This is a genomic window from Parapedobacter flavus, assembly GCF_035818675.1.
Classification (GTDB): Bacteria; Bacteroidota; Bacteroidia; order Sphingobacteriales; family Sphingobacteriaceae; genus Parapedobacter; species Parapedobacter flavus.
Genome location: NZ_JAYKZZ010000016.1, coordinates 173,014 through 230,684, shown reverse-complemented (window position 1 = coordinate 230,684; position 57,671 = coordinate 173,014). Strand labels below are relative to the sequence as shown.

The following is a 57,671-nucleotide window of genomic DNA, read 5'->3' as shown; positions in this document are numbered from 1 at the left end:
CCTGCAGGAAAGCATCGGTGCACAGTTCGGTGAAACGCTGCCCGATTATATCGTACAACAGCACCAGCTCATGCCCTTGCCCCAGGCATTGGTGGCCATCCACTTCCCGCGCCATAGCCAGGAGCTTGCGCATGCCATCCACCGCCTCAAGTTCGACGAGTTGTTTTTTATCCAGCTGAAGCTCCTCAAAAACAAGCTGCTCAATACGCAGAAGTTCAAGGGCCACCGGTTTGACACGGTAGGCGATACGTTCAACACTTTTTACAACGAGCGACTCCCCTTTGTCCTTACCAACGCCCAGAAGCGCGTTATCAAAGAAATCCGGCGGGATACCGCCTCCGGGGCGCAGCTCAACCGGCTGGTGCAGGGCGACGTGGGGAGCGGCAAGACCGTGGTGGCGCTGATGGCCATGCTGTTGGCCATCGACAACGGCTTCCAAGCGTGCCTCATGGCCCCCACCGAGATCCTGGCGCAGCAACATTACCACAGCATCGGCAAGCTATTGGGAAGCCACATGGCCTCCCTGCAGCTCCTCACCGGCTCGGTGCCCAAGAAAGATCGTCGCGTCATCCATGCGCAGCTCGAAGATGGTACACTCGATATCCTCGTGGGTACCCATGCGCTCATCGAAGACTCCGTGCGTTTCCACAACCTCGGCCTCGTCGTCATCGATGAGCAGCACCGTTTCGGCGTGGAGCAGCGGGCTAAGCTGTGGCGCAAAAACCACATCCCGCCCCACATGCTCGTGATGACCGCCACCCCCATACCGCGCACACTGGCCATGACCTTATACGGCGATCTGGACATCTCCGTGATCGACGAGCTGCCCGCCGGCCGCAAGCCCATCAAAACGATGCACCTCTACGAAAGCAGCCGCCTGCGCATGTTCGGGTTCATGAAAGAAGAGATCGCCAAGGGCCGGCAGGTATATATCGTGTATCCCCTCATCAAGGAGAGCGAAAAAATGGACCTCCTCTACCTGGAGGCCGGCCTCGAGACCTTGCAAAACGAGTTCCCACGGCCGCAGTACCAGATCAGTATCGTGCATGGCAAAATGCCCGCAAAAGACAAGGACGCCGAGATGCAGCGGTTTATCAAAGGCGAAACCCAGATCATGGTGGCTACCACGGTAATTGAGGTGGGCGTCGACGTGCCCAACGCTTCGGTGATGGTGATCGAGAATGCCGAACGCTTTGGCCTGTCGCAGCTGCACCAGCTACGCGGGCGCGTAGGGCGTGGCGCCGAGCAGTCGTTCTGCATCCTGATGTCGGGCAGTAAACTCGGCAAGGACAGCAAGCTGCGGCTGGAGACGATGGTACGCACCAACGATGGCTTCGAGATTGCCGAGGTAGATCTGCAGCTGCGCGGACCGGGCAACCTGGCGGGCACGCAGCAAAGCGGCGTGCTCGACCTCAAGCTGGCCGACCTCGCCACCGACCAGGTGCTGCTCACCAACGTGCGCCATACCGTAATGACCCTCTTCGAGGCCGACCCCCAGCTGGCCAAGCCCGAAAACAGCCGACTGCGCGACCACCTCTCCCGCCCCGAACCCGGCATCGGGTGGGAAAAGATCTCTTAAAACGTTACCACAAAAAAAGGCAGCCGCTTCGTGAAAAGGACTGCCCTAGCGATATATAGACTCGGTGGAGGTTGCGTTCGTTTACCGTTTACCTATCGTACGGCCACGGTCATGTGGTCCACATCGGCATTTTCGGCCCGGTCTATTGCCCTGGCAAAATACTGCTCTGCCTTTTTCAGCAACGGAAGGGTCTCTTCGTTTACAAAGCCGGCGAATTTGCGTTTGGCTTTCTTAAATTGTTTCCGTTCCTTTTCCAGCTCGGTCTGCAATTGGCTCCGCAACTTGGCAAGCCGTTCAGCTTCATGCGCATCGCGCGCTTCGTGCTTCTTGGTATACATGGCTTCGATTTCGGCAATGGCCTTTTTACTGGCTTCCACGCGCAACCCTTTGTCGATATCAGCTTGGTATACCTGGATGAAAAAGGCCTCGTCGCGATCCAGATCGGCGTGGCTGCCCCTGCTTTCGCGCACGTGTTCCTTCGCTATTTCAAACTGGTTAAACAGCACATCTACATTACGCTGATGGAAAGCGATGACCTGTTTGAAAGCGGCTACGCTCTTTTGGTCGACGGTATGCTCCTTCTTTATCTTCTCCGACGGAAGGTTCATATTCACATTTGTACGGGCAACACTGGTTCCTACTGCGGCTGCGCAAATCATGGCGCTCAATACTAACGATTTCATAACTATACGATTTTATTTTCCTTACTTTTTTATTTTTTTTTGTATGGATAAGACGACGCCGTGGAAAAAACGTTGCACGGCCCCAGGGCGATAATAGACAAACGGCCGGTAATCATCGACCAATGAAAGTAAGAATAGACGAAAAGAGGGTTTTTATCGATAAACTACATTGCCGTGGTATAGGTACAAGGCTCCGTAGGTCCAGTTCGGCCCCACCAAGCCCGGGTAGTTGAAGCGGTCCATCATCAGGGCCACATACCGGAAGGGATATCCAGCGGGCAGTTCCACCACGTTGGGCCATACCCGTGTGCCCGACTTGTCATCCCATGGCGGGAGGTCCATCTTTAAGGTGCCCACTTCGTTAAGGTCGGGGTACGAGTAGATGAAAATCTCACGCTCGCTGCTTCCCGAAAAGCAGTAGGGCACGCCGCCGATACGCTGTATGGAGGTTCCTGTTGAATTGTGGGCCACGGGGCCGGCGATGCGCCGATACCCCTTATTCCATGATGCTGACTCCAACAAGACCGATTTATAGCCATCGATGTTTTCGCAGGTGAGGATGCGCCACTTCGCCACCTCTGCATCGTATAGGATGTGTGGGTCTTCGATGTCGCCCACTACGCCGAACGGCTCGGCCTGCATCACGGAAAACCCGAAACGCGGATCTTTCGTGCTTTCCACGGCCAGCAACTGCTTATGTTCCTTTGGATTGGCGTAAGCGCTGAAGCCGGTGGTGATGCCTCGCCACACACGATCCCGCCGGTCGTAAAAGATATGCGAGGCCACCTCATTGCGGAGTATCCCATCTGCCCGGTCAAAAACGATAATCCCTTCGAAACGGAGGTCGAACACGGTGGGGTCCATACTGAAAACCCCCTGTACGTGGTGCGGCAGCGCCCGCCCCCGGATGGTCATGGTATACCACAGCCGGCCTTGGTCGAGCAGCGGGCTCCCATCTTCGTAGGTCATGGCCCGGATATCGGCAAGCCCCATGCCGCTGGTCAGCGCACCCGTAGCCCCATCGATCGCTACCGCCCCCTGCTCCAGCTGTATCGATACACGCGATTGGAAGGTATGCAGGTACCGCTTCGCGCGCAGGTCGAGCAGCGGACTGAAGTCCGCTTGGGCGATCGGCTGGAGCCCGCCGTCGTGCTGGGTGTAGACGGTCAGGCCGCTGCCCAGTAGTTGAAGAATGACTTTCCCCTGCAGCTTGGCCCCCGGGGGGATGCTGGTAGCGATCGACTCGCTGGCCACCACCTTCCCCGCTTTCTTGACGTCCAATTTCACATCCACGATGCGCTGCCCACGGTACGCCAAAGACACGGCAAATCGATTGGCGTTGTCGGCATCGGCAAATTCAAATCCCACCGCTCCTTCTCCGTCGCTCGAATCGACCGCCAGCGTATAGGTGGCGAACGGGTTGAACCCGCCGAACCAAACCGCGGTATGCGTTTCGGTATCGGAACCGATAAGTAATCGGCCTGTGCTGACGGTTACCTGTGCATGGGTGTCCGAATAATGGCTCACCGGATACATGGAAGACATGCCAATCACTTCTGCAGGCCTAAGGGCCGCTAATGGGATGGCATGCTGTTCGTCAAAAATAAACCGCCGGACACCCTGCCGTGTGAAGTTGATATCCGTGGGGGCCGGTTGGCCCTGTGCGAACAAAGGTAGCGCCGCAAGCGCAAGGAGAAAAAACCGGAAAATCTGTCGATGTGACGAAACCATATGCCATGTATAAGGCACCTAATATAGTCAATTTGACGTATTCCTTAAACCGCGAGATGGCGGGGTATTCCTAATCCGTTCGCTTCACTTTCCCAACAAGAGGCGCCCCTGCGAACCCCACCCGCCCACGAATGCGTCGGCAATGCCATCGCCATTGAGGTCTCCTACCGTGATGTTCCAGTTGCGGCCAACTACGGAGGGCGGGAGCACCTCTTCGGTTACATCGGCGAAGTGGCCCGTTCCATCGTTGCGGTAAGCGCGCAAGGGCTCTTCCGAAAAGCCCGGTACGGCCACGGCACTGAGCAGCAGATCAAGGTGCCCATCGTGGTCGAAATCCAGTTCACGCGCCGAATAGGTAGAGAACTTGTAGGCGGGCATACGTTGTTCCGTTTCATCGGTAAACCGGGCTTCGCCATCGTTGATCAGGATGCGGGCAACCGGATTTTTGTCCCATTTGCCACCGTTACTGGTAATGTTGGCAAAGACGATGTCCGGATCGCCGTCGCCGTCCACATCAAACACCAGTGTTTCACGCGTTTCCAACGGCTCGGGCAAATCAAGTCGGTCGGCATGCTCGGTAAATTTGCCGGTGCCATCGTTGATCAGCAGGCGGTTGGGCGGTACCTCGTTACCCACCACCATATCAAGGTGGCCATCGCCATTGAGATCGGCCAATTTGACGCTCTGCGTGGCATCATTGACCTGCGGCAGGTTCTCGGTGGTACGATCTACAAAATAACCGGGGCGCTCGGGGTCGTTCAGCCATAGGAAATCTTGGCCTTCGCTTCCGGAGTTGCCCACCACGATATCGGGCCTGTCGTCGCCATCCACGTCGCCCACGTCGAGGGCGTTGCCTTCGCTCATGCCCAGCAGGCGGTCGCTCACATCGCGGAAGGTACCATCGCCGTTGCCGAGGTAATACTCATGGGTCTGGTCATCTTCGGCCACGAACACCACATCGGTGTGCCCGTCGCCGTCGAAATCAACGGCACGCACATGCTCGGTATCGTGCTTCGCTGTTTTGAATACGCCGTGCTGCCAAGAGAGCTTGCCATTGCCATCGTTAATATAAAGCCTGTTCTCATCCGCTTCGAGGGCAGCGATGACATCCAGATCGCCATCGCCATCCACATCGGCTAAAGCGACTTCCAAGATATGCGCCTCGGGGTCGTGCGGCACATGGGTGGCCGTGACGTCGCTAAAATAATCGGTTTCCGTCGGACTGTCGGTCGGCGCTGTTGAAGCACATGACCAAGCCATGCCACCTGCGGCCAACAAGGTCAGTGTTGTTGTCGTCATTGGATTCATCGGTTTCATTTGGATTCCTATTAACGTGAACTTATGGACTCATTTCGATTCATCGATCCTGCCTGGCTCCCGCAGGTTCTTGCCCGTTATACCGGTAAGCGCATCGCCCATATCCGCGCGGGCTTCTTCGGCCAATCGGCGCATCGTTGCAACCACACGCGGATGGCTAGCCGCCACATTAGTGGTTTCGCTGATATCGTTGGTAAGGCGGTAGAGTTCGGGGGCTTCGATACGAGCTTGCTCGTATTTAATCGGGATGCCGTCGTCGCGGTGGCGTTGGCCGGGCTTGATGGTACGGTAGGTATGCGGCAGGTACAGCTTCCACTCGCCCATGATGACCGCCTGGAGCTCATTACGGCGATAATAGATATAATATGCCTCATGCGGCGATTTGGCGCCGTCTGCCACCTGCATGAGCTGCCAGATATCGAGCCCGTCGATGGGACGCCGGGGCAGCTCCGCGCCGGTTATCCACGCAATGGTGGGCAACACATCGATGGTCATGGCCGGTTCGGCCTGTACAGCGCCTGCCGGCAGCTTGCCGGGCCAGCGCATGATGCAGGGTACGCGGATGCCGCCCTCCCACGAAGTACCCTTACCCTCGCGGAGCGGGAGGGCCTCACCGCTATGCCCACCGTAAGAGAGCCACGGGCCATTGTCGGAGGCGAAGATGACCAGCGTGCGCTCATCGAGCCCATACTGTTCAAGGGTTTGTAAAACCTGGCCCACGGACCAATCAATCTCCATGATGACATCGCCATACAATCCTCTTTCGGATTTACCCTTGAATTTGTCGGATACGGCCAGTGGCACATGGGGCATGCTGTGGGCGAGATAGAGGAAAAACGGTTGGTCTTTATTCCGCTTGATGAAATCGACGGCCCGCTCGGTATACCGGGTGGTGAGTAGGTCCTGGTCGTCTACCGTGTCGATAACCCGTTCGTTTTCATATAAGGGCAACGGCGGATAGTAGTTTTTGTTCTCGGGGTGGTGTGGCCACATGTCGTTGGAGTACGGAAGGCCGAAAAACTCGTCGAATCCCTGCCGTGTTGGAAGGAACGGTGTGTGGTGGCCGAGGTGCCATTTGCCGATGGCGGCGGTATGGTAGCCTAATGGCTTGAGCATGTCGGCGATGGTCATTTCGTCGGGGTGAAGACCATGTTTGGCGGTATGGTCCAGCGCACCATGGATGCCCAGCCGATTGGGATAGCACCCCGTAAGCAGGGCAACACGGGAAGCGGAGCAGACCGCCTGTGCCGCATGGAAGTTGGTAAACCGGACGCCTTCTGCGGCCATTTGATCGAGATGGGGTGTCTGGATATCTGGCGAGCCGAATACGCCGACGTCTTGGTAGCCTTGGTCGTCGGTGAAAATAATGACAATGTTGGGTTTCTGCTGTTCTGGCGCTACTTGTGCACCCGCCAAAGCGGGAAATAGGGAAGCGGCGAATAAAAGCATAGAACGTATGGGGAACCTGGCCATATAATTGTTGTTTTAATGGAATCTCATTGGGATTCAACGGCTAATGTACGAATTATTAATTATTCGCTATCTTTGGAAAAAGGAGACCGCTTATGCTGGGATACCCGCTTTTACGTCCGCATGCCTTATACGACCTATGCTCCCGCGGGAGCGCAAGAAACAGTTTGTATGTTCTGCTCCTATTTTCGGGATTCACACTGACTGCCCAGGAGCGCCAGTCGACCAAAAATGTCGTGGTCGATAGTCTGCCGGTACCCGACGAACCGAAGCAGTTGTTCTACTTGCAGCGCGACCCGGATGCCAACACGGTGATCTACCAACTGAATACCGTTGATGGGGTGGTTGATGTCGATGAACCGGTAAAGGCCTATTGGATACGCTATGCGGAGGGCGGCACACGCAAAGATTTAAACTTTCTGCAGCGCACCATGGCGTACGGCATCAGTCACAAAGCGCTTGATGATGGTGCCTTCGAGCTGCGGCTGGCCGCTTACAAAGACCATCCGCTACGATTGGCTTATTGTGAAAAAAGCAAAACCTATAAAGTTTATACCACTATCGATCGCCGCGAGGCGGCACTAGCGCGCATTTTTGTACGGATTGATGGGGGAAGCGTGCTTAGCCCCAACATTATGTACTTCGAACTGACCGGCCGTGACACCACGACCCAGGCACAGGTGAGCGAACGAATTAAGCCGGTTCAGTAAATGATGGTAAACTTGAAATCCAACGGGCTGAAGTGCTGGATGAGCTCTTCGATCAGGCGGTCGCCATAACGCACATATAATGGACCCATGTTTTCCGATCGTTCCTGCAACACGCCGCCAGGAAAAAGCTTTTCCTTGATACGGTCGATCTGGATCAGCGCATCTTCATGGTTACGCTTATCGGCTTTAAGCAGCTTCTTCTCTAGGTTATTGATGGCCTTTTTCAACCGTGCCTTCACCGCATCGGTACTGGGGCCCAAGCTTGGATCGATCTTATGGGCCCGAAGCCTGAGCTTGCTAAAGATAGCGTTGAGTTCCATCCACTCGTCATTAAGCGTAAGCCGGTGTTTGGTATGGCGGCGCACATATTCTTTTTTGAGCTCTTCGGTATCTTTGAAAATGCTCCGGAAGGTGAGGTTGAGCCGCAGCACCTTCACAGACATGTTGTCGTCCGTGATCATGGCCGAGTTGCGCGGCACGAGGATGGGGAAGTCGACGTCAAAATGCTCGAAAACCGATTTCAGCTGTAGCCAGTAGGCGATTTCGGCACCACCGCCAATGTAGGCCAAGTTGGGCAGGATCACTTCTTGGTACAACGGGCGCATCACCACATTCGGACTGAAGCGCTCGGGGTGGCGGTGTATTTCGGCCTTGAGCTCGTCTTCGGAAAAATAAAGCCCTTGGTTGAGCACCTCAAACCGGCCGTCGTCCAGCTTCACGATACGCTCCCGGAACGTATCGGTGAGGTAGAAAAAGTTGATCTCGCGGGCGTGCACCTGACTGGCAAAGCCGGCGGCTTGCAAGGCTACCGACGTTTGCTCGATGGCGTCATGGCTGTGGCCGCCAAGGATATCCCGCTCGATGAAAGCGGCGAAACGTTGCTTGAGCGACGCCTCATCAGCATCGATGATGACGAGGCCGTGGGCACCGAACAAGCCATCCACGAGACTCCGTGTCGCGTCTGCCAAGTTATCGTGTTGCAGATACGCCGTTCGGACTAGTGTGGCCAATTTGGACGAGTTGTCTGACAGGCCCAACGCACGCTGGTACTCCTGCACGGTATCGTCCATCCCTGCCGTCTTCATTCGGCCCGTAGCGCCCACCGCCGGGGTATCCCACACGATTTTCTTGCCGTGGAGGCGCGTATGGTTGATTTCCGCGAAATCATGGTCTTCGGTAGCCATCCAATAAACGGGCACGAAATGATAGTCGGGAAAGGCCGCTTTGAGGTCGCGCGCGAGCCGTATGGTGCTGGCAATCTTGAAGATGAAATACAGCGGCCCGGTAAATATATTGAGCTGGTGGCCGGTGGTGACGGTGAAGGTGCGCTCGTCTGCCAGGGCACTGATGTTGGCTGTCACGGCAGAACGTTCCGCCAAGACGTGACCATATTGGCGCCGCAATACTTGAACCAATTCCGTTCGGTCGGTTTTTCCAGTTTTGGCTTCGATTTGCCGGGCGAAGCCGTCAAGCGTCGGCCTATTGCCCGCGAAGGGTGCCAAAGCAGGCGCATCGGCGAGATATGCCAGCAAGGTCTTGGAAAAGCTGTTGGTATCTTTGTAATCTATATAGGTGGCCTTCATCAGTAAACAAAGATAGGCGTTGCCGGCAAAAACCGCGACTGATAACGATTATTTGACAATCGTTCCATATAGATCGAAGTCTTCGGCCCGGTCTATATGTACATTGGCGAAGTGGCCTAGCGTTAAATGCCTTTGTGCCGCGGGAATGAGCACCTCGTTATCCACCTCAGGCGAATCGTATTCGGTGCGGCCAATAAAATAGTCGCCCTCCACCTTATCGACCAATACCTTGTAGGCATTCCCTACTTTCTGCTGGTTGATATCGAACGAGATGCCCTGTTGGATGTCCATGATCTGCTCCACGCGGGCGGCCTTTGTTTCTTCGGCCACGTCGTCTTCCAGCGTGTGAGCATGGGTTTTTTCTTCGTGCGAATAGGTAAAGCAGCCGAGGCGGTCGAACCGCGTATCGGCCACCCATTGCTGAAGCTCATCGAAATCCCGCTCGGTTTCGCCGGGATAGCCGCAGATGAGGGTGGTACGCAGAGCAATGCCCGGCACGCGATCGCGTATGGCGGTGACCAGATCGATGGTTTTCTGCTTGGTGATGCCGCGCCGCATGGACTTGAGCATCGGATCGCTGATGTGCTGCAAGGGCATATCGAGGTAATTGCAGATATTATCGCGTTCGTTCATGGCATCGAGGATATCCATAGGGAAGCCTGATGGGTAGGCATATTGCAGCCGTATCCATTCAATACCGTTTACGTCTGATAATCGGCGCAATAAATCGGCAAGGTTGCGCTTCCCGTACAGGTCGAGCCCGTAATAGGTGAGGTCTTGCGCGATGAGGATAAGCTCCTTGGTGCCGTTTTTGGCCAGGAGTTGCGCTTCCTTCACCAAGTCTTCCATGGGTTTGGACATGTGCTTGCCCCGCATGAGCGGGATGGCACAGAAGGAACAGGGGCGGTTGCAGCCCTCGGCAATCTTGAAGTAAGCAAAGTGCGAAGGGGTGGTAAGCAACCGCTCGCCCACCAACTCGTGCTTATAGTCCGCGCCTACAGCGCCCAGTAAGTCTTGGAGATCGTGCGTGCCGAAGTAGGCATCTACATTGGGGATCTCATTTTGCAGTTCCGGTTTGTAGCGTTCGGACAGGCATCCGGTAACGATGACCTTGCTCACCTTGCCCTCATCTTTGAGCGCGCTGTACTGTAGGATGGTATCGATGGATTCTTGTTTGGCGTTATCGATGAACCCACAGGTATTGATGACCACGATATCGTCCGTGCGGATGTCGGCCGACTCATGCACCACGGGCATATCGTTGCCGCGCAGTTGGCCCATCAGCACCTCGCTATCGTGTATGTTTTTGGAGCAGCCCAGGGTCACCACGTTTACACGGGGTTTCTGGGGTATATCTGCTTCCTTTGTCAGTTTCGTCTTCATGCTATCGTTATGTTCATTTGAACAGGGAGTCGACAAACTCCTTCTTGTTGAACAGCTGGAGGTCGTCCATTTTTTCGCCCACGCCAATGTATTTCACCGGTATTTTGAACTGGTCGGATATGCCGATGACCACGCCGCCTTTGGCAGTACCATCGAGTTTTGTGAGGGCCAGCGCGTTAACGTCTGTAGCTTGGGTAAACTGCTTGCACTGCTCGATGGCGTTCTGGCCGGTAGAGGCATCGAGCACGAGCAGGATTTCGTGGGGCGCACCGGGTACGATCTTCTGCATAACCTGCTTGATCTTGGTGAGCTCATTCATGAGCGCTACTTTGTTGTGCAACCTGCCGGCGGTGTCGATGATGGCCACATCGTCGCCATTGGCTACGGCCGATTTGACCGTATCGAACGCTACGGAAGCAGGGTCTGACCCCATTGCTTGTGCCACCACACGCACGCCGACACGCTCGCCCCACAGCTGGATCTGTTCCACGGCTGCTGCGCGGAATGTATCGGCAGCGCCAAGGACCACACTGTTACCGGCCTGTTTGAGCTGGTGGGCCAGTTTGCCGATGGTGGTTGTTTTGCCCACACCGTTGACGCCAACCACCATGATGACGTAAGGCTTGTGCTCGCCATATTCGAAGTGCTCGAAATCGCTGCTGTTGTTTTCGGCGAGCAGGGTTTGGATCTCATCGCGCAGGAGGGTGTTGAGCTCGGACGTGTTGATGTACTTATCGCGCGCCACGCGGGCTTCGATGCGGTCGATGATTTTGAGGGTGGTGGTCACGCCTACATCCGAAGTAACGAGCACCTCTTCCAGTTCGTCGAGCACGTCATCATCTACGGTAGATTTGCCCACAACCGCCTTAGTGATTTTGGACAAAAACCCTTCTTTGGTTTTCTCGAGGCCCTTATCGAGGGCTTGCTGGGCCTCGGGTGTTTCCTGCTTTTTCTTGAAAAAATCAAATAGTCCCATACCTTGTTATCGCTGAAATGCAAACATAACAAAAAAGCCCTTCCGGTAGTTTTCCGAAACGGCTTTTCGCAATATCGATTGGCTGCAGCAGTTACTCTGCAGCGGTTTCTTCAACGGCTACTTTAGCTGCCTCTACGGCATCTTTGATGTGGTCGTTGTGCGCAATCAGTTCCTTAAAGGTATATGCACCAGTTTTGGGGGACCTTACGGCAGTGATAACCTTGGTGTAGTCTTTGCCTTTGCCCGTTTTGAGTGATGCTACTGCTTTCTTTGCCATCTCTTTTTATTCATTATGCAAATTGCTGATGAAAGCAACTGCGATTTATTTAATCTCTTTGTGAACGGTAACACGACGCAACACCGGGTTGAATTTTTTCAATTCAAGCCGCTCAGTGGTGTTTTTCTTGTTCTTGGTGGTGATGTAACGCGACATCCCCGGCTGACCGCTTTCTTTGTGCTCGGTACATTCCAGAATGACCTGTACCCTATTTCCTTTTTTTGCCATTGCTTCGTTGTATTATCATCCGCCCAACCGGTGCGGATAGTTCTTTAGACGTATCCCTTCTTGATAAACTTGTTAATCACGGCGGTGATGCCGTTTTTGTTGATGGTCTTTATCGCCGAGGTGGATACTTTCAGGGTAATCCAACGGTTTTCTTCAGGAATGAAGAACCGCTTGGTCTGCAGGTTGGGGTAAAACTTACGCTTCGTCTTCGCATTTGAATTGGAAACGTTGTACCCATTCATCGCCCCTTTTCCTGTTAAATCACAAACTCTTGACATGATGGTATGCTATTATATATTATTAACCCCTTTTCGCAAAGGGTTTGCAAATATCTGCATTTGTTTTTTATTATACAATTATTTTTTCATCTAAGTATAATTTGCCTTTTAACAGTGATGAAGCTTGCGTTTCCGCAGGTTTCGAATTGATAAACGCTAGATCCAACCCGCCAAATTCAGTGCAATCTTTTTGTGCAGTATACTAAAAACCGACCATCAATTGAAACGCCCTTTCTATAAATCGGGGGAACCCATTGGTTAAGTGCTATGCAAAGCGTATGGCACCTGCCACTAGTTTTGACCCTCGAACTAGAAAAGCTTCAAAATTATGGCTCCTTTGGCATTACTTATAGGCAACAGTCGCTACCTCCCAGGCCTCCTATGCGCAGTCTTACTTAGCGCATCTGCCGCAACCCTGCATGCGCAAGAACTCGTATTGGAAAGACAGGTGGTAGGGAGCACGGGGTATAGTATGCAGGTGGGTCACACCATTTTTCAGTACACCGCTGGTGAAGCGGTGGTCGCGACGCTGATGGAGTCGCCTTTACTCCTCACCCAGGGGTTTCAGCAACCGGAAGTAACCGTAATCCACGATATCCCCCAGCTACCGTACTTGACCGACTTCATCTTATTCCCGAACCCGGCATCCAGCTATACCACCATCCGGTTCAATTTATTTGCTCCCGGCAATGTACGGCTCATGCTGGTCAACAACGCGGGCCAGGTTGTATATAGTGAAGATCGCAACGTAGCCGCCGGCCTGCTCGAATACCGCGTACCGCTTGAACAGTATGCTTCGGGCCTGTACTACGTGGTGCTGTCCGTTGACTCATCGAGAAAATACACCGAGAAATTAATCATTCAGTAACAACCAACGCAATGAACACCAAAACACTCACCGGCGCTTTCCTGATCCTGCTCGTCGGGCTGATCCCCGCAGTGACACGGGTAACGGCCCAGCATAATCGGACCGTCACTACCGGTGCATCCTTCCTCTTGCTGAGCCCCGATGCCCGCAATGCCGGCGTGGGTGAGGCTGGTACGGGCCTGGAGTCCGATGCCAATGCCCTCTATGCTAACGCGGCAAAAATAGTCTTCGCCGACCGGATGGGCATTAGCCTCTCCTATACCCCGTGGATGCGCCAACTGGTGGATGACGAGCACTTGAGCTACTTGGCGGCGTACCGCCGATTGAACGACCGGGAGTCGCTGGGGATGTCGATCAAATATCTCGACTTGGGTGATGCTTCCTTTCGGGACGAAGCAGGCAACCTGTTGCAGCGGTATAGCCCCGCGGAGTTTGCACTCGACGTCAGCTATGCCCGCAAATTGGGCGAGCATTTCGCCATGGCGCTTACGGCGCGGTACATCCACAGTGCACTGGGTGCCGGTGTTTACAATGGGCTGGAAACGGATCCAGCCAATGCATTTGCAGTGGACGTGAGTGTTTACTCCGAACGTGAGCTATTCCAGTCCCGTCAATTCGGAAAGCGATTTGCCTGGGGAATCAACCTGAGCAATGTGGGCACCAAAATCAGCTACACCAATTCCAAAGAGAGCTTCCTACCGATGAATTTACGTTTAGGAACGGGGTATGCCCTTTACAACGACCCGAATAACCGGCTCACCCTGCTGCTGGACGTCAACAAACTCTTGGTCCCTACATCGCCGACATACAAATTGGACGAAAATGGACAGCCCACCACCGAAATAGCGCAAGGCAAAGACCCCAACAGAAGTGTGCCCGAGGCCCTGTTTACGTCGCTGTTCGATGCGCCGGGAGGATTCAGCGAGGAGCTTTCCGAATTTACGATTGCCGGAGGGTTCGAGTTCAGTTACTATCGGCAGTTTTTCCTCCGCGCGGGCTATTTCCATGAAGCGCCCGATAAGGGCAATAGACAACATCTCTCTACGGGATTAGGTCTTCGGGTGAGCGACTTCCAACTGGACATGAGCTACACCATGCCAATGGCTGGGCGGTATACCGTGCGCAATGAATTTAAAGCGACACTCAGCTTTAACCTTAACAATTAAATCGAACAACAAAAACAGCTAAAATATGATTATGAAAGCAAAACTATTCATCGCCGCATTCGGATTGCTGCTCGCGTGCTTGGGTGCATCGGGGCAATCTGGTCTCGACGGCATCAATTACCAAGCGGTAGCCCGGAACACGGACGGAACGGTATTGGCCGAAAAAAGCATCCGCGTACGACTATCCGTCATCGGCGAGTCGGCAGCCGGCGAGGTCCAGTACCGTGAAGAACATGAGCTCACCACCAATAAGCTGGGGCTTTTCACACTGCAGATCGGCCGGGGACAGGCTGACCAAGGGACGTTTGCCACGATTCCGTGGCAAAACGCCAACCAGTACCTGAAAGTGGAAATTGCCATGGATGGCGGCATGTTTGCTGACTTGGGCACCACCCAGCTGATGAGCGTACCATTTGCACTGTATGCGGCATCAGGAGGGGCGCCCGGAGAAGCCGGGCCGCAGGGGCCGGCAGGACCACAAGGCCCGGCAGGTCCGCAAGGACCCCAAGGAGAGAAGGGCGATCCCAATGGCCCTCCGGGACCGCAGGGTGAGCAAGGTGAAAAAGGAGATCCTGGTATACAGGGACCGCAAGGTGTCGCTGGACCGCAGGGTCCCGAAGGACCGCAAGGCGAGAAAGGCGATACCGGTGAGCAGGGCATCCAAGGCATTGCTGGACCACAAGGAGAAACCGGACCACAGGGGGTCGCAGGACCGCAAGGACCAGCAGGACCCCAAGGGGAGCAGGGCGAGAAAGGCGATACCGGTGAGCAGGGCATCCAAGGCATTGCTGGACCACAAGGAGAAACCGGACCACAGGGGGTCGCAGGACCGCAAGGACCAGCAGGACCCCAAGGTGAGCAGGGCGAGAAAGGCGATACCGGTGAGCAGGGCATCCAAGGCATAGCTGGACCACAAGGAGAAACCGGACCACAGGGGGTCGCAGGACCGCAAGGACCAGCCGGACCCCAAGGTGAGCAGGGCGAGTAAGGCGATCCCGGTGAGCAGGGCATCCAAGGCATAGCTGGACCACAAGGAGAAACCGGACCACAGGGGGTCGCAGGACCGCAAGGACCAGCAGGACCCCAAGGGGAGCAGGGCGAGAAAGGCGATACCGGTGAGCCGGGCATCCAAGGCATTGCTGGACCACAAGGAGAAACCGGACCACAAGGAGAAATCGGGCCACAGGGGGTCGCAGGACCCCAAGGACCAGCAGGGCCCCAAGGTGAGCAGGGCGAGAAAGGCGATACCGGTGAGCAGGGCATCCAAGGCATTGCTGGACCACAAGGAGAAACCGGACCACAAGGAGAACTCGGGCCACAGGGGGTCGCAGGACCCCAAGGACCAGCCGGGCCCCCAGGTGAGCAGGGCGAGAAAGGCGATACCGGTGAGCAGGGCATCCAAGGCATCGCTGGACCACAGGGTATAGCTGGACCGCAGGGACCTGAAGGACCACAGGGTGAGCAAGGTGAAAAAGGCGACCAGGGCGAACCGGGTCCCGCTGGCGCTGATGGTGTACTCACCGGCCCAGCAGGGGGCGACCTCTCAGGTAACTACCCCGATCCGGTGGTGGCTAAGTTGCAAACGGTGCCCGTATCTAATGCAGCCCCTGCTAATAACGACGTACTCAAATTTGATGGTGCGCAGTGGGTGCCGGGCGCAGTCGCGGGAGGCGGGCTTACATTGCCATTTATTGCTACGGAGAATCTACCCAGCACCTTATTCTCCATCACCAATGAAGGCAATGGCACGGCGGGGAATTTCGCGATTAACAACAGCGCCGCATCGGTGCCGACACTCCGCGTGCAGACCAATAGCAATACAGCTCCCGCAGCAAGTTTCGAGAACGCCGCCAATAGCGGCGGGAATGTGCTCTTGGTAGCAGGCAATGGAACCGGAACCAGCATGATAAGTCGGGCGAGCGGAACCGCCGGAAACGCTGGCTTTTTCCACACGAACAACACAAACAACAATTCGCATACGCTAAATGTCATGACCATAGGGGGCGGGGCAGCGGTTTCAGCACGGTCGACCTCGGGTAGTACGTTTTCGGGATTTAACAATAACTCAGGCACCGTTTTCGAGGGCGTCAAGCAAGGTACCGGTATGGTCGCCTCCTTTCGGTCGACCACCAGTTCCAATAACGATCCGAGTCTTTTTGTGGAAACAGTAAGCACAGGCACAGGCCGCGGAATCGATGTGGTCGCCGCCAATGGGACTGCGCTCCGCGCAACGAGTTTCGGGCCCGCGCCTGTAGCGGAGTTCTTTACCTCTGGAGGTGCCGACGCCAACGCACTGCTCTTGCGTAATACGGTGCAGGCCAACAATCAAGAAACCCTATTGGTGCAGTCAAACAGTACACTAGCAGCTGCGGCACGTTTTAGGGTGGCTGGTGGTATTGGGGCTGCGGTGATTGGTGAAACCACCGTTAATATTCCCAATAGTAATGCCGCCGTAACGGGTCGTGCTACGGGAACAGGGGGCGGCGCTGGCCATTTCGCCATCAGCAATGCATCAAATACGGCTTCGGCGCTACTTGCCGCATCGCAGGGTAGCGGAACGGCATTTTTTGCCAGAAATTCGGGCACCGGGCAGGCTGCGAGAATTTCCGTTGATCAACTTTCAAATCCAAGCACGGCACTACGTGTTGAGTCAAACAGCAACCAAGGATCAGCGGCCTATTTCACGTCAACCAGCCAGAATAGCTTAACACCGACGATAAGAATAGATGGGAACAACCATGGTGCCATTCTGGCCGAAAGTTCCGGTGCGACGGGGTACGTTGCCGACTTTAAAATCACGAATCCGGGTAATGTCTCCCCGGTCTTGGTAGCACGGCATGATGGGAATGGAGCTGGCTTATTGGCTTCATCCACTGGCGGCGGAATCGCAATTAGCGCATTGGCAAGTACCGGAACGGCGTTACGAGCCGTGGTTATTGGCAACGCTCCTGCAGCCCATCTGATTGCAGACAATGCCGCCAATGTATTAATCGTTCAGTCTGACGGCCCAGGTAACAAGGCCGTGTTTCGGTCAGGCAACAATCCAGCAACCAATGTCGCCCGGATCAATGCCGTGGGTACTGGCTTCTTCAACGGTGGCACCGTTAATGGTGGCGCCGACATCGCCGAAGCCTTTGACGTGGAAGGAACCATTGCCCAATACGAACCGGGGGATGTGCTGGTGATCTCCATGGATGAAGACCGCACGGTAGCCAAATCGGCCGAAGCATACTCCGATATCGTGGTGGGTGTGTACGCCACCAAGCCGGGCGTATTGCTCACTGAAGAAGGCATCGACGATGACATCTCACACATGGCACCCATGGGGGTAGTTGGGGTGATACCCACCAAAGTGTGCCTGGAAGGCGGCGCCATCAAACGGGGAGATCTTTTGGTAACTTCTTCCATGAGCGGCGTGGCCATGAAAGCCGACAAAAGCAAAATCGGGCCGGGCCAGGTGATCGGAAAAGCATTGCAGGAGTACAATGGTGCTGGTGTGGGTAAAATAAAGGTCTTGGTCAACGTGAAATAGCCGCAACGCGTGAACGGAATTTACTCACTGGATACCCGTGCAAGCTGGATCGCTACCGAAGTACCGACAGGCTGCCCATCGGCATCAACCAGGTCATGGATAGTAAAAGGCAGTACGCGACCAAACGCTTTATTGAACGCCGCAATGCGTTTGCGGGTAATCGCGATACCCAAGGACTTGTTGGTGGAGGGTACGTTTTCGATGGCGGTTGCAGACTGTTTACGACCAATACCATCGTCTGAAATGGAGCAGGACAATATATCTTCGTGTGTCGCCAAGAACTCGACAACGATGGTGCCGCATGCCTGTCGCGGGAGTAAGCCATGGATCAACGCATTTTCAACAAAGGGCTGGATAAAAAGCGGAGGCACAATGATGATTTCGGGGTCTATATCTGGTGGGGTGATGATTTCGATCGCAATTTGGTCGCCAAAACGAAGCTGCTCCATGTGGATGTACTGGCGTACGGTATCCAGCTCAACGGCAAGGGTGATGGTCGCTTCTTCAGAATGCTCCAACACTTTGCGGACCAGCCTGGACAGCGTGGTCACGTACCGGGTAGCCGATTGCTTGTCGCCTTGATGAATCATGCTATTGAGGCTATTCAGGCAGTTGTTGAGAAAATGGGGGTTCATCTGCAAACGCCAAAGTGCATCCTCCAGTTCGCTCACCCGTCGCTGATGAATGAGGTTGCTGGCGGTCGCTTTTTTCCGGAAATACCAGCAGCAGCTTGCTGTCAGCAACGCGGCGCCCCCGGCAATGAGAAAATAGGCAGTCATGTATACATAATTGGACTGCGTAAAATAAGTGATTTTAAGGCAACTATCACAAAGAACGAGAAAAAAAATTCAATTCAGTGTCAAAATGAAACATATAGGGATAATCGGGGCCGGTATCAGCGGCCTCACTACAGCAAAAACGTTCCTGCAAAAGGGCTATCAGGTCACCATACTGGAAAAATCTGATGGGGTTGGCGGGGTGTGGCATGGGAGCTGCTCCTACATGGGCGTGACCACGCAGACCACGCGCGATGAGTACGCGTTTTCGGATTTCCCGATGCCGGCGCATTACCCCATGTGGCCCACAGGCGGGCAGGTGCAGGAGTACTTGCAAAACTATGCCGCCCATTTTGGCGTGATGCCCCACATCCGTTTTCGTGCGACCGTCAAAAGTATGTACTACGATGGGTTCAACTGGGTGGTACGGCTCGAAGCCGGTGAGACCCTTTCTTTCGCTTACGTGGTGGTATGTACCGGCACCTTTCATGAGCCTTATATACCGAAGATTCCCGGCATGGATACCTACCACGAAACCGGTGGGCAACTGCTGCATTCCTCCCTCGTATCGGCTACCGAACAGCTGGCGGGCAAGGACATTGCCGTAGTCGGTTTCGCCAAGTCGGCCACCGATATCGCAACCACGGCATCCGAAATCGGCAAAAGCTGTACGCTCATCTACCGCCGGGCGCAATGGAAGGTGCCGCGCTACTTCGGCAACCGCGTCAACATGAAATACCTGCTGTTTTCCCGCTTTTCGGAAGCATTTTTCAATGCCCGCAAGAAACCGGTGTTCCAGCGTATCCTGCATTCGGTGGGAAAACCCATGGTGTGGGCGCAGTGGCGGTTGCTCGAACTGCTGCTGAAAAAACAATTCGGACTCAAAAAGTGCGGTATGCTGCCAACGCATCGCATCGAGGACCAGATCAGCTGCAGCTTGGGGGTGGAGCCGGTCGATTTTTACAAGAAAGTAGCCGCGGGGCAAATCGCGGGGATCTGCTCCGAAGTGGCCCGTTTTGAAGGCCGCGATATGGTGTTGACAAACGGGCAGGTCATACGGCCCGACATGGTGGTACTCGGCACGGGCTTCAGGCAGCGACTGCCTTTCCTCAATGTGCAATACCAAGAGATGATTACCAATGCAAAGGGCATGTACACACTGTACCGGAACATCCTGCATCCAGACCTCCCACAAATGGGATTCGTGGGATTCAATTCGAGTTTGTTTACCACGCTAACCTCCGAGGTGGCCGCACATTGGCTCGCTGCTGTCGTGTCGGGCGAACTGATCCTACCGCCCGCCGAAGATATGCTGGATGAAATGCGCGCAATGGAAAAATGGCGGAGCGTGGGGAGGCCCATTGCGTCGGAATTCAGCGGCTTGTGCGTGGCCCCCTTCAATTTCCAGCACCTGGATGAACTGATGGCCGACATGGGTCTCCGTACCCGGGCCTCCCGGAATATCATTCATGAATTTTTCAAGCCCATTAATCCCAAAGACTACAAAAAAATGCTTTCAGGAAAACCAAAGGCTTTTTAATCCCCTTTTTTCCTACCTTAGCGGTAAGGTAAACAGCTCACGATGCGCCTCCGGAAACGGTTATACACACGACTCCTACTATCCATTGCACTGGGTACGGGGATAGCTGTGGCATCGGGGCAGGAAACGGACAGCTGGGCACAGGTGGAGCAAAATGGGGGGGGTACCATCACGGCATTGTGGTATGACATCGACCCGTTCATTTTTGATGACGTGAACGGAAAACTGCAAGGTGTGGAATATGAACTGATGGAATCCTTTGCCGACTGGGTCAAAAAGACCTACGGCTACGAAGTTTCTATTAACTGGAAAGACGCTGGTAGCTTTAACGGCATTTACGACCAAATCAAGCACGCCTCGGGTAGCGGCCTATTCGGATGGTCCTTTTTTTCCATCACGCCCGAAAGGAAGCAGGAAGTACGGTTTACCCCGCCCTACATGCCCGACATCAATGTACTGGTAACCAACGACCTCATGCCTATATTTAGCAACGAAGCTGCATTCATCGACACCATACGCCACTTGCATGGCTATACGATGCAGCACACCGCTATGGAGCATGATATGGAGGCGCTAATCCGCGGCTATGACATCGCCGTTTCCCGCCAATATGATGATTATGAAATACTGGAGAAAATAGCGGAAGAACGGAACGCTTTCGGCTATGTTCCGCTTACGGTGTACGTAGTAAGCCTGCAAAAAGGCATCAAAGTGAAAAGGCAGCACCTCTTCGCCACCGAGCGACCGGGGCTGGCTGGTATATTCCCCAAAAATAGTGACTGGCAACCCATCGCAAACGAGTACTTCCAGAGCTTTGAATGCAAGCGGCTGGTAAACAAGTTGCTTGCCAAATATTTGGGCAGCGAAATTGGAGGGATTATCATGGAAGGCCCCGGGGCCAGCCCGGACGGACAACGCGACGCCGAATTGGAGCTGGTAACCAAGGAACGTGAAATCGTATCGCGAAGACTGGCCAGTACGCTGTTGGCATCCGAGCGCGATAAGACGCTGCGCTACGTGAGTATCCTGTTGATTATTATTGCCGTGGTCATCGTGGTACTGATGTATAACAGGTATCGGATGAAGACCCACCTGACCAAATTATTGACCCAACGCAATACCGTCATCGGGAAGCAAAACCGCGATATCGAACGCATAAACCGACGATTGCACATGCGGGTGCTACAGGCCCAGATAAATCCTCACTTTGTATTTAATTCGCTCAACGACCTGCAATACTACATCAATAAGGGCGATACCAATACGTCTTTGAGCTATGTTTCGCGGTTCTCCCGATTTATCCGGGAGCTGATTACCCAGGCCAACGAGCCGGAAATAACGCTGACACAGGAGAAACAATTTTTAAAACTTTACCTTGAACTTGAGAAAATGCGGTTCACGGGGAAATTCGATTACGTCATCGCAGCGGATGAAGATATGCCCCGAGACATTGCAGGGCTGCCACCGCTCATCATCTACCACTATGTGGAAAATGCCTTGTATCACGGCATCCTCAATCTCGATGAGAAGGGGGAAGTGACAATATCCTTCGGTTACCAGGCCCCACATTTGATCTGTACCATCACAGACAACGGTTGTGGCCGCGAAGCTGCCAAAGCACGGAAGCAGAAGCGCGACACAGACGACACAACCCCCTATAAGGGGTTACTCCACGACCGTATCCGCGTGTTGAATGAAGAAGTAACGGATCGGATATCGGTGAATGTACAGGACCTGGTGACGCCCGATGGAAATCCGGCGGGAACGCGGGTGGTACTGCAACTGCTTGTGAGCTCGCGTGCAGCAGACCCTATCGTATTTGATTATTGACAACGGCAATGCAGAAAGCAATTATCATCGAAGACGAAGTCCGCAGCAGAGAGCTCTTGCATGATCTCGTAATAGCAAATTGCCCGGAAGTGCAGGTGGTGGCCCAAACCGGGGCGATTGGTGAAGCCGTCGAACTGATTAGAGCGCACCAACCCCATCTGCTGTTTTTGGATATTGAGCTCCAGACCGGCACCGGCTTCGAAATCCTTCAACAGGTCGCGGACCTCAGCCCTGCCGTCATATTCACCACGGCGTATGACCATTATGCCATCAAGGCCATCAAGTTTAGCGCTGCCGACTACCTACTTAAACCCATCGATATCGATGAATTGAAAGAAGCAGTAAGCAAAGTGCTGAGCAGATCGGTAGAAAGCCACCAGCAGATGCTGAGCTCGTTGATACAGAACCTGAATAACATGCAACACCGTGGTGAACCCACCCTTACCCTGTCACTAGCCAACGAACTTGAGTTCGTGCCGCTGCAAAACATCATCCGTATCGAGGCCGCCGGCGCATACTCTACGTTTTACCTCACCTGTGGCCGGAACATCATGGTGAGTAAGAACCTGAAGGAATACGAAGTGTTATTGACAGGCCATCAATTCATGCGCATCCACAACTCCCACATCATCAATCTCAACGAGATAAAACGGATGCTAAAAACTGACGGCGGCTATGCCGTGATGAGCGACGATTTTCCGGTGATGATTTCCCCGAAAAAGAAAGAAACATTCATCCAGATGATGAATAATCGGAACCTGTAACATTTCCGCTCCTACGGGGTTGCCATAGACAACGAGCGTTATTCCTCTTCAAACTTCCACCGTACGAAGGCCTCAATAGCTTCATATTCAGCCATGCCCAAACCGTCGTATAGCTTGGCCGTTTCGCGGGTACGCTCTTCTGCGCGCACCCAGAATTCGCGGGCGTCATCGCCCGGGAATACGGGGAGGTCTTTCTGCGATTGATGCTTGAAGATAGCGTGCCGTTTGCGTAACACTTCTTGTGGCGATAATGGAACTGCCATTTCAATTTCGTGGATTTCGAACTCGTGCCAAGCACCGCGGTAAAGCCATAACCAGCAATCTTTGGTCCACGCTTCGGTTTTGCGGAGGCGTGCCATGGCTTCGTGGATGATATCGAAGCACACTTTGTGGGTGCCGTGCGGATCGGCGAAGTCGCCCGCGGCAAAAATCTGATGGGGCTTGATCTGTTGGAGGAGCTCCATGGTGGCCACGATGTCGTCTTCAAAATCGAGCGCCTTGCTGTACTTGCCCCGATCGTAGAAGGGCAGGTTCTGGAAATGGATATTCTCGTCGGGCAAGCCGGCGAAGCGAGCACCAGCGATGGCCTCGCCCTTGCGGATGAGCCCCTTGACGGTAAGCAACTCGGCCGTATCCATTTGGTTGGGCCGCTTGTCGCCAATAAACCGGCGTGTTTCGGCGTAGAGCGCTTCCAGTTTCTGCGTATCGATGCCCTGCGATTTGGCGAAATCGGTAGCAAACTCGATAAAGCGGAGTGCATCGTCGTCCCATACGGCCGTATTGCCCGAAGTTTGGTAGGCAACATGCACATCGTGCCCCTGGTCGGCCAGCCGGATGAAGGTGCCGCCCATGGAAATCACATCATCATCCGGGTGCGGCGAGAAAATGATCGACCGTTTCTTTGCCGGGTCGCGGCGTTCGGGGCGTTGGCTATCATCGGCATTGGGCTTACCGCCCGGCCATCCGGTAATGGTATGTTGCAGTTGGTTGAATATATCGATATTAATTTGGTATACGGGCCCCTTTTCGGTGGCCAGTTGTGCCATACCGTTGGTGTTGTAATCGTCTTCGGTAAGTTTAAGGACCGGCTTCTTGAGGGTTTGCGAAAGCCACACCACCGCCTTCTTAACGGTTTTGCGATCCCAAACGCAATCCTTCACCAACCACGGCGTATCGAAACGGGTGAGCATGGATGCCGCATCTTCGTCGAGCACGAACTCTACACTGTCCGAAAGCTGCAGGTAGGTGGCTGGCACATCGGCAGAAAGCTCGCCTTCGATAGCCTTTTTGACGATCTCGGCCTTCTTCTGGTTCCACGCCATAAGGATGATCTCGCGGGCTTTGAAGATGGTACCGATGCCCATGGTGATGGCCTTGGTGGGCACATTCTCTTTACCACCGAAATCGCGCGAGGCATCCCTGCGGGTAAGGTCGTCGAGCGTGACGAGCCGCGTGCCGGAATTAGGGGCTGATCCCGGTTCATTGAAGCCGATGTGGCCGGTACGGCCGATACCGAGGATCTGCAGATCCAGTCCGCCCAATGCCGTAATTTTCTGCTCGTAGGCCAAGCAGTAATCATGGATATCTTCCATGGCCAATGTACCATCGGGGATGTGCACGTTGGCTCGTTTGATGTCTACGTGGTCAAAGAGATGCGTATTCATGAACGTCACATAACTTTGCTCCGAATCGGGTAGCATCGGATAATATTCATCGAGGTTGAAGGTGACCACATTTTGGAAGCTGAGCCCTTCTTCGCGGTGCAAGCGGACCAGCTCCGCGTACACCCGCACGGGGGTGGCACCGGTAGCGAGGCCCAAGATAGCCTGCTCACCGTTCTCTTTTTTGCTACGGATCAGGTCAGCGATACGTTTGGCTACCGCCAAGGATGCTGCGGTAGGGTCGGCGTGAACACTCACGGGTACTTTCTCGAAGCGTGTTTCTTCCAGTAAATTTAGTCTTGCCATTATAGGAATTACGTAAAAGGTGAGACGCAAAAATAGGGATAAATGCCATATGTGCAGCAAGTTTTTGGGGAAATATTTACAAGCCAGCGTGGAACGGGCCGCGCAATCGTGTGCGTGTATGCATTTAGAAAAAAGAACCTGTCCTTCCCCGCTAAACTACGGCAGCGCGTCAAAGCCGATTTATTGCCAACCGTAATCGATTGTTCTGTTTACGCAATGGCGCGCACAAGGCGCCCATATAGCCGATTGTAATTAGACAAACGATTGCGTTAGTATTGGGTTTCTTTTTCTGATTAACCTTTTCTACCTTGCTGTGAGAAATTGTAATAATCCTTCGTAATTAGCAGGCCCAGGGGTTACTGATCATAAAAAAGCTATGAGGTTCGATGCATTTGTATTTATTGTTCTTTTCCTAACGATCCACGCCGCTGCAGCAAAAGGAACGGAAGTACCCATCATACCGAAGCCCTTGGTAAGTACGCCTGTGAATGAGGAGTTCATGCTTACCAAAGCAACGCCGATTATTATCGCGGATAAGGAAGCGGAGAACACGGGCTATTTTCTGCAAAAGGAGCTTTTGAAATATACCGGTATTCCGGTTACTATCCAAGATTCAGGAACCCAGCCTGCGATTTTGCTGAGTTTATCGACCGATAGGAGCTTGGCGGATAAAGCCTATCGCCTCACCATGAATTCCCAACAGATCCACATCACATCATCCGATGATGAGGGGTTGTTTTTGGGGGTGATGAGCTTAATGCAGATCGTGAGGCAGACCGATCGAAAAGGCGATGCGTTACACCTTGCCTGCTGGGACATCGAAGATAAAGCTTACTTTGAATGGCGAGGGGTCATGCTCGACGAATCCAGGCATTTTTTTGGAAAGGAAACGGTGAAACGTATTTTGGATTGGATGGCTTTCTACAAACTGAATCGGTTTCATTGGCACCTCACGGATCAACCGGGGTGGCGGATTGAGATAAAGCAGTACCCCAGGTTGACACTGGTGGGCGGAATAGGGAATCACTCGGACCCGCTTTCAACAGCCGCATATTATACGCAGGAAGACATTAAGGAAATTGTGGCTTACGCCACGGAACGACATATCGAGATCATCCCTGAAATTGATATGCCGGGACATGCAACCGCTGCTAACATGGCGTATCCGGAGTTTAGCGGCGGCGGGTCGGAACGATATCCCGATTTTACATTTAACCCCGGAAAGGACACAGTTTATGAATACCTGACGAACATCTTGAGGGAGGTCGATGCATTATTCCCGTTTCAGAAAATTCATTTGGGCGGCGATGAAGTCCATTTTGGCAATGCAAACTGGAAGGTAGATCCGTCTGTTCAATCGCTGATGCGCGAGCAGGAGCTGAAGACGCTAAAGGAGGTGGAAAATTACTTCATCCAACGGATGGCCGACAGTGTATTCAGGCTGAATAACGAAGTGTTTGCTTGGGATGAAGTGGTGGGGTCGGATCTCCCTATAAAGGGGACCACCGTGTTATGGTGGCGGCACGATAAACCGGAAGAATTAAGAAAAGGGCTTGATAAGGGCTTCAACACCATATTGTGCCCCAGGCTGCCGCTCTATTTTGATTTTGTTCAGGATAGTTCACATACCATCGGTCGCAAATGGCAAAAGGGTTTCGTGCCCATCGAGGCCGTTTACGACTTCCCTTCCGAAGCACTCATGGCCTATCCGAACGCAAACAAACTGATCAAAGGTATACAGGCCAACCTTTGGACAGAAGCCTTATCTACGGATGAACATATTGATTATATGCTGTTCCCCAGAATTACGGCACTGGCCGAATCGGCATGGTCCGACCCGAAGAAGAAGGATTACTCGAAATTTACAGAAAGGTTAGCGAATCACCTGGTACTTTTTGCCAGAGCGGGCCTTTATTATTTCGACCCCTTTGACCCCGAAAAGTTCCCGGAGTACCTCAGTCCGGTACAACGAAACCATATGGCCCCGGATTTCGATGAGCTGATGCGGTTAGAACAAAAATCGACTGATTAAAGATGAGAATTATGCTAAAGTTAAATTTATTAGGGATCGCGGTGCTGTGCTTTATGGCTTCATCATTCGTGGGTTGCACGGCACAAAAGGGCGAAACTCCGCAAGGGGCTGTGATTGACAGTGGGTTTGCAAGGGCAGAAATCCAACTGGCTAACATGCTTGATACGATTGCTAAATACCGTACCGATAGCAAATTCTTACCCAAGTCGGTGGGCAAAAATGGTAAAAACACCTTGTCGGGCATCTACGATTGGACGAGCGGATTTTTCCCGGGCACGCTATGGTACGCTTATGAATATAGTCAGGACCAAAAATGGAAAACGGAAGCAGAAAAATGGACGGCTTATTTAGAACCGGTTAAAGACTTTCATGGCCATCATGATGTTGGTTTTATGATTAATAGCAGCTATGGGAATGGTTACCGATTGACGGGCAATGCGACATATAAAGACATTATTGTGCAGGCTGCCCGGTCATTGAGCAAGCGCTATAATGAAAAGGTGGGGGCTATCTTATCCTGGGACGTCGACAAGGGTTGGCAGTCTGAAAGAGGGTGGGAATATCCGGTAATTATCGATAACATGATTAATTTGGAACTCCTTTTCAAAGCTGCCGAATTAAGTGGCGATTCTTCTTTTTATAACATCGCTGTTTCGCATGCTGACCGTACCCTGGAAAACCACTTCCGACCAGACTATAGCTCTTTCCATGTGGTCGACTATGACCCGGAAACAGGAGAAGTGAGGCATCGGCACACAGCGCAAGGTTATGCACACGAATCGGCATGGGCCCGCGGGCAGGCATGGGCTGTGTATGGTTATGCCCTTTGTTACGACGCGACGGGCGACGAACGCTATTTGGCGCAGGCACAACACATCGCCGATTATATTTTGAATCATCCTAATCTTCCGGATGACCTTATCCCATTTTGGGATTTCAATGACCCCAAAATCCCCAATACCTATCGGGATGCCTCCGCCGGTGCAATCATCGCTTCGGCATTGTTGAGCCTTTCAGAAATGGCCACTCCGGAGAAAGCAGCTCGTTATAAAACTGCAGCGATCAAGATGTTGCAGGCCCTATCGTCTGCCGATTATCTGGCGCAGCCGGGTACCAATAATGGATTTATCCTAAAGCATAGTGTGGGCTCCATTCCGCATGATAATGAAATCGATGTGCCGTTGGCCTATGCCGATTATTACTACCTGGAAGCTTTGTTGAAATATAGGGCGACCCTGAATGGGGGACGGATTGAATGAACGCTCCACGGAAGAAAAAATAATATTCAAACAAACGGTTGCGTTACCTTAATATTTTGATAACTCAGTAAACTGTACTATACTTGTTAAACGAACAACCCCATCCCGCGGAGGCGAGACAGGTACTAACCCTTGAAGACTAAAATATATACAGATGAAGTATAACCGTAGAAATTTCTTGAGAAGCGCCACCTTGCTATCGGGAGCAGTGGCTACATTGCCCGCCGTGGCACGCGAGGTACATGAAACCGGCAACGACTGGTTGCTCAATGCCCAGCCGGGGCTTCCGCAACGATTCAACATGAGCGGCTACGCGGCACCAAAAATCGATAAAGTGCGGATCGGATTCATTGGCTTGGGCCAGCGTGGACCCGGCGCGGTGAACCGCATGTCGCGCATTGAAGGCGTCGAAATCAAGGCCCTGTGCGACAAACTTCCGGAAAGGGCCACCAAGGCCCAGGGCATTCTGGAGAAAGCCGACCTGCCCAAGGCGAAGGAATATTCGGGCGAGGACGGATGGAAAGACATGGTGGCCAATGAGGATTTGGACCTGGTTTATATCTGTACCCCGTGGGACCTACACACACCGATGGCGGTGTATGCGATGGAGCATGGCAAACACGCCGCGAGCGAGGTGCCCATCGCCATTACGCTGGATGAATGCTGGCAGTTGGTCGAAACGTCGGAGCGGACAAAGAAACACTGCATGATGCTCGAAAACTGCTGCTACGACTTCTTCGAGATGCTGACGCTCAACATGGCGCGCAATGGCTTGTTCGGTGAGATTCTACATGCCGAAGGGGCGTATATCCACGATCTGCTCGATCTCAACTTCAACAAAGACGGTTACGCCGACATGTGGCGACTGCGGATGAATGCCACACACAACGGCAACCTCTACCCCACGCATGGCTTGGGGCCGATTGCCCAGTGCCTCAATATAAACCGTGGCGATAAGATGGATTACCTCGTGTCCATGTCGACCAACGACTTTATGATGGCCGAAACTGCCGATGCGAAGGCTGCCGATGATGCGTTTTTCGAACGATTTGCCGGACGCACTTACCGCGGCAATATGAACACCACCATGATTCATACGGCAAAGGGCAAAACAATGATGGTACAGCACGATGTTACGTCACCGCGGCCCTACTCACGCATCCACCTGGTCAGCGGCACCAAGGGGGTAGCCCGCAAATGGCCGGCGCCCGAACGCATTGCATTTGGCCACAACTGGGTAAAAGACGAGGAACTGAAAGAACTCTACGATAAGTATACCCCCGCGCTCATTAAGCACGTGGGTGAAGCGGCCAAACAGGTGGGCGGCCATGGTGGTATGGACTTCATCATGGACTGGCGATTGATCGATTGCCTGCGCAATGGGTTACCGCTGGACCAAGACGTTTATGATGGCGTAGCGTGGAGCAGCATATTCCCATTGAGTGAACAATCGGTGGCGCGGCGCTCGCAATCGCTGGATATCCCCGATTTTACGCGGGGCGCCTGGAAGCAGAACAAGCCGGTGGACCTTACGCTAGACGGCGGTGCCACCACCGGCGTACGCAAGGTTGGGTAACGAACCAATAAATCAAACGCCTCATGCCGTTTTGACGACCATGAGGCGTTCTATTGCCTTTTCCAATGTTTCTTCGCGCTTTGCGAAACAGATCCTGACCAAGCCCTGATTGATTGAACCGGTATAGAATGCGGCTACGGGAATAGTGGCGACCCCATGTTGCTGCGTAAGCCATTGACAAAACGCCTGCTCGGGCTGGTTGCTGATGGCCGAATAATCCGCCAACAGGAAATAGGTTCCCTCGCAAGGCAGCACCTTAAAGGGTGTGCCGGCCAGCCCGCTTAACAATAGGTTGCGCTTCGCTTGGAAAAACGCGTTAAGCTCCAGGTATTCTTCCGGCCGATCCATGAAATCGGCCAGCGCATACTGGGCAGGGGTATTGACGCTGAATACATTAAACTGATGTACCCTACGAAACTCGGCCATCAATGCTGCGGGCGCTAGGCAATAGCCTACCTTCCAGCCCGTGATGTGATAAAGCTTACCGAAAGAGGCGACCACATAAGTGCGCTCGCGCAATTCGGGATATTGTACAGCGCTGCGGTGGGTTTCGCCATCAAACACCACGTGCTCGTAAACCTCGTCGCTCAACACGTAGCAATTGCGACCGGCCACAACGCGCGAAAGCGCGCGGTAATCGGCATCACCGAGTACCCGCGCCGTCGGGTTATTGGGCGAATTGATGATGATCAGTCGGGTTTTGTCGCTCATCAATTGCGCTACCGCTTCCCAATTGATGGCAAAATCGGGTGCGACAGGGTAACCGGCTTGGGCACACCACCGAATAGGCGTACGGTAGGCGCGTAGGCATCATAAGCCGGTTCGAACAAAATCACTTCGTCGCCCGGACTGATCAATGCTGCCATAGCGGTGAACAACGCCTGCGTTGCCCCGGCGGTCACCGTGATCTCGGTCTCGGGATCGTAGCAAAAATCCGTCGCATCGGCTACTTTCGCACCAATCCGTTCGCGAAGCGCTGCCACCCCTGCCATAGGTGCATATTGGTTGTGCCCGCCCCGCATGTGCTGGGCAACCAACTCGACGAGCCGCGGCGAACAGTCGAAATCGGGAAATCCCTGCGAAAGGTTAATCGCCCCGTGCTGTGCTGCCAGCTGGCTCATCTGGGTGAATATGGACGTGCCGGTATGCGGCAATTTCGATTTCGGAGGTGTCATGCGGATATTATCACTCAAACCGTCTTCCCTTCCCTCAACATTTCGCGGTAAAAACGGATACTGTCTTCCAGCTGCGCAATATACGCTTCTTTATCGTGGATTATTTTATTGTACAGTGCCTTCTCTTCCGCGATAAGACGCTCGACATCTTCATGCGGCGGTTTTTCCGAACCCACCAAATCATGCAGCGTTACCTCCAGCACGGTTGCGATCTGCCCCAGCCGCTCGATGTCAATCCGCGTGATGCCCCCTTCGATATTCTGGTAGGTCTTCAATGCGATATGCAAAGCGTCCGCCATTTCGGCCTGCGACAACCCGCGCTCTTTTCGCAAGCGTTTGACTTTTGCCAGAATAGCAGTCTGTTCCATCGTCGTACATTTAGACACCAAAAACACCATTCCTTCACCTTATCTCCCTTTCGGGAGGTAAAGGTATTATTTTTTATAAAAAGACTACTAATTTAGTAGGTATTTTTTTACGTTTATCTATTGAGGCAATACGTTGGTGCCGATACCATTAACAGTCCTAAAACGCGTATCGCAAGGTAACGCCATACGTTCGCGGGTCGCCCAACACACCGGCATAGTGGCCGGCACTGCCCCCAGCGGGCAGCAGTTGTTCGAAGTAGTCGGTATTGAAGAGGTTCCGCCCCCAAACAAAAAGTGAAACCCCTTTCGTGGCACGGAAACCGACGCGCCCATTAACCAGTGTGTAGCCATTTACGATGAGGTAGGTGGACGGCGATGCACTCGACGAAAACGAGGACCGGTAGAAACCATCCAGCGCGAAAACAAATTCACCCTCCTGTCCGAATAAGTGCGCGGTGTTGGTTACCGCCTCACCGCCGAATGAGGTAGCCCATTCGGAGATACCAGGCAACTTTCCGCCCGAAATATCTTTAAAGGTGGGGCCGCCAACTTCTTCTAATGGCGGCGGCGCATTGGTAAACTTGACATATTTGCCATTGGTATACGCCAATGAAGCGTATAGCGAGAAGAACGAGCCGAGCTTCGCGGTGGCATCCGCTTCCACGCCATTTACCCGGATGTGCTCCGCATTGGCCAAGTAACCGCGGTTTACCGATAAATCTGCCGATTGCACTTGGGCCTGGTAGTCTTTAACCTCGGTGTTGTAGATGGTCAATCCCAACGAAACACTGCGGATAGGCTGCGCTTTGATGCCCACTTCATAATGCTGGACATGCTCCGGCTTAATCACCGCTAACTCCAACATGGTTTGTCCGTTTTCGCGTGGCAGTCCGCCGAGGTTCAGCCCTACGGGTCGGTAGCCTGTGGAAAACGTAGCGAACGTATTGACCTTGTCAGATGGTTCGTAAGCGAGGGTAACCTGACCCGATACGTTGGTATTATCGATATCGGCTTGGAAAGCCTGCGCCGCGTAGACCGCATTCTTAATGGCAAGCAGCTCGGGATCATCGGTTTGCAGGCCCCCGTAGGTTTCGCGGCGGAAATCGACTTCCTTTTTATCGTAATTGATCCGGATACCGGGCAACAGGCGAAGCGTTGACGTAATTTTCCAATCGACCTGCGCGAACACAGCCCCACTGAATGTTTCCAAGCTGGGATACGTTTTTATGCCGTAGCCATCCAATAACCCCGGTGTCTGCCACAAGTCGCTTTCCGAATTCTGCGAAAAACGCCATTGGTTCCGTCCCGCTTCTTCCGTATGCGCAGAATCCGCATGGAGCGACTGACCGAACGTAAAAAGGCCCACCACAGCACTCACCTTCGGCGAGATATCGCCCGCCCAGCGCACCTCTTGCGACCACTGTTCGTGGCGGGAGGGCGCTTGCGACAGCGCGAGGCCCTGCAGGCCGGTGAAATCACGGTCGTTTGAAGGCATCCAGTTCCAATACCGCCAAGCGGTGGTTGCCGTCAGTGTACCCGGCCCTAACTTCACATCCACATTGGCTGAAACCCCGCCCAGATCCTGGCCAGAGCGCCAAGGGGTATCGTGGTCAATGAGCCGGTCGAACGGATCCCGACTGGGCAATTCGTAACCCAGATCGGCGATGATCTGGTCAAATTGCCGGTAGGCCGGCCGCTGCGTCGGCGCAACGCCGGCAATTACCTGCGCATAGCCCGTGGGGCGCTGGCGGGTGGCGTCGCCTGCCACCAACACCTGCCAAGTTTCGGACGGCGCGTATAGGAGTTGACCGCGCACCCCGAGGTTGTTCAAGTCATTCAACCGTTGCTGGGTTGCCACATTGTAGAGCACCCCATCGCGTTGCGTACCGCTGAACGACAAGCGTGCAGCTAAATGGTCGTTCAACGGACCGCTCACCGATGCTTTTGCCTGGATGTATCCATAATTTCCGTAGCTAAGCTCAGCCCGGCCCTCTGGCGTGAACGAAGGCCTGCGGGTAGTGAGATTGAACGCACCGGCGACGGTATTTTTACCAAACAGGGTGCCTTGCGGCCCGCGCAGCACCTCGATCTGCTCTACGTCAATGAAGTCGAGGGTGGTAGCCGCAGTTCGCGCATAATAGACACCGTCGACATAAAAACTCACGCCAGGATCGATGCCATCATTGGTGAGCCCAAAGGTGGTACCCAAACCACGGATACTTAGCCCAGTGTTGCGCGGATTGGAAGAATATAGCTGCACCGTAGGAACGAGCTCCTTCAGCCGGTTCACATTGAAGGCGCCGCTCTCTTCGGCAAGTGCGCCGCCCACTACCGATACTGGTATCGGCACGTGCTGCAGCAGCTCTCTGCGGCGGCGTGAGGTAACCACCACCTCTCCCAGTCCCGTTGCACGCCGCGTTAACCCGATGGTTACGTTGGTTTCCGTCACCACCACCGCTTTGGTTTCATAACCAAGGTAAGAGACGATAACCGTAATCGGTAACTTTTGGCCGGTTACAAAACGGAAATGACCTTGTCTGTCGGTGTTGGTACTATGGGTGATTCCTTCCAACTGAAGCGTAGCCCCCGCGAGTGGTTCTTGCGTTTCCGCATCTTGTACCACGCCCTCAAATGTCGCGTTGATTAACGGTTGGGTCTCTTGGGCCTGGAGCAGTGTGAACACGGTTATTCCAAGACTTGTTAAGGCAATCCGCCTGATTGCCTTTAAATGAATACGTAGAGGTGTTAATATCATTAGAAAATACTTTAGTTGCTAACGGCAACAAAAGTATACTAATCTAGTAGACATTAAAAGGCATAAAAACTGCGCATTTTAGGAAGAAAGTATGCGCATGAATGAATAGCGACCCTTACACAGGCAAAGGGGTGAGCGTACTGATCGCGATACGGTTCCATACGTTGATCGTCGCGACAGCCATGATAATTTGCGACAAGTAGTTCTCGCCAAAGGCTTTCAACGCTGCCTGGTAGGTAGCGGTTGTCAGCCCTTGCTGGCTGATTAACGTCACTTCTTCGGTTACCTGCAGCAGGATACGCTCTTCTTCAGTAAACAGGTCGGTTTCGCGCCAGGCATTCAACAAGAAGATGCGCTGTGCGGTCTCGCCATTTTTCAGGGCATCCTTGGTATGCATATCGATGCAGAAAGCACATCCGTTGATCTGGGATGCCCGGATTTTGAGCAATTCCTTATGCGTTGGAGTGAGCTGCGATTGAGCCAAGTATTTTTCCAAAGCAAAAACAGCTTGGTAGCCTTTTGGTTCTGTTTGTTCGATATTAATGCGTCTTTCCATGGTGTAATTAATTTTTGTTACGGAACAAAGATACCTCGCGGTTGCCGGAAAAAACTTGAACCCGTTCAAGAAAGTTAAAAGTTTTTTACAAAGAACTAATTGCCTGGGTACGTTCTGCACAAGGGCAAGAATTGATACAAAAAACAGGATACACGCCCTATCTTACCTTCGATTAACGTGCGTACGGTGCCTACTACCCAAACAACCACCAGGCAACGGCCAGCGTAATCAAGATATTGAAAAACTGTGCGACAAGGAACACGTAGAACGGTTTGATGCTATTATGTCCCAAGAGATCCTTGAAATTCGTTTCGAGTCCGATGCTGGTAAAAGCCAATGCGAACCACAACCCTTGGATATTTTTGACACCCCCTTTCACCGCGGTTACCGTAGCTTCATCCAGCACGAACGAAAACAGCAGCGATGCACCAATGAAACCCAGCACGAACTTAGGAAAGCGTTCCCAAATAACGCCCACGCCTGGCTTCTCCACGTATTCGCCATCCGGTGTGCCACGATAGGTCCAGTAGATGGAAATGGCAAGTGCTGCAATCCCCAACAACACGTTTTGGGAAAATTTGACAATGGTACTGATTTCCAACGCGCGCTCGCCCACCAGGCTGCCCGATGCGACAACCGCCCCGGTGGTATCTATACTACCCCCCAGCCAGGCACCGGTTACCTCTTCGGGAAAACCGAGCGCATTGGCGATGTACGGCATGGCTATCATCATCGGTATCGCAGTAATCAATACCATAGCCACGACGTACGACAGCTTCTTCGAATCTCCTTTGATGGCTCCGGATGTGGCGATGGCCGCCGATACGCCGCAGATCGAAACCGCACTCGAAATCATCATCGTCAGCTCGTCGTCCACCTTAAACTTGCGGCATAGCCAGAACGCGAAATACCATACCGATAAGACAACGATGAGCGATTGGACCAAGCCGAGCGACCCTGCGGTGAGGATATCCGAGAAGATGACCCGCGTACCCAACAGCACCAACCCGATCTTGACAAGCAGTTCGGCATTCAATGATTCCCTGAACCATTGGGGCAGCTTAAACAGGTTGCCCACCAATAATCCGATTAACAAACTGAAAATAACCGTTTCCAGCCCCAGTTCCTTCAAGAATAAATTGCCCGATAAGATAAGCGCCCCGATGGTGAGCAGGAATACAAACGGAAACCCCACAAGCTGCGATTTGACGGATTTGCCGGTAATGAAGGCCCCGATGATGACAATGGCATAGGCAAACAAGAACTGGAAGAAAACACTCGTGCCGTTGGAAGCGGTAAACAGGGAAGCTAGTGCCGCGCCATCGTTCCACTTATACTGGGGAACCGGTATGGACAGACCAGCGACAGCTAATAAGATGATGAGAAAACCCAAAAAAACAACCGCCCAATCTTCCGTGAGCTTTATACGTGATGATGACATAATAGAAAAAGAAAAAGTTAGCTTAAAAAATATCTTTTAGCACCTGCCTGGCTGCGTAGTAGCCGCACATACCATGTACTCCTCCACCCGGTGGCGTAGATGCCGAACAAATATATAAACCTTTCGCGGAAGTACGATAAGGAGATAACCGAAGTGTAGGGCGATTGAACAATTGTGCGATGTTCACCACCCCGCCGTTGATATCCCCTCCGATATAATTTGCGTTGTATCCCTCCATGTCGGTTGTATTAAAGGTATGCACTGCACGTATGGTATCGCGGAAGCCCGGTGCAAAACGTTCGACCTGATTGGTGATGGCTTCGGTCATGTCAGTGGTCGATCCGTTGGGCACATGGCAGTAAGCCCACCCCGTGTGGCCGGCCGGCGCCCGAGACGCATCGAATACACTCTGCTGCGCAAACAGCACAAAGGGTTTTTCCGGGTGGTTGTTCTTCCATATTTGGCGTTCGCTATCAGCGATTTCATTGAATGTGCCGCCAAGGTGCACGGTCCCGGCTTTCCTTGCGGCGTCGGCCTGGAACGGGACAGGCTCACTTAATGCCCAATCTACCTTGAATACCCCCATTCCGTATCGGTGGCGCTTTAACTGCCATCGGCAAAGGGGCGACAACCTATCTCCGCAGATTTCCAGGAGCTGCTTGGGCGATGTATCGAACAGGATGGCTTTTGCCTCGGGCAGGTCGCCCAACGCTTTGACTTCTGTGTCGGTTCGGATCGTACCCCCAAGCGATTGGAAGTAGCTCGCCATGGCATCGGCAATGGATTGCGACCCGCCTTTCGGTATCGGCCACCCACCCCGGTGCCCGGCGATGGTGAGCACAAAGGCAATAGCAGACGAGGTGAGGCTTTCCAGTGGAATCATGCTGTGGGCGGCGATACCGGCCCATAGGCCCTTCGCTTCGCGGGTTCGGAAACGTGCGGCCACCTGTTTTCCCGACTGGAGCGATTTCAAGCCAAAAGCTGCCAACGCAAGGGGGTTCTTCGGCATCTTCAGCATCGGTCCGAGGATGTGGCTATCGATTTTAGGCCAGTTTCTCACTAACGGCGCGAAGAGGCGCTGGTAGGCGGCGTTGTCTTCTCCCAACCCTGCTGCCGTTTCATCGAGAGACCGGTAAAGTGCCGCTGCTGTACCATCATCAAACGGATGGGCAGCCAGCACGTCGGGATGGATGTACTCAAGTCCGAACGCGTGCAAAGGCAGCGAACTTAGGAACGGCGACGCCATCCCCATGGGGTGCACGGCCGAACACACATCGTGGTGGAAGCCCGGGAGTGTGAGCTCGGCGGTACGCATTCCGCCGCCGATGGTGGATTTAGCCTCCAGCAACAACACCTGCACCCCTGCTTGTTGCAAGGTGATGGCCGCTGCCAACCCGTTGGGGCCGGAGCCGATGACGATGGCGTCGTATGACTGTTTACTGCTCACGGTTGGACAATTATAACAATTAATTGTGAGGCGCAAGATTCAATTCTGGAAAATCAAACGCGCTATCATAATCATTGCCGCCGGAGCCGTTCCTTCAAATAGAGTTCGGTTTCGCCATTGATGCGGTGATAAGCTTCTTGTGTCTGCTCGGCCTGGCGGTCGGAAAAAAGAATACCATAGAGGTGGTCCGTTTCGTGTTGGAAAATCACGGCGGTAAAGCCTTCTACCATTTCCTCGTGTTGAACACCCTCGCTATCCTGATAGGTTAGGCGTATGGTATAATTGCGCAATACCTGACCCATGGTGTCGGGGATGGAAAGGCAGCCTTCCAATCCTTTGCGCAACAATTTGGAGCGCCAGGTAATTTTCGGGTTGAGATATAATTCCATCGGCTCGCCCGGTTTATCGAAACGCTGTACCCAAATCAAGTTACGATTGATACCTACTTGTGGAGCCGCGATGCCCACGCCGGGGTGCAGCGAGTCCGTCACCGATAAATACATGCGCTTGGCCAGTAGTGGGAGCAACGGTTCCCCGGGGTCGATATCTTCCGACTGCGTTCGTAGTATCGCTTCTTCCGCGGCTACGGTATCTTGGATAACCCGCATCAATAGGGTGGTATCGCCCGACAGGATGACCTCACGTTCAGTGGCGCTAAGTGCTTTTGGCGTTGGGGGCGTTCGTGAATAGGGCCGCTGTATGTCCTCGGCCCTCACAGCACTTGAGTCTTTTGCAAGCCGCTCCAGCTTCTGCTGCCGAACAGCTTGCGCACTGTCTATACGATACTGCCCGACGGCCAACTGCCACACGCATGAGCACATGACGGCGACCAGGGCCAGCTTGGTAATCAACGAATGGATCATCTCGCAAATATACTTGGTTTAGCGCGCATCAAATGATATTCCATCGTCAAATTTTCTAGATCCAGCCGAAATCCATCCGTTATTCTCTCTATATTTACTATGCTTCAACAAGGATATAATAGTGCTTCTACATAGGGTTAACAAAGGTATAGCACTATCAATAGCATATTAATTCACTATTTCTAATTTATTTACTGTACATTTGATTGAGCTCACACTAGGGAAGAACTAAGAGCAGATATTATGGCAATCGGGCATCAGGGTATCAATGGCCCCTTTAGGGGAAAGATAGGAGCGGTAGTGGGGTACACCCTAAACGGCGAACAAGTAATGCGGTCAGTGGGTAAACGGATCAAGCCCTTTACACCGCTAGAGCTTTTAAACCAGGCAAAAATGAAAGCCGTATCTAAATTTCTCTCGCCCATCCAGAACATCGTTAAATTCGGATATCAGCAGGAGGCCCCTCCCGGCAGTCGCGTAGGGGCATTTCAATTGGCACAATCGTATGTCCGGAAGAATGCAATCGATCTGGATGAGGAAGACAAGCCATTTGTCAATCCGGCAAAGGTATTGATTTCGCGAGGCACGCTGGGGCCCCCGTTAAACGCCACGGCGGAACTGGAGGGTAATCGGCTGACCATCCGTTGGGAGCATCCGGAAGCTGGTTGGGGCGAGGACAGGCTCGTGTTACTGCTCTACGACGGCTACCTATTCCGCCATTTTAGGGAAAGTGGCGCAGAGCGTAAAGAAGGTATCGAAAGCTTGGTGTTAGACGCACTACGACGTATCGAACAACCGGTGCATGTGTATGCGGCGTTCCGGAATGCCTTTTCAGGCGAGATTTCGGATAGTGTATACTGCGGGGTACTAACGCCGCCGGAGACTTCGGGTTAAAATAAGGCTTGCTGCTTGTAGGGGCTTTCATGCTCCAGCAACCACTTTTTCCGCCATAGGCCACCGGCATATCCGGTAAGGGCCCCATCGCTGCCAATTACACGGTGGCAGGGAATGACAATCCAAAGTGGGTTCTGTCCGTTGGCGGCGGCTGCCGCCCGTATCGCTTTCACGTCGCCGAGGCGCCGGGATAGTTCCAAGTAGGAAATCGTTTTCCCGTAGGGTATATTAAGGAGTTCCTCCCAAACACTTTTCTGGAAATCCGTTCCTTTCAGGTTGAGTTGCAGCTGGAACGTCTGCCGTTTCCCGGTGAAGTACGCTCTGAGCTGTGCCACGGCATCGGTCAATGAATCGGGAATTTCTTGGGATGGCTTTACGGTATCGTCCTTCAGCACGGAAACCGCAACGATCCCATCCTCATCACCTTTGATAGCGGTGATTCCAAGTGGTGTCTGTACGAAAACTTCTTCCATGCTTCTCGATGGTTTGCGGGGCAGCTTTCACTGCATATCAAACAGATGCTTTTCGGCGTGGTATGACGAACGCACCAGCGGGCCGCTCTCCACATATTTGAAGCCCATACGCAACCCTACTTCCTGGTAGTACTTGAATTGATCGGGTGTAATCCATTCCACAACGGGGTGATGCGCTTTGGTGGGCTGCAGGTATTGACCCAGCGTAAGGATGTGTACGCCTGCCTCATACAGGTCGGTCATCGCTTCAATGACATCCGCCTCGGTTTCACCGAAGCCAAGCATGATGCCCGACTTGGTACGTAATCCGGCAGCGGAGATGCGGCGCAGGCATTCGAGGCTTCGGTCGTACTTGGCTTGGATGCGCACTTCGCGGGTAAGCCGGCGCACGGTCTCCAGGTTGTGTGAAACAACTTCAGGTCGCACGGCCAGTACGCGCTCAAGGTTTTCCCAGTTCCCCTTGAAATCGGGGATAAGTGTTTCCAGTGTCGTGTCCGGGCTTTCGCGGCGGATGGCGTTCACGGTTTCGGCCCACACCGTAGATCCGCCGTCTTTGAGGTCATCGCGATCCACCGACGTGATAACGCAATGTTTCACCTCCATAAGTTTCACCGAGCTGGCCACCCGATTGGGCTCGTCCATATCGACCGCCAGCGGCCGGCCGGTAGCTACGGCACAGAACGAGCAGGAGCGAGTGCAGATGTTGCCGAGTATCATGAACGTGGCCGTGCCTGCCCCCCAACATTCGCCCATATTGGGGCAATTGCCGCTCTCGCAGATGGTATGCAGCTTATGTTCATCTACCAAACTACGCACATGCCGGTATTCTTTACCTACCGGCAGTTTCACGCGCAACCAATCGGGCTTGCGCTGCAATTGATTCGCTGGAATGACAGGAAGTTCAATCATATGGCAAAGTTAGGGATTAATCTTGGAATTTCCTTTTTGACCACAGGCCCGCCCCGATAATCTGACGTTCGCCAAACAGTAGGCCTAGCGCCTTCCGATTTCAGCAAACAGTGCCTTGAAACAAGCTACTTCGCTCTCTTTACCTAGGGGTTCATTACTATAGAATTCATCAAGAAACGACCCCGCGCCGCTCCATACGGTTTGCATCATGCCTTGGTAACGCGGTGCCATCTCCCCGCTAGCACGGTGTTTGAAACGAACCATATCCTGTAATTGGGCGATAGCGACGTCACCCTTTCTCCAAGGGCAGGTGATTACCGAAAACCCTTTCATCGCAAAATATACTGCTGTCTGAACGGGCTGATCGTAGTGCCAGTCGCAAATCATCACGTCTTTGTTGATGAGGCCTATGGCACGGTGGGTGTTGTTCATGCTAGTCTCCCACATGCCGATGCCGGTGGTTTTACCATCGATAAGGCGGTCGCCCCAAATCCATAGTTGCCGATCGCGCTGCGCCAGATGGTTGGCGATTTTGTTCACTTCATTGGCAAACAGTTCCGCCTTATTATGCCCTGCACAACGCTCGCAACTGTCGTGCCCGATGTAAAAGACCTCATCCATGCCGGCATGAAAGGCATCCGCCTCGAAAACATCACAGATTTCATCGACGAGGTCAAAAACCACGTCGTGCACTTCGGGATGCAGCGGGCAATAGCTTTTGCAATACAGGCCATCAGCGTTAGGCCATGCATATTCCTCCGGCATCTGTACGTGGGGTGTTTCGTCAAATTGCGGATAAACCTCGAGTAGTTTTCCCAATGTCCCGGCCCACGACTGATGACCCAGCAGGTTAATCTGGGGAATAATCCGTATGTTATGTTTCTGGCAGATCGCAACCAACTGCTTCACTTCTCCCTTTGATAACGGATTGTCACCGCGGAGTTCCGGATGGCGTTTGAATGCATAGTTATGGTCTACCCGTAGCACTAAGGTATTGACACCGCGTGGGGCCAGCTCTTCGTCGATAAATTTAACAAAATCACGTAGGCGATCGGGGCTCGGCGCGGCGATGCAAAAGCCGCGGATGGCAAGTGTGGTTTGGCCTGCGACAATGTGGCAGCTGAACAGCATCAAGAGTGCAGTAATGAATTGATATATTTTTTGCATGGTTAAAAGAATTGGTTCTCGGGTTATGGCCCAGTACCACCCCGGCATCCATTTCGATGAGATCAACCTTCTGTTGCTTTTGCTGACCAACGATAATTGTCGCTAAAAACAGCGACAGCAGAAAAATAAGGGGACGAGCGCTTTTCACAATTAATCAATTTATGTACTTGTAAGGCTTTAATACCCAGGTAAAATTAATTTGGCAAATACGGGAAAACAACTACCTTAGCAACACCAATATACAAATATAAATACAAAGCACCATGAAAAAATTAATCAGTACCGCTGCTACCCTGATGCTTATCGTTACGGTAGGGTTCGCACAGAAGATGAAAGTCATAGCTGGCGACTTCGGCTTCTTGGAAGGTCAGGAAACCATTGTAACAAAATTGGACTTCAGTGAGGTAACGTTCTATAACGAAAACCTCACAGAACAGGAATACATTGATAAGCGGGTCAAAGAGATTGACGAGAAAGAACCCGGCGAGTCGGCCAACTGGATAAAAGACTGGGAGTCGTTCAAGAACGAGCGTTTTTTGGAGAAGTTTACCACCATTGCCACTGAAAGTTCGAAGGCCAACCTTAAATTTGTTACCGAAGGTAACGCCCCCTATACCCTAATCGTGAAGACCACTTGGATTTATCCGGGATGGTTTGGCGGGGTCATGAAACAGCATGCAAAAATCAGCACGCTCTTGCAGTTTGTCGAGTCTGGCAACCCGGATAATGTGCTCTTAGCCATTGAGGCTGACAAAGCCCCCGGAGATATCGCTTTTGTAGGCATACCTAATACCAACGACCGGATTGCTGAAGGGTTTGCAAAGACAGGCAAATCACTAGCACGGCTTATTGACAAAAAGTTATAATAGCTAAACGATTAAAAAAAAGCATAAAGAAAGGCCCTGAAACGGGGAGAATCAGGGCCTTCTAACTAACCAATTATAAACCTAAATTATGAAAAGACAATTTTACATGATGGTATCATCAACTTTCGTGCCGAAAAAGCGACACAAGTGTTAAGTTTTTGTTAAATGAGCACTGCCTTACCGCTTGACTAGCATTAAAGCTCTTCCAATTTCTCAGCAGTAACCTCTGCCTTTATTTTTGTTTCCAATTCATCCATCAAATCCGGATTATCCAATAGCAAGGTTTTCACTGCATCGCGCCCTTGGCCAAGTTTGGTATCGCCATAACTGAACCAAGAGCCGGACTTCTTGATGATATTGAAATCGACCCCTAGGTCGATGATTTCGCCAGCCTTGGAAATACCTTCACCAAACATGATGTCAAATTCTGCAATCCGGAAGGGCGGTGCCACTTTGTTCTTTACAATCTTTACTTTCACCCGATTTCCTGCCACTTCGTCCGAATCCTTGATTTGTGCCATGCGGCGGATGTCAAGGCGAACGGACGCATAGAATTTGAGCGCATTTCCCCCCGTCGTGGTTTCTGGGTTACCGAACATGACCCCGATTTTCTCACGCAATTGGTTGATGAAAATACAGCAACAATTGGTTTTGGAGATGGTGCCTGTAAGTTTCCGTAATGCTTGCGACATCAAGCGGGCTTGCAACCCCATCTTGGAATCTCCCATTTCGCCCTCAATCTCACCTTTGGGCACCAACGCGGCCACGGAGTCGATAACGATCACATCGATTGCTCCGGAACGAATCAAGTTGTCGGCGATTTCCAATGCCTGTTCACCATTATCAGGTTGGGCAATCAATAGGTTCTCGATATCCACCCCAAGTTTACGTGCATAATATTTATCAAATGCATGCTCTGCGTCGACGATTGCGGCGATGCCACCCGTTTTCTGTGCTTCGGCGATGATGTGCGTGGCAAGTGTGGTTTTACCCGACGACTCCGGACCGTATATTTCGATAACCCGGCCCTTGGGCACCCCGCCGATCCCCAATGCTATGTCCAATCCAATCGAACCGGTTGATATCGAATCAATCGGCTCTACCGCCGAATCTCCTAATTTCATCACGGCACCTTTTCCGTAGGACTTTTCCAGCTTATCTAATGTCAGCTGCAGGGCTTTCAGTTTTTCTTGGCTACTCATTTTATTAGTATTTTGTTCGTCAAATGTAAATCAAATTATTTTTATTTACTAATTTTTTTCGTTTTTATTTTCGTGTCTTTCGTAACCGATGCCTGATCTGGTGCTAGAGACCCGACCTCCAGCTTCGGCCGGATCACTTTCTCGTAATACCGGCACATCCACGTGATGGGGCATTCCTCGCATTTGGGTTTTCGGGCCACACAGATATACCGGCCGTGTAAAATTAACCAATGGTGCGCAATGGCCAATGTATCTCTCGGTAAGTATTTTACTAACTGTTTCTCCACGGCCAGGGGCGTTTTTGCACGATCGGTCAAACCGATTCGATTGGCCACCCGAAACACATGCGTATCTACTGCGATAGCAGGTGCATTATATACTACGGAGGCAATTACATTGGCCGTTTTCCGGCCCACACCCGGTAGCTTCTGGAGGTCTTCTATGGATTGCGGCACTACGCCGCCGAAATCGTCGACCAGCTTTTTAGCCATACCCACCAAGTGCTTGGCCTTGTTATTAGGATAACTCACGCTGCGTATGTAGGTAAACACCTCGTCGGGATGGCTTGCCGCAAGGCTTTCTGCCTCGGGGAACCGCCCGAACAATGCGGGGGTTACCTGGTTAATCCGCTTGTCTGTGCATTGTGCAGACAAGATAACAGCCACGAGCAACTCGTACGCGTTTCGGTAGTTCAGTTCGGTTTGGGCATCTGGATTGTGCGTAGAGAAATACGCCACAAAAGCCTGGTAGCGTTCTTTTTTTAACATGTTTTGGATAATTCCCCTTTTAAATCAACGGCGCGCGCCGGGTCTGGGAATACGACGTAATCTTACTTATTATCTCCGAGTGCGGCTGGCGAAGCAGCGCATCCAGTTCACTTTTAAGCATGTCGTAAAACAATTGGTCATCGGCATCCAACCGGATAACATCGCTATCCAAATGCCTGTCGACCTCACGGGAAGAGACTGTCTGTGTATACGTTTCTGTCATAAGCATATTAGTTATATGGTATATAACGCCTTCACCAACAAATTAGTATGCCTAAACAACAGTCCACATTCATTTTTTCTTCAGACCTTCAACCGTTTGCTCCGCTAATTGCACCGCACGGTATGCATTAACTATACCACCGGTCACACAAATGTCATTCATAGATACCCGCATATTGCGCCCGTCGGGACCCGACACTTTTACGCGTTGATCTACCCGGGTAACGGACTGCATGATGATGCGCTTCACTTCTACGGCGGGCAGTTGCGGATAATAAGAGCGTATTAGTGCGGCCAAACCGGCAACAACAGGAGACGCCATACTGGTACCTTGCTGGTCTTTATAAGTAGATTCGGGCATGGTAGAATGGATTTTCACCCCAGGAGCGAACACATCGACCGACCGGCGGCCATAATTGGAAAACGAGGCTACAAGTTCATTATCATTGTTCCACTGCGATGCGCCCACTTCTATCCACGCCGTTGCTTCCCCTTTATTAATTCCCAGACTATCGACGAAGTTCCGGTTGGGGAAATTCGGATTGGCATCATTATCCTGACCGTCGTTTCCGGCGGCATGAATTAGGAGTACGTCGTTTTCGATAGCAAACCGGACGGCGTCATCAACAACCTGTTTGTCCTTTACGAAGGCCTTGCCGAAACTCATGTTAATCACTTTCGCACCATTCTCTACCGCATAGCGGATGGAGTTGGCCACATCTTTATCGCGCTCATCGCCGTTGGGCACCGTACGCAGTACCATGATGCGCACATCATCTGCCACACCCTTTATACCGATATCGTTGGAACGTACAGCACCGATAATACCCGCCACATGCGTACCGTGGTCGGCATCCGGTCCGGTTACATCGGCATTGCCATAATAGCGTTCGCGGCTGTTTTCGTAATCATCCCCCACAATATGCCTTGAATCAAAGTCCTTATTAAGATGGTAATTGACCTGATTGTTAAAATGCTCCACTCCGTCTTCAAGGTCTTTGTAAAACACACTAAAGTCGGGCTCGTCTTTTAATTCCTTCTTGACAACACGCAGGGCCATCTTTTCGAGGTCGCCCTCCGCCTTGTAATTATCAAAATCGGCCAGAGTCGGGTTCTCTTTGCCAATCCGGGCTACCATCGTGTCGACCATGCGTTTTAGGCCGGTATAGCTCACCTGGCCAAAGCGGGCCTCCTGTGTTTTGTTAGCGTAATAGGTGACCATTTTCTGATACTCGGCAAACTCCCTCCGTTCTTCACCGCTCATCGGGGTGCTGGGCAACACCGAAACGTATTGGGGTTCGAGGTCCCGGACAAGGCGAGTCACTTCCAAGTTATCGTAATGGACATTTTCTCCATTGGCGTTGCCGATGAAATTCCACCCGTACTTGTCGTTGATGTAGCCGTTGCCGTCTTCGTCCGTTCCTGTGTTGGCACTATCTTTCTCATTGACCCAAATGACATCTTTCAAGTCCTCGTGGTTTACGTCTACGCCGCCATCGATGACAGCCACCACTACAGGGGTACTTTTCTTACCATTAAGCAATTCTTCGTATGCTTTTTCGGTACTTATACCCATTACGCCGTCACGTTCGTAGTCGAGATTAAACCAGTTTGCCGGCGGGGTGTCTTTTGTCTGTCCGAAAGAAAATATAGGAAACAGGATGATGAGGAGTGCGCTGCGCAATTTCGAAAACGCCATAGGATATTCTATTTTAGTGTGCTGGGCAAACTTAGCTAAATTTTTGATTGTGTGCTTCAGCGTATCGTTTGTTCTTTGATGACAATTTGGACAAAAGGTTTAATGGCCTGTCATGGCTTAACCGCAGGGGTACTTTTTTCCTGGGCTTCCTTTTTTCGTTCCTCAAAATTCTGGACGGCATTTTTACTCGCCCTGATCGAGGCGGCCACTGCGCCAATAACGAGCAGCGTTACAATGATAATGCCCCAAATCCCCTTTCGACGATCTTGCTTCATCAGCCATATGAGGAAGGCAATAAGGGGTATCGCGAAAATCAAGATGAAAAACCAACTTGTTCCTGTCATGCCGCAAAGTTCGTAAATTTGTTGCTTGTTTTCGTACATTTTTGTTTTTTGCATTCTCGCTATCGGCAAATCGGAAATATATGAATACGAAAAACACAAAAAAGCGATGATTAATTTAAAATATTTTCATTATATTTGGCACCTTAATTGCAGCGCAATGCTGGATACAAATAGGATGAACACAAAAAATATAATAGCTCTATCTGCCGCGCCTTGTTTCGAGCATCGCGCGATGTGCTTTTTTTGTGAACTGTCAACAGCCGAAAGACCGGTTCTCCGGTTCCGACGACCCATATTGCCCCGGGCTTAATAAGGGGCATACCTCTCCGATAGGTGTACGATAAGAAGTCCATCCGTACCGATTAATCCATGTTATTATTAAGTTATTTAAACAGCGAAACACAACCTAGACGGTTTGTTTCCAATTTTCGGGGTCGTTATTCCAATGGAACTCTCAGACTTTAATATTATCCCAGCTACCGAAGCGTACGTCGATTACGCTCAGCAGATCTGCGACGAGATGGCAGAATCGGCCAAGGCCCGTGGTACCGGTATCGCCCAACGCAGCCCGGAGTATGTAGCTAACAAAATGCGCGAGGGCAAAGCGGTTATTGCACTGCGCAAATTGGACAAGGCATGGGCCGGATTTTGCTACATCGAAACCTGGAGCCATGGCGACTTTGTGGCTAACTCCGGACTGGTAGTTAATCCGGAATTCCGGAAGGTCGGGTTGGCTAAGGCCATAAAAAAACGTATCTTCGACCTCTCCAGGGAAAAATACCCCAAAGCAAAGATATTTGGGCTCACCACCGGTTTGGCGGTCATGAAAATCAATTCCGACTTGGGTTATGAGCCGGTAACCTATTCGGAGCTGACGCAGGATGAGCAATTTTGGAAAGGCTGCCAAAGTTGTGTAAACTATGACATCCTGACGATGAAGCAGCGTAAAAATTGCATGTGTACGGCGATGCTCTGGGATCCGGTGGAAAAAGAAAAGGAACTCCGTGAACGGATTGAAATGAAAGCCAAAGCCAAGGAGCGGCTGAAACAGATCACGAAGAAATCTTCGCTGTTGAAACGGATTGAAGCCAAACTCTGGAAGTCGACCAAGAAAATGGTCACAGCATTTGTTGCCCGGCATCCGAAGACCATATAAGTTAAATAGTTGAAACCAATAGATAGATGAAGAAAGTCGTATTAGCGTTTAGTGGAGGGCTGGACACCTCGTTTTGCTGTATTTACCTAACCAAGGACCGTGGACTGGAAGTTCATTCGGTGATTGTCAATACCGGTGGTTTTTCTGCGGAAGAACTTGAGCAAATAGAGAAGCGCGCCTATGCGCTGGGGGTCAAATCGCACGTCGTGGTTGATGAAACGGAAAACTATTACGACAGCAGCATTAAATACCTCATTTTTGGCAATGTGCTAAAAAACGCCACTTACCCCCTTTCGGTCAGTGCCGAACGGGTGAGCCAAGCGACAGCTATTGCAAACTACGCCAAAAAGATAGGTGCCGAATATGTGGCACACGGCAGTACCGGCGCGGGCAACGACCAGGTGCGGTTTGACATGATTTTCAACACCATCATCCCCAACGTAGAGATCATCACGCCCATCCGCGACCTTAAATTGAGCCGCGAGGAAGAGATCGAGTACCTCCATAAGCACGGCGTGGAATTTAATGCGGAAAAGGCCAAATATTCCATCAACAAGGGCATCTGGGGCACGTCGGTTGGCGGAAAGGAAACCCTGACTTCCAACGAAACACTACCCGAAGAGGCATGGCCCACGCCGGCGACGGCGACGGCTCCACGCCGCCTGGTGCTGACCTTCGAAAATGGCGAGCCCGTAGCACTGGATGGTCGCCGGATTGGCCCCGTGAAGGTTATCCAGGAGTTACAGTCCATTGCCCAGCCGTATGGCATCGGCCGTGATATCCACGTGGGCGACACGATTATCGGCATCAAGGGCCGGGTGGGTTTTGAGGCTGCTGCACCGCTGATCATCATCAAGGCACACCATACACTTGAGAAACATACGCTGACCAAATGGCAGCTGAGCTGGAAAGACCAGCTGGCTGCATTTTACGGCAATTGGATGCACGAGGGACAAATGCATGACCCCGTGATGCGCGATATCGAGGCATTTCTGCAAAATGCTCAGCAAACAGTGTCGGGTGAAGTATTCGTGGAATTACATCCTTATCGATTCACCATAATCGGTATCGAGTCCACACATGACCTCATGTCTAATGCTTTTGGCAGCTACGGCGAGATGAACAATACCTGGAGCGGGGATGATGTGAAAGGTTTCTCGAAGATTTTCGGCAACCAGGTATCTATCTGGCATAAAGTAAATGGAGGCAGGTAGATGGATAAAATAAAAATAGGCATTATCGGCTCGGCAGGTTATACCGGGGGTGAATTGTTACGGATTCTGATCTATCACCCCCAGGTGGATATTGTGTTTACCCATAGCGGCAGCAATGCGGGCAATAAAGTATCTAACGTGCATACCGACCTGCTGGGCGACACCGACCTTCGGTTTTCCGACACCTACCATAGTAACATCGATGTGTTGTTCCTTTGCGTGGGCCATGGTGACGCGCGTAAATTTTTGGAAGCCAACGCAATTGCCCCACACGTAAAAATCATCGATCTCTCGCAGGATTATCGACTGGGTGCGAACAGGGAGTACCAAGGTCAATCGTTCGTTTATGGCCTCCCCGAGTTGCAGCGTGATGCTATCCGGTCGGCCCAATACGTTGCCAATCCCGGTTGTTTTGCCACAGGCATCCAGTTAGCCCTGCTACCACTGGCGGCCGCAGGTCTGCTCACCAACGAAATCCATATAAACGCCACTACGGGCTCAACAGGCGCAGGGCAACGGCCAACGGCCACCTCCCATTTCAGCTGGCGTACCAGCAACCTGTCGATATACAAGGCGTTTTCGCACCAGCACCTACAGGAGATTAGCGAATCGCTGACGCAGTTGCAGCCCGGTTTCCTTCCGGAGGGGGATGAACCGCTGCTAAAGCGGGCCATGCAGCGCATTAACATCATCCCCCAGCGCGGCAATTTCCCGCGGGGCATCCTGTCGGCGGTTTACTTGGATTGTAGCCTTAGTGAAAACGACGCGCGCGAGCATTACCGGGCATACTATGCGGAACATCCTTTTACACACATCAGCGACTCCAACATCGACCTCAAACAGGTCGTTAACACAAATAAGTGCATTTTGCAGATTGAAAAACATGATGGCAAATTACTTATCACCAGTATTGTAGACAACCTGCTCAAGGGCGCCAGCGGCCAGGCCGTGCAAAATATGAACCTCATCACGGGCTTGGATGAAACCGCCGGCCTCCGGCTGAAAAGCGTAGGGTTTTAAGCCATGTTTACAGCCATCAATGATTACGTCAATCGCTGCGGCGTCTTTTCGCCCGAAGATATGGCGGTATTCAATGATCTCCTCAAACCCAAGTCAATCAAGAAAAAGCAACTACTGCTCCGTGAGGGCGAAATCTGCAATTTTGAGGCGTACATTGTTCGTGGTTGCCTACGTACGTTTTATATCGATGAAAACGGCAGCGAGGTCATCTTACAGTTTTCGGTGGAAGACTGGTGGGTGAGCGACATCGGCAGTTTCCATGACCGCACACCCTCACTGCTTTACATCGAGGCGATTGAAGATAGTGAGCTGCTCACACTTAACCCGGCCCGTAAGGAGGAATTGCTGGCTCGCGTACCGCAATTTGAACGTGTATTCCGTCTGATGATCCAGCGACACCTCTCGGCCGTGGAGCGTAGACTAATCCGCACTATTGCCAAAACAGCAGAAGAGCGTTATATCGAGTTTATTAAACAATACCCGAAGATTGCTTTGCGGGTGCCGCAGCATTATATCGCATCATACCTCGGTATGACTCCCGAATTCTTAAGTAAGGTAAGGCGCCGGATGGCTACGCGCAGAGACTGATTGACGCCGCACACCCACAAGACCATGGTATAGCAAAAAACGACGCCAAATCCCTCATCTTAGCGCCGTCTCTTTTGCTTAAAATTAAACATCAAAAAAAATAGGTTTATAATCAGTTAGCGTGTTTCTCCAGTTTTAAGACCCGGATGTCTACCACTAATTTATGTTTACAATATCGAGTAATTCATGATTCACTCACCTTATTTAACCAAGGCTAAAGGCGTTTGAATCAACCCATTTTCCCCTTTGTTGGTTACAAACGTAACAATATAAACGATACCGGCAAAGCTTTTTTTTAAAAATAAGTGAGTAAACACTCACTGCAAGAAAATCAACCCAGTTATTCGGTGTATTTCGAAGGCGCTCATACCGCACCGTGGCAACAGCCATCGTTGGTATACGATGAAATTAACATCACCATGCGTATGAATACGGAGCATTTTACTAAGTTTGGCGTTGAATTAGATTTTAGCTAGAAATGAAGATTTGGCAAAAGAATACGGACGTGAACGCTTTTGTGGACCGCTTTACCGTAGGCAATGACCGCGAGCTTGACTTACAGCTTGCGGCGGCCGATATTTTGGGTTCGCTGGCCCATACGCGTATGTTGCACAGTATCGGCTTGTTGGATGGACCGGACCTCGCCGCCGTTCAGGCTGGCTTGCAAGAGCTGTATAAGGAGGTAGCTTCCGGCGTATTTACGATAAACGATGGAGTGGAAGATGTGCATTCGCAGGTGGAACTGTTGCTTACGCAACGAGTCGGCGAAGCGGGCAAAAAAATCCACAGCGGCCGGTCGCGCAATGACCAAGTGCTTGTAGACCTTAAGCTGTATTTCCGTACGGAAATTGAAACGCTTGTTAAACACACGCAAGCCCTTTTCGATCGGCTTACCACACTAAGCGAAACCCACAAGACCGTGTTGTTGCCGGGTTACACCCACTTGCAGATCGCCATGCCATCGTCTTTCGGGCTGTGGTTCGGTGCGTATGCCGAGAGCTTGGTAGACGACCTCGCGTTGCTGCACGCCGCATGGACGGTATGCAACAAAAACCCGCTGGGGTCTGCCGCTGGTTATGGCTCTTCATTTCCCCTCGATCGCCGGATGACAACCGACCTGCTCGGATTTGACGACCTCAACTATAATGTAGTATACGCGCAGATGGGGCGGGGCAAAACGGAGCGTATCCTGGCACAGGGCATGAGTGCCATCGCTGCTACCCTGGCCAAGTTCGCCATGGACGTGTGCCTTTATATCAATCAGAATTTCGGGTTTATCTCGTTCCCCGACCACCTTACTACCGGATCGAGCATCATGCCGCACAAGAAAAATCCGGATGTGTTTGAGCTAGTACGCGGACGGTGCAACAAGATACAAGCATTGCCGAATGAAATTGCGTTGATGACGACCAACCTGCCATCGGGCTACCATCGCGACCTGCAGCTGCTCAAGGAGAACCTGTTCCCGGCGTTCCAGTCGCTCAATGCGTGCTTGGAGATCACTACGTTTATGCTTGAGCACATTGAAATCAAAAAGAACATCCTCGACGATCCCAAGTACGATTATTTATTCAGCGTTGAAGTTGTTAATGAAGAAGTACTCAAGGGCGTTCCGTTCCGCGAAGCGTACCGCAACATCGGCTTGGCCATTGAAGATGGCAGCTTCAGTCCCCAGAAAGCGGTGAATCACACCCACGCGGGCAGCATAGGCAACCTGTGTACGGCAGAAATCCGGCAAGCGTTTGAAGGCATGGTGGAGCGTTTCGGTTTCGACCGCATTCATGGCGCATTAAACGCACTACTTGTTGACAACTAAGTGTTGCCTCTTGCACGCACTTGTTATTTCACGACCGAGAACCGGTAGATAGTTTCCGATTGGAACACCTGTCCCGGCAGCAGCAACGTACTCGGAAATTCCGGCTGGTTGGGTGCATCGGGGAAATGCTGTGTTTCGAGGCAAAAAGCCCCGTATTTTCCATAGGGTTTGCTTTGCTTTCCGATGTCCTTACCCGTCAGAAAATTACCCGTATAAAGCTGCACACCCGGCTCGGTGGTATGCACATCCATGCAAATCCCGGTAAGCCGGGACACCACCGTAGCTATTGACGCGCCGGTGTTCACCGTTGCTGGACGCAACACGTAGTTATGGTCGTAACCATGACCAATCCGCAACTGCTCGTCTTCTCGGCTGATGTCCTTCCCAATCGGCTTGGCCGTGGTAAAATCAAAAGGTGTTCCTTCCACTTCGGCCAATTCGCCTGTTGGTATTTGGTATTCGTCACAGGGCAGATATCTATCAGCTGCTATCGATAGCACATGATCCAGCACATGGCCGTTGCCTTCACCATTGAGATTGAAGAACGCGTGGTTGGTGAGGTTAATTACAGTAGGCTTATCCGTTTCAGCACGGTAGGTGATGACCAGCTCATTGTCATCGGTAAGGCGGTACTTTACCATGACGGAAAGCCGGCCCGGAAACCCTTCCTCCCCATCGGCGGCCACATAATAAAAATCTGCCTTTTCGCGATGGACCACACGCCGATCCCACACACGCGTATGGAAACCACCTGCCCCGCCATGAAGTGCATTTGGGCCATTGTTCGGCTGTATGCTGTACGTTTCACCTTCAATGGCAAAACGACCATTCGCAATGCGGTTCGCGAACCGCCCCGCCGTCACGCCGTGGTAAATCTCGTTGGCAGTGAGGTACCCTTGTATATTATCAAACCCCAAGACTACATCGGTGGGGTTGCCATCTTTATCGGGCACGATAAGTCCCACGATACGGGCACCGTAATCGGAAAGGGCTAAGGCCATTCCCCTGTTGTTCTGCAGCCTAACAAGGTGTGTGGGCTGTCCGCTGATCTCGTGTTCGAAATCGTCTTCTTTGGGTAGTTTGTAGGGCATCATCGTCGGGGTTATTGCGTTAATCCAAAATCACGTTCGTGCCGGCGGATATATTGGCAATATATACTTGGGCAGTCCGGCCTGTTTTTTCGTTGTAGGCGGCGGTAACGGCATCGACCACACCACGTACGGCGTTAACCTTCACTAAATTGATGGTGCAGCCACCAAACCCGCCACCCATCATGCGCGCACCCAGTACAGCATCATTATCGCGCACAAGATCTACCAGGATATCCAGTTCATCGCAGCTCACCTCATACAGGTGCTGGAGTCCATCGTGAGTCTCAAACATGCGTTTGCCAAATGTGGTAAAGTCGTCCTTTTTCAGATCGTCGCACGCGTCTTGTAACCGTTTGATCTCCGAAACGACATAATGGCAACGGTTATACACCGTGGCGTCGATCGGTTTCACGTGTTCGTCCAGCTGCTCAAGGGTTGCATCGCGCAAGCTTTTCACGTGCGGGTGGTGCTGCTGAATCAATGCGACACCGTGCTCGCATTGCTCGCGGCGCTCGTTGTAGGCCGACGATGCCAGTGAGTGTTTCACTTGGGTGTCGAACAGCACGATGCACAGGTCGGGATTGTTGAACGGGATATACTCGTACGAGAAGTCGGCACAATCTAGCTTGATGAGCCGTTGTTCCTGTCCGAAAACACTGGCGAACTGATCCATCAAACCACATTTTACGCCGACAAATTCATTCTCAGCGGCCTGTGCTGTCAGGGCGATATCCAGACGGGGTATGCCTAGGTCGAATAGCTCATTTAATGCGAAGGCGGTGGCACATTCCAATGCGGCCGACGACGAGAGCCCCGCTCCTTGTGGAATATCGCCTCCGAACACCAAATTGAAGCCCACCATACGGTGGCCGCGCTGCTGCAATTGCTGCACGACACCGAGGATATAATCCGGCCACAGCAGCGGTGACCGATCCAGTGCATCAAGGTTGGCATGATAAGATTCCTGCTGGTCTAGTGCATGCAGCTGGATAACGTTGTCATCGCGCTCACCGATGGCGACGATGATGTTTTTATCTATCGCTGCCGGAAGCACCAGTCCTTGATTGTAGTCGGTATGTTCACCGATGAGGTTCACGCGGCCCGGGGAACGCACCAATAACGGTGTGCCGCCGTAGAGCTCATGGTATTTTTTATATACTGCACTTTGCAGGGAAGTCGTCGTTGCTGTACTCATGTAACGTTAGTCAAAATGAGCGCTAAAAGTACATAAAAATTAGAGGAGTGCAAGGTGTTACCCCTGTAAAAGATAAGACTGATTTGTACTGGCTAACGACGAGCTAGCCACAGGGACAGTTCGCTATGGCCGTCAACCCGTTGATGGTCGACGGGACCCCAACGACTAAGCGACGCGGCCCACCAGCTAACCAGTGAAGCTAACAGACTGATGAGCGAAAACCGTTAGTTAATAGGCACGGTCGCCATCAAAGGTGAAGAAGCCATCGATGCTTGTGATTCCCCCACCCATACCTCTAGTTCTGCTATCCGCTTATTACACAACTCGCCTGCAATCCGCAGCAAAGTGGAAGCGCGGTAATACAGCGCCCAAGCCTGCTCCTCGTTTACCGCGAACCCAGCGGCATACCGGCTATCCATGTAGCTGCTTTTGAGCAGATTGAAAAGTGCTTTGTTTTCTGGGTTATCCCGCGGAAACACCGAGGCGATTTCGGGAGCCAACGCACTGCACAGTTTAAGCATCCACGCCAGGTTGTGGGTGTTGGGCCGCATGTACAACATCACCTTAAGCATGGCCTTACATGCCTGCTCCACGCTTTGGTGCACCATGAATACGGCCATATTGAATTTGTGCTCCATCAGACAATAACTGGCACAGTCCATAAACTGGCAACTGTTATTAAACCAACACCGCCAGCCCTCCCGGGTTTGCCGCAGTAGTGTTTCGTGGCACACGAACACCTTGCGCGGAGGCAGCGTATTCATGCCACTATAAAGCAGTGCCCCATGCTGAAACACCGTACCGGCAAACGCATCGCCATTGGTGAGTTGTTGCATTGCCTCGCTGTAGGCCATCACCACTGCGGCATACTGGTGATCTTCCAGCGTTACACTATTGGCAAGATGATGAATCTCGGGAAGACTGCGTTGTTCGCTATCATTATATACCAAGAGGATATCCGTACGGAACCAATTTTTATCGACTTTAGGGCCAAAGCAATGTATACTTTGTGCCTCGTATCGTTGCAATGCAAAACAAAAGATAAACTCGGTAGCCAGTCGGTGGGTAAGTTCTTTTGCCAACCGGCGCAGCGCAACCTGTTGCGCTGCGGTAAGATTATTGAGATCGATATCCATGGTGGTCGGTTTTTCAGCCTGATAAATGGGCTGCGTTTGCAATGGTTTATCTATTTCTGTCACAGTCAATGGAATTTTTTAAAGCCGTATGGCCTTGATTTTTTAATTGTATACCCTGCAAAGTTCTTTAAGTTTGTATCTTGCTATCGCAACACATCAAAGATACTATCTTTAGATAAGTTTTCAATATCAAATTGGAGTAAAATGAAAAATATCGTGGAATCCATTGATTTACAATCGGAAAAAGTTGGCCCTCGTCTCAAGGAGGTCCGGAATTCATTGGGAATGACGGTAGAAGAGTTCTACAGCCCATTAATGAAGGCCTTTAATAACGGCTCGTCCATTGAAAACAATAAGCGCAATATAGGCAAGCGGCTCGCCAAAGATATTATCGAATATTACAATATCAACCCAAATTATCTCCATACAGGGAAGGGCGATAAGGTTCTTAAAGTACGACCCTACCATAAGAAGACGTTCCAGCCACAGCCGGCAGGCAATGAGGAAAGTGTACCCTTTTTTGACGTCAAACTTACCCAGTTGCAAGCGGGGTTCATCGATATCTTCAGCGAAAGCGTACCCGAGTACTATGTAAACTACCGTCCTTTCAATGACTGCGCGGCATACCTGCCAATTTATGGCGACAGCATGTTTCCGCGCTTTGTCAATGGTGAGATCATCGCCGTAAAAGAAGTCGTTAACCGTGATGTCATCCTGTGGGGGGAAGCCTACCTCGTCGTTACTGACGAACGCGCCAATAGTATGATTACCGTAAAACTGCTTCATCAGCATGAAGAGGCCGAGAAAATTATTCTTCGGGCAAGCAATCCAGCATATAGTGGTGACACGGTTATCGACAAAGCCGCCATCGTTCGGCTGTATATTATTAAGGGCAAAATAACGCGCAGCCAACTGTGACGAAACACCAGCGCGATAACGAATGGGCAGTGGCGGATAAAAAAAGAAAATTTTTCGGCCTCCGGCAATTTTTGGCACCGTTTTCGCTATTACTCAGATAGGTTTAGGTTGATAGCCCCTAACCCCATTGGGGCGGCCGTTCCGACGCAAGTCGGAACGGTTTTTTTATGTCAAGCCCACACCCCTGCCTCCCTAATTTGAAAATGATTTTCTTAACTTCGGTCCCTGTACCTTTAATTGATTTAAAACGTAATCGCATCTCATGAAGAAAATCAATTTACTCATTGCCCTACTGTGCTGTATTTTGGTCACCACTGCGCAAGAAGAAGCGCGCTTGCTTCGTTTTCCCGCCGTTCATGGCAACCAGCTGGCATTTACATATGCGGGCGACCTTTATGTAGCATCGACCGAAGGGGGGATGGCCCGGCGCATCACCAGCCACCCTGGATATGAGCTATTTGCCCGATTCAGCCACGACGGCAAAAAGATTGCTTTCACTGGCCAGTATGATGGCAATACCGAGGTATTTGTTATTCCGGCGCAGGGTGGTGAGCCCAAACGCATCACGTATACCGCGACACTCGGCCGTGATGATGTAGCCGACAGAATGGGCCCCAACAACATCGTCATGGGTTGGACGCCTGACGATCAACATGTGATTTACCGAGGCCGCGGGACATCGTTCAATGCATTTAAGGGCAAGTTGTACCTCGCGCCACTCACCGGGGACCTAAGCCGAGAGCTGCCTTTTTCGGTGGCCTCCTGGGCATCTTACAACGCCGACGGCACCATGCTGGCGATGAACCGCGTATTCCGTGAATTCCGGACCTGGAAATACTACCGTGGAGGGATGGCCGACGACAT

The 57,671-nt window shown here is 52.1% G+C and carries 52 protein-coding genes (2 of these 52 only partly in view); 21 read left to right on the top strand and 31 right to left on the bottom strand.

Annotated elements, in window-relative coordinates:
* Positions 1-1,579 carry the 3' portion of an ATP-dependent DNA helicase RecG gene (gene recG / locus U9S71_RS14240; RefSeq protein ID WP_326328179.1) on the top strand. 518 nt of this gene lie to the left of the window's left edge, so only the last 1,579 of its 2,097 coding nucleotides appear in the window; its start codon lies beyond the left edge, outside the window; its stop codon occupies positions 1,577-1,579.
* A 92-nt stretch (positions 1,580-1,671) separates the two neighbouring features.
* Here the strand turns inward: recG and U9S71_RS14235 are convergent, their stop codons facing one another.
* The 4 genes from U9S71_RS14235 to U9S71_RS14220 all read right to left on the bottom strand — a co-directional run bounded on the left by U9S71_RS14235 (position 1,672) and on the right by U9S71_RS14220 (position 6,783).
* A complete protein-coding gene (locus U9S71_RS14235) occupies positions 1,672-2,262 on the bottom strand; it encodes a hypothetical protein (RefSeq protein WP_326328178.1) in 591 nt (196 codons plus the stop codon).
* A gap of 153 nt (positions 2,263-2,415) precedes the next feature.
* Positions 2,416-3,993: a hypothetical protein gene (locus U9S71_RS14230; protein WP_326328177.1), complete on the bottom strand. Its 1,578-nt coding sequence runs from the start codon at positions 3,991-3,993 to the stop codon at positions 2,416-2,418.
* 84 nt (positions 3,994-4,077) lie between these two features.
* The gene (locus U9S71_RS14225; RefSeq protein ID WP_326328176.1) at positions 4,078-5,292 is read right to left on the bottom strand and encodes an FG-GAP repeat domain-containing protein; all 1,215 of its coding nucleotides are present in this window, start codon (positions 5,290-5,292) and stop codon (positions 4,078-4,080) included.
* A 48-nt stretch (positions 5,293-5,340) separates the two neighbouring features.
* Positions 5,341-6,783, bottom strand: coding sequence for a sulfatase family protein (locus tag U9S71_RS14220; protein ID WP_326328175.1), 1,443 nt, complete (start codon positions 6,781-6,783; stop codon positions 5,341-5,343).
* A gap of 92 nt (positions 6,784-6,875) precedes the next feature.
* Here U9S71_RS14220 and U9S71_RS14215 point away from each other — a divergent pair, with 92 nt between their 5' ends.
* On the top strand, positions 6,876-7,490 hold the full coding sequence (locus U9S71_RS14215; RefSeq protein WP_326328174.1) for a DUF4833 domain-containing protein: 615 nt from the start codon (positions 6,876-6,878) through the stop codon (positions 7,488-7,490).
* Here the strand turns inward: U9S71_RS14215 and bshC are convergent.
* From bshC to rpmB, 6 genes are all read right to left on the bottom strand, one after another.
* Entirely contained in the window at positions 7,484-9,073 is a 1,590-nt protein-coding gene (gene bshC, locus U9S71_RS14210; protein ID WP_326328173.1) for a bacillithiol biosynthesis cysteine-adding enzyme BshC, read from the bottom strand. The two genes, U9S71_RS14215 and bshC, sit on opposite strands and share 7 nt — an antisense overlap.
* A gap of 48 nt (positions 9,074-9,121) precedes the next feature.
* Positions 9,122-10,456, bottom strand: a complete 1,335-nt coding sequence (rimO, locus tag U9S71_RS14205; RefSeq protein ID WP_326328172.1) for a 30S ribosomal protein S12 methylthiotransferase RimO — start codon at positions 10,454-10,456, stop codon at positions 9,122-9,124.
* A gap of 13 nt (positions 10,457-10,469) precedes the next feature.
* A complete protein-coding gene (gene ftsY, locus U9S71_RS14200; RefSeq protein ID WP_326328171.1) occupies positions 10,470-11,432 on the bottom strand; it encodes a signal recognition particle-docking protein FtsY in 963 nt (320 codons plus the stop codon).
* A gap of 91 nt (positions 11,433-11,523) precedes the next feature.
* Positions 11,524-11,709 carry a DUF4295 domain-containing protein gene (locus U9S71_RS14195; protein ID WP_326328170.1) on the bottom strand — a complete coding sequence of 62 codons (186 nt, stop codon included), beginning with the start codon at positions 11,707-11,709 and terminating at the stop codon, positions 11,524-11,526.
* Between the two features lie 45 nt (positions 11,710-11,754).
* Positions 11,755-11,937 (bottom strand): 50S ribosomal protein L33, encoded by a 183-nt coding sequence (gene rpmG / locus U9S71_RS14190; RefSeq protein ID WP_257658623.1) that lies wholly within the window; start codon positions 11,935-11,937, stop codon positions 11,755-11,757.
* Between the two features lie 44 nt (positions 11,938-11,981).
* The gene (gene rpmB, locus U9S71_RS14185) at positions 11,982-12,215 is read right to left on the bottom strand and encodes a 50S ribosomal protein L28 (protein ID WP_188507788.1); all 234 of its coding nucleotides are present in this window, start codon (positions 12,213-12,215) and stop codon (positions 11,982-11,984) included.
* Positions 12,216-12,552: 337 nt separating this feature from the next.
* Here rpmB and U9S71_RS14180 point away from each other — a divergent pair, with 337 nt between their 5' ends.
* From U9S71_RS14180 to U9S71_RS14165, 4 genes are all read left to right on the top strand, one after another.
* A complete protein-coding gene (locus tag U9S71_RS14180; RefSeq protein ID WP_326328169.1) occupies positions 12,553-13,083 on the top strand; it encodes a T9SS type A sorting domain-containing protein in 531 nt (176 codons plus the stop codon).
* Positions 13,084-13,094: 11 nt separating this feature from the next.
* Positions 13,095-14,249, top strand: a complete 1,155-nt coding sequence (gene porV, locus U9S71_RS14175) for a type IX secretion system outer membrane channel protein PorV (RefSeq protein WP_326328168.1) — start codon at positions 13,095-13,097, stop codon at positions 14,247-14,249.
* Positions 14,250-14,280: 31 nt separating this feature from the next.
* Positions 14,281-15,237, top strand: coding sequence for a collagen-like domain-containing protein (locus U9S71_RS14170; RefSeq protein ID WP_326328167.1), 957 nt, complete (start codon positions 14,281-14,283; stop codon positions 15,235-15,237).
* Between the two features lie 579 nt (positions 15,238-15,816).
* Complete coding sequence (locus U9S71_RS14165; protein ID WP_326328166.1) at positions 15,817-17,781, top strand: hypothetical protein; 1,965 nt, start codon at positions 15,817-15,819, stop codon at positions 17,779-17,781.
* 20 nt (positions 17,782-17,801) lie between these two features.
* Here the strand turns inward: U9S71_RS14165 and U9S71_RS14160 are convergent, their stop codons facing one another.
* Positions 17,802-18,560 carry a sensor histidine kinase gene (locus U9S71_RS14160; RefSeq protein ID WP_326328165.1) on the bottom strand — a complete coding sequence of 253 codons (759 nt, stop codon included), beginning with the start codon at positions 18,558-18,560 and terminating at the stop codon, positions 17,802-17,804.
* An 85-nt stretch (positions 18,561-18,645) separates the two neighbouring features.
* Between U9S71_RS14160 and U9S71_RS14155 the strand changes: the two genes are divergently transcribed.
* From U9S71_RS14155 to U9S71_RS14145, 3 genes are read left to right on the top strand one after another with little or no spacing between them, the layout of a single operon-like run.
* The gene (locus tag U9S71_RS14155; RefSeq protein ID WP_326328164.1) at positions 18,646-20,097 is read left to right on the top strand and encodes a flavin-containing monooxygenase; all 1,452 of its coding nucleotides are present in this window, start codon (positions 18,646-18,648) and stop codon (positions 20,095-20,097) included.
* Between the two features lie 42 nt (positions 20,098-20,139).
* On the top strand, positions 20,140-21,927 hold the full coding sequence (locus U9S71_RS14150) for a histidine kinase (protein WP_326328163.1): 1,788 nt from the start codon (positions 20,140-20,142) through the stop codon (positions 21,925-21,927).
* 8 nt (positions 21,928-21,935) lie between these two features.
* Positions 21,936-22,691 (top strand): LytR/AlgR family response regulator transcription factor, encoded by a 756-nt coding sequence (locus tag U9S71_RS14145; protein ID WP_326328162.1) that lies wholly within the window; start codon positions 21,936-21,938, stop codon positions 22,689-22,691.
* Positions 22,692-22,729: 38 nt separating this feature from the next.
* On the opposite strand, the gene nagB is transcribed toward U9S71_RS14145, so the two are convergent.
* Positions 22,730-24,658 carry a glucosamine-6-phosphate deaminase gene (nagB, locus tag U9S71_RS14140; protein WP_326328161.1) on the bottom strand — a complete coding sequence of 643 codons (1,929 nt, stop codon included), beginning with the start codon at positions 24,656-24,658 and terminating at the stop codon, positions 22,730-22,732.
* Between the two features lie 376 nt (positions 24,659-25,034).
* Here nagB and U9S71_RS14135 point away from each other — a divergent pair, with 376 nt between their 5' ends.
* The 3 genes from U9S71_RS14135 to U9S71_RS14125 all read left to right on the top strand — a co-directional run bounded on the left by U9S71_RS14135 (position 25,035) and on the right by U9S71_RS14125 (position 29,525).
* Entirely contained in the window at positions 25,035-26,690 is a 1,656-nt protein-coding gene (locus tag U9S71_RS14135; protein ID WP_326328160.1) for a beta-N-acetylhexosaminidase, read from the top strand.
* An 11-nt stretch (positions 26,691-26,701) separates the two neighbouring features.
* On the top strand, positions 26,702-27,949 hold the full coding sequence (locus tag U9S71_RS14130; protein ID WP_326328159.1) for a glycoside hydrolase family 88 protein: 1,248 nt from the start codon (positions 26,702-26,704) through the stop codon (positions 27,947-27,949).
* Positions 27,950-28,103: 154 nt separating this feature from the next.
* Complete coding sequence (locus U9S71_RS14125) at positions 28,104-29,525, top strand: Gfo/Idh/MocA family protein (RefSeq protein WP_326328158.1); 1,422 nt, start codon at positions 28,104-28,106, stop codon at positions 29,523-29,525.
* Positions 29,526-29,546: 21 nt separating this feature from the next.
* Here the strand turns inward: U9S71_RS14125 and U9S71_RS21090 are convergent, their stop codons facing one another.
* From U9S71_RS21090 to U9S71_RS14090, 8 genes are all read right to left on the bottom strand, one after another.
* Positions 29,547-30,263: an aminotransferase class I/II-fold pyridoxal phosphate-dependent enzyme gene (locus tag U9S71_RS21090; protein WP_436410332.1), complete on the bottom strand. Its 717-nt coding sequence runs from the start codon at positions 30,261-30,263 to the stop codon at positions 29,547-29,549.
* Positions 30,245-30,700 carry an aminotransferase class I/II-fold pyridoxal phosphate-dependent enzyme gene (locus U9S71_RS21085; protein ID WP_436410329.1) on the bottom strand — a complete coding sequence of 152 codons (456 nt, stop codon included), beginning with the start codon at positions 30,698-30,700 and terminating at the stop codon, positions 30,245-30,247. The genes U9S71_RS21090 and U9S71_RS21085 overlap by 19 nt, the downstream gene beginning before the upstream one ends.
* Before the next feature lie 14 nt (positions 30,701-30,714).
* On the bottom strand, positions 30,715-31,068 hold the full coding sequence (locus tag U9S71_RS14115) for a helix-turn-helix domain-containing protein (protein ID WP_326328157.1): 354 nt from the start codon (positions 31,066-31,068) through the stop codon (positions 30,715-30,717).
* Between the two features lie 157 nt (positions 31,069-31,225).
* The gene (locus U9S71_RS14110; RefSeq protein ID WP_326328156.1) at positions 31,226-33,823 is read right to left on the bottom strand and encodes a TonB-dependent receptor; all 2,598 of its coding nucleotides are present in this window, start codon (positions 33,821-33,823) and stop codon (positions 31,226-31,228) included.
* Positions 33,824-33,938: 115 nt separating this feature from the next.
* A complete protein-coding gene (locus U9S71_RS14105; protein ID WP_326328155.1) occupies positions 33,939-34,379 on the bottom strand; it encodes a carboxymuconolactone decarboxylase family protein in 441 nt (146 codons plus the stop codon).
* Positions 34,380-34,572: 193 nt separating this feature from the next.
* A complete protein-coding gene (locus tag U9S71_RS14100) occupies positions 34,573-35,820 on the bottom strand; it encodes a YeiH family protein (protein WP_326328154.1) in 1,248 nt (415 codons plus the stop codon).
* A gap of 22 nt (positions 35,821-35,842) precedes the next feature.
* Entirely contained in the window at positions 35,843-37,267 is a 1,425-nt protein-coding gene (locus U9S71_RS14095) for a phytoene desaturase family protein (RefSeq protein WP_326328153.1), read from the bottom strand.
* Positions 37,268-37,338: 71 nt separating this feature from the next.
* Positions 37,339-38,130, bottom strand: coding sequence for a peptide deformylase (locus U9S71_RS14090; protein ID WP_326328152.1), 792 nt, complete (start codon positions 38,128-38,130; stop codon positions 37,339-37,341).
* Between the two features lie 243 nt (positions 38,131-38,373).
* Here U9S71_RS14090 and U9S71_RS14085 point away from each other — a divergent pair, with 243 nt between their 5' ends.
* Complete coding sequence (locus tag U9S71_RS14085) at positions 38,374-39,024, top strand: DUF6266 family protein (protein WP_326328151.1); 651 nt, start codon at positions 38,374-38,376, stop codon at positions 39,022-39,024.
* On the opposite strand, the gene U9S71_RS14080 is transcribed toward U9S71_RS14085, so the two are convergent.
* From U9S71_RS14080 to U9S71_RS14070, 3 genes are all read right to left on the bottom strand, one after another.
* On the bottom strand, positions 39,021-39,497 hold the full coding sequence (locus U9S71_RS14080; protein ID WP_326328150.1) for a methylated-DNA--[protein]-cysteine S-methyltransferase: 477 nt from the start codon (positions 39,495-39,497) through the stop codon (positions 39,021-39,023). The two genes, U9S71_RS14085 and U9S71_RS14080, sit on opposite strands and share 4 nt — an antisense overlap.
* A gap of 27 nt (positions 39,498-39,524) precedes the next feature.
* Entirely contained in the window at positions 39,525-40,406 is an 882-nt protein-coding gene (gene lipA, locus U9S71_RS14075; protein WP_326328149.1) for a lipoyl synthase, read from the bottom strand.
* Positions 40,407-40,490: 84 nt separating this feature from the next.
* Complete coding sequence (locus tag U9S71_RS14070) at positions 40,491-41,573, bottom strand: family 20 glycosylhydrolase (protein ID WP_326328148.1); 1,083 nt, start codon at positions 41,571-41,573, stop codon at positions 40,491-40,493.
* Between the two features lie 263 nt (positions 41,574-41,836).
* Here U9S71_RS14070 and U9S71_RS14065 point away from each other — a divergent pair, with 263 nt between their 5' ends.
* Complete coding sequence (locus U9S71_RS14065) at positions 41,837-42,439, top strand: hypothetical protein (RefSeq protein WP_326328147.1); 603 nt, start codon at positions 41,837-41,839, stop codon at positions 42,437-42,439.
* 194 nt (positions 42,440-42,633) lie between these two features.
* Here the strand turns inward: U9S71_RS14065 and recA are convergent, their stop codons facing one another.
* The 5 genes from recA to U9S71_RS14040 all read right to left on the bottom strand — a co-directional run bounded on the left by recA (position 42,634) and on the right by U9S71_RS14040 (position 46,727).
* The gene (recA, locus tag U9S71_RS14060; protein WP_326328146.1) at positions 42,634-43,641 is read right to left on the bottom strand and encodes a recombinase RecA; all 1,008 of its coding nucleotides are present in this window, start codon (positions 43,639-43,641) and stop codon (positions 42,634-42,636) included.
* A gap of 41 nt (positions 43,642-43,682) precedes the next feature.
* On the bottom strand, positions 43,683-44,408 hold the full coding sequence (gene nth / locus U9S71_RS14055) for an endonuclease III (protein WP_326328145.1): 726 nt from the start codon (positions 44,406-44,408) through the stop codon (positions 43,683-43,685).
* A gap of 19 nt (positions 44,409-44,427) precedes the next feature.
* Positions 44,428-44,631: a hypothetical protein gene (locus U9S71_RS14050; RefSeq protein ID WP_326328144.1), complete on the bottom strand. Its 204-nt coding sequence runs from the start codon at positions 44,629-44,631 to the stop codon at positions 44,428-44,430.
* 69 nt (positions 44,632-44,700) lie between these two features.
* Entirely contained in the window at positions 44,701-46,329 is a 1,629-nt protein-coding gene (locus U9S71_RS14045) for a S8 family peptidase (RefSeq protein ID WP_326328143.1), read from the bottom strand.
* A gap of 110 nt (positions 46,330-46,439) precedes the next feature.
* Positions 46,440-46,727 carry a hypothetical protein gene (locus tag U9S71_RS14040; RefSeq protein ID WP_326328142.1) on the bottom strand — a complete coding sequence of 96 codons (288 nt, stop codon included), beginning with the start codon at positions 46,725-46,727 and terminating at the stop codon, positions 46,440-46,442.
* 391 nt (positions 46,728-47,118) lie between these two features.
* On the opposite strand from U9S71_RS14040, the gene U9S71_RS14035 reads away from it, so the two are divergent.
* From U9S71_RS14035 to argH, 5 genes are all read left to right on the top strand, one after another.
* Complete coding sequence (locus U9S71_RS14035) at positions 47,119-47,829, top strand: GNAT family N-acetyltransferase (RefSeq protein WP_326328141.1); 711 nt, start codon at positions 47,119-47,121, stop codon at positions 47,827-47,829.
* Between the two features lie 26 nt (positions 47,830-47,855).
* Positions 47,856-49,043 carry an argininosuccinate synthase gene (argG, locus tag U9S71_RS14030; RefSeq protein ID WP_326328140.1) on the top strand — a complete coding sequence of 396 codons (1,188 nt, stop codon included), beginning with the start codon at positions 47,856-47,858 and terminating at the stop codon, positions 49,041-49,043.
* Positions 49,044-50,063, top strand: a complete 1,020-nt coding sequence (gene argC / locus U9S71_RS14025) for an N-acetyl-gamma-glutamyl-phosphate reductase (RefSeq protein WP_326328139.1) — start codon at positions 49,044-49,046, stop codon at positions 50,061-50,063.
* A gap of 3 nt (positions 50,064-50,066) precedes the next feature.
* A complete protein-coding gene (locus tag U9S71_RS14020) occupies positions 50,067-50,651 on the top strand; it encodes a Crp/Fnr family transcriptional regulator (RefSeq protein WP_326328138.1) in 585 nt (194 codons plus the stop codon).
* A gap of 478 nt (positions 50,652-51,129) precedes the next feature.
* Complete coding sequence (gene argH, locus U9S71_RS14015; RefSeq protein ID WP_326328137.1) at positions 51,130-52,467, top strand: argininosuccinate lyase; 1,338 nt, start codon at positions 51,130-51,132, stop codon at positions 52,465-52,467.
* A 23-nt stretch (positions 52,468-52,490) separates the two neighbouring features.
* Here the strand turns inward: argH and U9S71_RS14010 are convergent, their stop codons facing one another.
* The 3 genes from U9S71_RS14010 to U9S71_RS14000 all read right to left on the bottom strand — a co-directional run bounded on the left by U9S71_RS14010 (position 52,491) and on the right by U9S71_RS14000 (position 55,952).
* Positions 52,491-53,561 (bottom strand): aldose epimerase family protein, encoded by a 1,071-nt coding sequence (locus tag U9S71_RS14010; protein ID WP_326328136.1) that lies wholly within the window; start codon positions 53,559-53,561, stop codon positions 52,491-52,493.
* 16 nt (positions 53,562-53,577) lie between these two features.
* Complete coding sequence (gene galK, locus U9S71_RS14005; protein ID WP_326328135.1) at positions 53,578-54,753, bottom strand: galactokinase; 1,176 nt, start codon at positions 54,751-54,753, stop codon at positions 53,578-53,580.
* Between the two features lie 224 nt (positions 54,754-54,977).
* Entirely contained in the window at positions 54,978-55,952 is a 975-nt protein-coding gene (locus U9S71_RS14000; protein ID WP_326328134.1) for a HEPN domain-containing protein, read from the bottom strand.
* Positions 55,953-56,093: 141 nt separating this feature from the next.
* Between U9S71_RS14000 and U9S71_RS13995 the strand changes: the two genes are divergently transcribed.
* Both U9S71_RS13995 and U9S71_RS13990 read left to right on the top strand, forming a co-directional pair.
* Complete coding sequence (locus tag U9S71_RS13995) at positions 56,094-56,807, top strand: S24 family peptidase (protein WP_326328133.1); 714 nt, start codon at positions 56,094-56,096, stop codon at positions 56,805-56,807.
* Positions 56,808-57,069: 262 nt separating this feature from the next.
* A protein-coding gene (locus U9S71_RS13990) for a S41 family peptidase (protein WP_326328132.1) crosses the window boundary here: on the top strand, positions 57,070-57,671 show its beginning. The gene runs 2,659 nt beyond the window's last position; 602 of the gene's 3,261 nt are visible here — the first part of the coding sequence; the start codon lies at positions 57,070-57,072; the stop codon falls past the right edge of the window.

Excerpts from the sequence above, each read along its gene's own strand:
- U9S71_RS14235 (WP_326328178.1), bottom strand. The coding sequence starts at position 2,262 with ATGAAATCGTTAGTATTGAGCGCCATGATTTGCGCAGCCGCAGTAGGA.
- U9S71_RS14230 (WP_326328177.1), bottom strand. The coding sequence starts at position 3,993 with ATGGTTTCGTCACATCGACAGATTTTCCGGTTTTTTCTCCTTGCGCTT.
- U9S71_RS14225 (WP_326328176.1), bottom strand. The coding sequence starts at position 5,292 with ATGACGACAACAACACTGACCTTGTTGGCCGCAGGTGGCATGGCTTGG.
- U9S71_RS14220 (WP_326328175.1), bottom strand. The coding sequence starts at position 6,783 with ATGGCCAGGTTCCCCATACGTTCTATGCTTTTATTCGCCGCTTCCCTA.
- U9S71_RS14215 (WP_326328174.1), top strand. The coding sequence starts at position 6,876 with ATGCTGGGATACCCGCTTTTACGTCCGCATGCCTTATACGACCTATGC.
- bshC (WP_326328173.1), bottom strand. The coding sequence starts at position 9,073 with ATGAAGGCCACCTATATAGATTACAAAGATACCAACAGCTTTTCCAAG.
- rimO (WP_326328172.1), bottom strand. The coding sequence starts at position 10,456 with ATGAAGACGAAACTGACAAAGGAAGCAGATATACCCCAGAAACCCCGT.
- ftsY (WP_326328171.1), bottom strand. The coding sequence starts at position 11,432 with ATGGGACTATTTGATTTTTTCAAGAAAAAGCAGGAAACACCCGAGGCC.
- U9S71_RS14195 (WP_326328170.1), bottom strand. The coding sequence starts at position 11,709 with ATGGCAAAGAAAGCAGTAGCATCACTCAAAACGGGCAAAGGCAAAGAC.
- rpmG (WP_257658623.1), bottom strand. The coding sequence starts at position 11,937 with ATGGCAAAAAAAGGAAATAGGGTACAGGTCATTCTGGAATGTACCGAG.
- rpmB (WP_188507788.1), bottom strand. The coding sequence starts at position 12,215 with ATGTCAAGAGTTTGTGATTTAACAGGAAAAGGGGCGATGAATGGGTAC.
- porV (WP_326328168.1), top strand. The coding sequence starts at position 13,095 with ATGAACACCAAAACACTCACCGGCGCTTTCCTGATCCTGCTCGTCGGG.
- U9S71_RS14170 (WP_326328167.1), top strand. The coding sequence starts at position 14,281 with ATGAAAGCAAAACTATTCATCGCCGCATTCGGATTGCTGCTCGCGTGC.
- U9S71_RS14160 (WP_326328165.1), bottom strand. The coding sequence starts at position 18,560 with ATGACTGCCTATTTTCTCATTGCCGGGGGCGCCGCGTTGCTGACAGCA.
- U9S71_RS14155 (WP_326328164.1), top strand. The coding sequence starts at position 18,646 with ATGAAACATATAGGGATAATCGGGGCCGGTATCAGCGGCCTCACTACA.
- U9S71_RS14150 (WP_326328163.1), top strand. The coding sequence starts at position 20,140 with ATGCGCCTCCGGAAACGGTTATACACACGACTCCTACTATCCATTGCA.
- U9S71_RS14145 (WP_326328162.1), top strand. The coding sequence starts at position 21,936 with ATGCAGAAAGCAATTATCATCGAAGACGAAGTCCGCAGCAGAGAGCTC.
- nagB (WP_326328161.1), bottom strand. The coding sequence starts at position 24,658 with ATGGCAAGACTAAATTTACTGGAAGAAACACGCTTCGAGAAAGTACCC.
- U9S71_RS14135 (WP_326328160.1), top strand. The coding sequence starts at position 25,035 with ATGAGGTTCGATGCATTTGTATTTATTGTTCTTTTCCTAACGATCCAC.
- U9S71_RS14130 (WP_326328159.1), top strand. The coding sequence starts at position 26,702 with ATGCTAAAGTTAAATTTATTAGGGATCGCGGTGCTGTGCTTTATGGCT.
- U9S71_RS14125 (WP_326328158.1), top strand. The coding sequence starts at position 28,104 with ATGAAGTATAACCGTAGAAATTTCTTGAGAAGCGCCACCTTGCTATCG.
- U9S71_RS21085 (WP_436410329.1), bottom strand. The coding sequence starts at position 30,700 with ATGACACCTCCGAAATCGAAATTGCCGCATACCGGCACGTCCATATTC.
- U9S71_RS14115 (WP_326328157.1), bottom strand. The coding sequence starts at position 31,068 with ATGGAACAGACTGCTATTCTGGCAAAAGTCAAACGCTTGCGAAAAGAG.
- U9S71_RS14110 (WP_326328156.1), bottom strand. The coding sequence starts at position 33,823 with ATGATATTAACACCTCTACGTATTCATTTAAAGGCAATCAGGCGGATT.
- U9S71_RS14105 (WP_326328155.1), bottom strand. The coding sequence starts at position 34,379 with ATGGAAAGACGCATTAATATCGAACAAACAGAACCAAAAGGCTACCAA.
- U9S71_RS14100 (WP_326328154.1), bottom strand. The coding sequence starts at position 35,820 with ATGTCATCATCACGTATAAAGCTCACGGAAGATTGGGCGGTTGTTTTT.
- U9S71_RS14090 (WP_326328152.1), bottom strand. The coding sequence starts at position 38,130 with ATGATCCATTCGTTGATTACCAAGCTGGCCCTGGTCGCCGTCATGTGC.
- U9S71_RS14085 (WP_326328151.1), top strand. The coding sequence starts at position 38,374 with ATGGCAATCGGGCATCAGGGTATCAATGGCCCCTTTAGGGGAAAGATA.
- U9S71_RS14080 (WP_326328150.1), bottom strand. The coding sequence starts at position 39,497 with ATGGAAGAAGTTTTCGTACAGACACCACTTGGAATCACCGCTATCAAA.
- lipA (WP_326328149.1), bottom strand. The coding sequence starts at position 40,406 with ATGATTGAACTTCCTGTCATTCCAGCGAATCAATTGCAGCGCAAGCCC.
- U9S71_RS14070 (WP_326328148.1), bottom strand. The coding sequence starts at position 41,573 with ATGCAAAAAATATATCAATTCATTACTGCACTCTTGATGCTGTTCAGC.
- U9S71_RS14065 (WP_326328147.1), top strand. The coding sequence starts at position 41,837 with ATGAAAAAATTAATCAGTACCGCTGCTACCCTGATGCTTATCGTTACG.
- recA (WP_326328146.1), bottom strand. The coding sequence starts at position 43,641 with ATGAGTAGCCAAGAAAAACTGAAAGCCCTGCAGCTGACATTAGATAAG.
- nth (WP_326328145.1), bottom strand. The coding sequence starts at position 44,408 with ATGTTAAAAAAAGAACGCTACCAGGCTTTTGTGGCGTATTTCTCTACG.
- U9S71_RS14050 (WP_326328144.1), bottom strand. The coding sequence starts at position 44,631 with ATGACAGAAACGTATACACAGACAGTCTCTTCCCGTGAGGTCGACAGG.
- U9S71_RS14045 (WP_326328143.1), bottom strand. The coding sequence starts at position 46,329 with ATGGCGTTTTCGAAATTGCGCAGCGCACTCCTCATCATCCTGTTTCCT.
- U9S71_RS14040 (WP_326328142.1), bottom strand. The coding sequence starts at position 46,727 with ATGCAAAAAACAAAAATGTACGAAAACAAGCAACAAATTTACGAACTT.
- U9S71_RS14035 (WP_326328141.1), top strand. The coding sequence starts at position 47,119 with ATGGAACTCTCAGACTTTAATATTATCCCAGCTACCGAAGCGTACGTC.
- argG (WP_326328140.1), top strand. The coding sequence starts at position 47,856 with ATGAAGAAAGTCGTATTAGCGTTTAGTGGAGGGCTGGACACCTCGTTT.
- argC (WP_326328139.1), top strand. The coding sequence starts at position 49,044 with ATGGATAAAATAAAAATAGGCATTATCGGCTCGGCAGGTTATACCGGG.
- U9S71_RS14020 (WP_326328138.1), top strand. The coding sequence starts at position 50,067 with ATGTTTACAGCCATCAATGATTACGTCAATCGCTGCGGCGTCTTTTCG.
- argH (WP_326328137.1), top strand. The coding sequence starts at position 51,130 with ATGAAGATTTGGCAAAAGAATACGGACGTGAACGCTTTTGTGGACCGC.
- U9S71_RS14010 (WP_326328136.1), bottom strand. The coding sequence starts at position 53,561 with ATGATGCCCTACAAACTACCCAAAGAAGACGATTTCGAACACGAGATC.
- galK (WP_326328135.1), bottom strand. The coding sequence starts at position 54,753 with ATGAGTACAGCAACGACGACTTCCCTGCAAAGTGCAGTATATAAAAAA.
- U9S71_RS13995 (WP_326328133.1), top strand. The coding sequence starts at position 56,094 with ATGAAAAATATCGTGGAATCCATTGATTTACAATCGGAAAAAGTTGGC.